This is a genomic window from Parasutterella secunda, assembly GCF_023336895.1.
Taxonomy (GTDB): domain Bacteria; phylum Pseudomonadota; class Gammaproteobacteria; order Burkholderiales; family Burkholderiaceae_F; genus Aphodousia; species Aphodousia faecalis.
This window is the reverse complement of the sequence record NZ_JAMBLT010000004.1, coordinates 57,672-105,242: the sequence shown is the minus strand read 5'-3', so window position 1 is coordinate 105,242 and position 47,571 is coordinate 57,672. Positions and strand designations below refer to the sequence as shown.

43 protein-coding genes and 1 pseudogene (1 of these 44 cut by a window edge) are annotated in these 47,571 nt (G+C 46.8%); 15 read left to right on the top strand and 29 right to left on the bottom strand.

Going from position 1 to position 47,571, the window contains the following annotated elements:
* Positions 1–202: 202 nt before the first annotated feature.
* Positions 203–1,912: an ATP-dependent nuclease gene (locus tag M3080_RS05700; RefSeq protein WP_249092257.1), complete on the bottom strand. Its 1,710-nt coding sequence runs from the start codon at positions 1,910–1,912 to the stop codon at positions 203–205.
* A gap of 107 nt (positions 1,913–2,019) precedes the next feature.
* Here M3080_RS05700 and M3080_RS05695 point away from each other — a divergent pair, with 107 nt between their 5' ends.
* Positions 2,020–3,144 (top strand): LOG family protein, encoded by a 1,125-nt coding sequence (locus M3080_RS05695; RefSeq protein WP_249092256.1) that lies wholly within the window; start codon positions 2,020–2,022, stop codon positions 3,142–3,144.
* A 1-nt stretch (position 3,145) separates the two neighbouring features.
* Here the strand turns inward: M3080_RS05695 and M3080_RS05690 are convergent, their stop codons facing one another.
* The 8 genes from M3080_RS05690 to M3080_RS05655 all read right to left on the bottom strand — a co-directional run bounded on the left by M3080_RS05690 (position 3,146) and on the right by M3080_RS05655 (position 9,365).
* Positions 3,146–3,388, bottom strand: coding sequence for a rubredoxin (locus M3080_RS05690; protein ID WP_022472934.1), 243 nt, complete (start codon positions 3,386–3,388; stop codon positions 3,146–3,148).
* Between the two features lie 18 nt (positions 3,389–3,406).
* Positions 3,407–4,192 carry a hydrogenase expression/formation C-terminal domain-containing protein gene (locus M3080_RS05685; protein ID WP_249092255.1) on the bottom strand — a complete coding sequence of 262 codons (786 nt, stop codon included), beginning with the start codon at positions 4,190–4,192 and terminating at the stop codon, positions 3,407–3,409.
* Between the two features lie 23 nt (positions 4,193–4,215).
* Positions 4,216–4,698 carry a thioredoxin domain-containing protein gene (locus M3080_RS05680; protein ID WP_249092254.1) on the bottom strand — a complete coding sequence of 161 codons (483 nt, stop codon included), beginning with the start codon at positions 4,696–4,698 and terminating at the stop codon, positions 4,216–4,218.
* A gap of 9 nt (positions 4,699–4,707) precedes the next feature.
* Positions 4,708–5,040, bottom strand: a complete 333-nt coding sequence (locus tag M3080_RS05675; RefSeq protein WP_249092253.1) for a HypC/HybG/HupF family hydrogenase formation chaperone — start codon at positions 5,038–5,040, stop codon at positions 4,708–4,710.
* 28 nt (positions 5,041–5,068) lie between these two features.
* A complete protein-coding gene (locus tag M3080_RS05670) occupies positions 5,069–5,680 on the bottom strand; it encodes a HyaD/HybD family hydrogenase maturation endopeptidase (RefSeq protein ID WP_249092252.1) in 612 nt (203 codons plus the stop codon).
* A gap of 98 nt (positions 5,681–5,778) precedes the next feature.
* Positions 5,779–6,489 carry a Ni/Fe-hydrogenase, b-type cytochrome subunit gene (cybH, locus tag M3080_RS05665; RefSeq protein ID WP_022472929.1) on the bottom strand — a complete coding sequence of 237 codons (711 nt, stop codon included), beginning with the start codon at positions 6,487–6,489 and terminating at the stop codon, positions 5,779–5,781.
* 12 nt (positions 6,490–6,501) lie between these two features.
* Positions 6,502–8,268, bottom strand: a complete 1,767-nt coding sequence (locus M3080_RS05660; RefSeq protein WP_249092251.1) for a nickel-dependent hydrogenase large subunit — start codon at positions 8,266–8,268, stop codon at positions 6,502–6,504.
* Positions 8,268–9,365, bottom strand: a complete 1,098-nt coding sequence (locus M3080_RS05655) for a hydrogenase small subunit (protein ID WP_022472927.1) — start codon at positions 9,363–9,365, stop codon at positions 8,268–8,270. The genes M3080_RS05660 and M3080_RS05655 overlap by 1 nt, the downstream gene beginning before the upstream one ends.
* A gap of 303 nt (positions 9,366–9,668) precedes the next feature.
* Between M3080_RS05655 and hybE the strand changes: the two genes are divergently transcribed.
* The 10 genes and pseudogenes from hybE to yacG all read left to right on the top strand — a co-directional run.
* Entirely contained in the window at positions 9,669–10,184 is a 516-nt protein-coding gene (hybE, locus tag M3080_RS05650; protein ID WP_249092250.1) for a [NiFe]-hydrogenase assembly chaperone HybE, read from the top strand.
* Complete coding sequence (locus M3080_RS05645; RefSeq protein WP_249092249.1) at positions 10,171–11,256, top strand: hypothetical protein; 1,086 nt, start codon at positions 10,171–10,173, stop codon at positions 11,254–11,256. Before hybE ends, M3080_RS05645 begins: the two co-directional genes overlap by 14 nt.
* Positions 11,256–11,606: a hydrogenase maturation nickel metallochaperone HypA gene (gene hypA, locus M3080_RS05640; protein ID WP_249092248.1), complete on the top strand. Its 351-nt coding sequence runs from the start codon at positions 11,256–11,258 to the stop codon at positions 11,604–11,606. Before M3080_RS05645 ends, hypA begins: the two co-directional genes overlap by 1 nt.
* A 24-nt stretch (positions 11,607–11,630) precedes the next feature.
* Positions 11,631–12,446 (top strand): hydrogenase nickel incorporation protein HypB, encoded by an 816-nt coding sequence (gene hypB, locus M3080_RS05635; RefSeq protein WP_249092247.1) that lies wholly within the window; start codon positions 11,631–11,633, stop codon positions 12,444–12,446.
* Between the two features lie 13 nt (positions 12,447–12,459).
* The gene (gene hypF / locus M3080_RS05630) at positions 12,460–14,796 is read left to right on the top strand and encodes a carbamoyltransferase HypF (RefSeq protein WP_249092246.1); all 2,337 of its coding nucleotides are present in this window, start codon (positions 12,460–12,462) and stop codon (positions 14,794–14,796) included.
* A gap of 17 nt (positions 14,797–14,813) precedes the next feature.
* Positions 14,814–15,041 carry a HypC/HybG/HupF family hydrogenase formation chaperone gene (locus M3080_RS05625; RefSeq protein ID WP_022472919.1) on the top strand — a complete coding sequence of 76 codons (228 nt, stop codon included), beginning with the start codon at positions 14,814–14,816 and terminating at the stop codon, positions 15,039–15,041.
* A gap of 4 nt (positions 15,042–15,045) precedes the next feature.
* A complete protein-coding gene (hypD, locus tag M3080_RS05620) occupies positions 15,046–16,185 on the top strand; it encodes a hydrogenase formation protein HypD (RefSeq protein ID WP_249092245.1) in 1,140 nt (379 codons plus the stop codon).
* A gap of 3 nt (positions 16,186–16,188) precedes the next feature.
* Complete coding sequence (gene hypE / locus M3080_RS05615; protein ID WP_283162556.1) at positions 16,189–17,238, top strand: hydrogenase expression/formation protein HypE; 1,050 nt, start codon at positions 16,189–16,191, stop codon at positions 17,236–17,238.
* Between the two features lie 173 nt (positions 17,239–17,411).
* A complete protein-coding gene (gene coaE, locus M3080_RS05610) occupies positions 17,412–18,041 on the top strand; it encodes a dephospho-CoA kinase (RefSeq protein ID WP_249092244.1) in 630 nt (209 codons plus the stop codon).
* Positions 18,038–18,202 (top strand): annotated as a pseudogene (yacG, locus tag M3080_RS09305) (DNA gyrase inhibitor YacG); the annotation flags it as partial. The gene coaE and the pseudogene yacG, both read left to right, overlap by 4 nt.
* A gap of 64 nt (positions 18,203–18,266) precedes the next feature.
* On the opposite strand, the gene M3080_RS09375 reads toward yacG, so the two are convergent.
* Together M3080_RS09375 and secA are read right to left on the bottom strand one after the other, a co-directional pair.
* Positions 18,267–19,121, bottom strand: a complete 855-nt coding sequence (locus M3080_RS09375; protein WP_346429232.1) for an NUDIX domain-containing protein — start codon at positions 19,119–19,121, stop codon at positions 18,267–18,269.
* Between the two features lie 56 nt (positions 19,122–19,177).
* Positions 19,178–21,955 carry a preprotein translocase subunit SecA gene (gene secA / locus M3080_RS05595; protein ID WP_249092243.1) on the bottom strand — a complete coding sequence of 926 codons (2,778 nt, stop codon included), beginning with the start codon at positions 21,953–21,955 and terminating at the stop codon, positions 19,178–19,180.
* Between the two features lie 230 nt (positions 21,956–22,185).
* Between secA and M3080_RS05590 the strand changes: the two genes are divergently transcribed.
* Positions 22,186–22,644 carry a hypothetical protein gene (locus M3080_RS05590; protein WP_022472912.1) on the top strand — a complete coding sequence of 153 codons (459 nt, stop codon included), beginning with the start codon at positions 22,186–22,188 and terminating at the stop codon, positions 22,642–22,644.
* Here M3080_RS05590 and M3080_RS05585 read toward each other — a convergent pair whose 3' ends face one another.
* From M3080_RS05585 to M3080_RS05505, 17 genes are all read right to left on the bottom strand, one after another.
* On the bottom strand, positions 22,645–23,295 hold the full coding sequence (locus M3080_RS05585; RefSeq protein ID WP_249092242.1) for a LysE family translocator: 651 nt from the start codon (positions 23,293–23,295) through the stop codon (positions 22,645–22,647).
* A 111-nt stretch (positions 23,296–23,406) separates the two neighbouring features.
* Positions 23,407–24,318, bottom strand: a complete 912-nt coding sequence (lpxC, locus tag M3080_RS05580; RefSeq protein WP_022472910.1) for a UDP-3-O-acyl-N-acetylglucosamine deacetylase — start codon at positions 24,316–24,318, stop codon at positions 23,407–23,409.
* Positions 24,319–24,332: 14 nt separating this feature from the next.
* Positions 24,333–25,616 carry a cell division protein FtsZ gene (gene ftsZ, locus M3080_RS05575; RefSeq protein WP_249092241.1) on the bottom strand — a complete coding sequence of 428 codons (1,284 nt, stop codon included), beginning with the start codon at positions 25,614–25,616 and terminating at the stop codon, positions 24,333–24,335.
* A gap of 156 nt (positions 25,617–25,772) precedes the next feature.
* Positions 25,773–27,065, bottom strand: a complete 1,293-nt coding sequence (ftsA, locus tag M3080_RS05570; RefSeq protein WP_249092240.1) for a cell division protein FtsA — start codon at positions 27,063–27,065, stop codon at positions 25,773–25,775.
* Positions 27,062–27,880 carry a cell division protein FtsQ/DivIB gene (locus M3080_RS05565; RefSeq protein ID WP_249092239.1) on the bottom strand — a complete coding sequence of 273 codons (819 nt, stop codon included), beginning with the start codon at positions 27,878–27,880 and terminating at the stop codon, positions 27,062–27,064. Before M3080_RS05565 ends, ftsA begins: the two co-directional genes overlap by 4 nt.
* A 20-nt stretch (positions 27,881–27,900) precedes the next feature.
* Complete coding sequence (locus M3080_RS05560) at positions 27,901–28,869, bottom strand: D-alanine--D-alanine ligase (protein WP_249092238.1); 969 nt, start codon at positions 28,867–28,869, stop codon at positions 27,901–27,903.
* A 15-nt stretch (positions 28,870–28,884) separates the two neighbouring features.
* Positions 28,885–30,282, bottom strand: a complete 1,398-nt coding sequence (gene murC, locus M3080_RS05555) for a UDP-N-acetylmuramate--L-alanine ligase (protein ID WP_249092237.1) — start codon at positions 30,280–30,282, stop codon at positions 28,885–28,887.
* 31 nt (positions 30,283–30,313) lie between these two features.
* Positions 30,314–31,396 carry an undecaprenyldiphospho-muramoylpentapeptide beta-N-acetylglucosaminyltransferase gene (murG, locus tag M3080_RS05550; protein ID WP_022472904.1) on the bottom strand — a complete coding sequence of 361 codons (1,083 nt, stop codon included), beginning with the start codon at positions 31,394–31,396 and terminating at the stop codon, positions 30,314–30,316.
* Entirely contained in the window at positions 31,396–32,607 is a 1,212-nt protein-coding gene (gene ftsW / locus M3080_RS05545; RefSeq protein ID WP_249092236.1) for a putative lipid II flippase FtsW, read from the bottom strand. Before ftsW ends, murG begins: the two co-directional genes overlap by 1 nt.
* Positions 32,604–34,061, bottom strand: coding sequence for a UDP-N-acetylmuramoyl-L-alanine--D-glutamate ligase (gene murD, locus M3080_RS05540; protein WP_249092235.1), 1,458 nt, complete (start codon positions 34,059–34,061; stop codon positions 32,604–32,606). Before murD ends, ftsW begins: the two co-directional genes overlap by 4 nt.
* Before the next feature lie 13 nt (positions 34,062–34,074).
* Positions 34,075–35,229, bottom strand: coding sequence for a phospho-N-acetylmuramoyl-pentapeptide-transferase (gene mraY, locus M3080_RS05535; RefSeq protein WP_249092234.1), 1,155 nt, complete (start codon positions 35,227–35,229; stop codon positions 34,075–34,077).
* Positions 35,230–35,232: 3 nt separating this feature from the next.
* A complete protein-coding gene (locus M3080_RS05530; RefSeq protein WP_249092233.1) occupies positions 35,233–38,094 on the bottom strand; it encodes a UDP-N-acetylmuramoyl-L-alanyl-D-glutamate--2,6-diaminopimelate ligase in 2,862 nt (953 codons plus the stop codon).
* A 56-nt stretch (positions 38,095–38,150) separates the two neighbouring features.
* On the bottom strand, positions 38,151–39,962 hold the full coding sequence (locus M3080_RS05525) for a peptidoglycan D,D-transpeptidase FtsI family protein (RefSeq protein WP_249092232.1): 1,812 nt from the start codon (positions 39,960–39,962) through the stop codon (positions 38,151–38,153).
* Positions 39,959–40,303 (bottom strand): cell division protein FtsL, encoded by a 345-nt coding sequence (locus tag M3080_RS05520; RefSeq protein WP_249092231.1) that lies wholly within the window; start codon positions 40,301–40,303, stop codon positions 39,959–39,961. The genes M3080_RS05525 and M3080_RS05520 overlap by 4 nt, the downstream gene beginning before the upstream one ends.
* Positions 40,300–41,250: a 16S rRNA (cytosine(1402)-N(4))-methyltransferase RsmH gene (gene rsmH / locus M3080_RS05515; RefSeq protein ID WP_249092230.1), complete on the bottom strand. Its 951-nt coding sequence runs from the start codon at positions 41,248–41,250 to the stop codon at positions 40,300–40,302. Before rsmH ends, M3080_RS05520 begins: the two co-directional genes overlap by 4 nt.
* Positions 41,251–41,260: 10 nt before the next feature.
* The gene (gene mraZ / locus M3080_RS05510) at positions 41,261–41,689 is read right to left on the bottom strand and encodes a division/cell wall cluster transcriptional repressor MraZ (RefSeq protein ID WP_022472896.1); all 429 of its coding nucleotides are present in this window, start codon (positions 41,687–41,689) and stop codon (positions 41,261–41,263) included.
* A 303-nt stretch (positions 41,690–41,992) separates the two neighbouring features.
* Positions 41,993–44,107 (bottom strand): acetate--CoA ligase family protein, encoded by a 2,115-nt coding sequence (locus tag M3080_RS05505; protein ID WP_249092229.1) that lies wholly within the window; start codon positions 44,105–44,107, stop codon positions 41,993–41,995.
* A gap of 210 nt (positions 44,108–44,317) precedes the next feature.
* On the opposite strand from M3080_RS05505, the gene M3080_RS05500 reads away from it, so the two are divergent.
* Positions 44,318–45,664, top strand: coding sequence for a mechanosensitive ion channel family protein (locus M3080_RS05500; RefSeq protein WP_249092228.1), 1,347 nt, complete (start codon positions 44,318–44,320; stop codon positions 45,662–45,664).
* 70 nt (positions 45,665–45,734) lie between these two features.
* Here the strand turns inward: M3080_RS05500 and M3080_RS05495 are convergent, their stop codons facing one another.
* On the bottom strand, positions 45,735–46,925 hold the full coding sequence (locus M3080_RS05495) for a porin (RefSeq protein WP_249092227.1): 1,191 nt from the start codon (positions 46,923–46,925) through the stop codon (positions 45,735–45,737).
* A 371-nt stretch (positions 46,926–47,296) separates the two neighbouring features.
* On the opposite strand from M3080_RS05495, the gene M3080_RS05490 reads away from it, so the two are divergent.
* Positions 47,297–47,536 carry a FeoA family protein gene (locus M3080_RS05490; RefSeq protein WP_249092226.1) on the top strand — a complete coding sequence of 80 codons (240 nt, stop codon included), beginning with the start codon at positions 47,297–47,299 and terminating at the stop codon, positions 47,534–47,536.
* Positions 47,537–47,549: 13 nt separating this feature from the next.
* On the top strand, positions 47,550–47,571 hold the start of the coding sequence (locus M3080_RS05485; protein WP_022472891.1) for a FeoA family protein. Its footprint extends 209 nt past the window's final position; 22 of the gene's 231 nt are visible here — the first part of the coding sequence; its start codon is at positions 47,550–47,552; its stop codon lies off the right edge, out of view.

Genomic DNA, 47,571 nt, shown 5'->3' with positions numbered 1-47,571 from the left:
GGTCGCGAGAAACTGTTCATTAATCGTCGGTTATTAGATTTATTGATAAGCGAAACACATTCTTTCCAAAAATTTTAAGTTCTCTGGAGAAAAGCAGGCAACACGATGCAGAGCCTCCTGAATTCCGCCTTACCTACTCCCCACGAGTTGGTTTCTGAGCAGTTCAGGAAACGCAGGATATGCCTTATGAAATTTTAGGTTTTCACCTTTCTTTTCCAAGCCAAACCGAAATCAACTCAAATGCACGTAATATCGCAGATGGGATCATATTTTCTATTGGTTGCGAATACGTATTTTGAGCAATGATGTCTCCCAAAAAACCTGAGTATTCCGCCTTTTTCTTTTCCAAACGTCGTTTTATATCTCTGGGAGCCATCGCCATAAGACGCTCATATTGCAACTTTTTCGACTTAACAGATACATTAGGAGAAGCGTTACAAGCCCAAAGCGCATCATAGAGCTCTCTTTTCAGCCCAGTCTTGTACACTAGCTCCCCTTCCATAGCCAATCCGGGTGATAGGAAAAAAACGCCACTTTGGTTATCTTCTGCCTTGCAATGTAAGCGTCGTTCTGTTTCGCTAAGCTGCTTTAACACGACGTGTCTCGCATCCCCATCATTGTCACTGATCACACAAAATGGCTTTTTGAGACTCAAAGCCAACATCAAAAATGGTGCATAACTCTTACCGTCCACACCCATAATGCTGATACCGAACGCACTTGGGTCATCTCCGAAATAAGCTTGGAACATTCCGCGGATTAGTTGCTCTTCAGTGACTCCCTCCACAAAAATAAGCCCCCTAGCAAATAGCGTTTCTCCGCGAAAACGCAATATCAACCGTTTAATTGCCCGGGCTTCTAACGGATCAATATTTTGAGGCAACCATCTGACCTGAATATTTTCACCATCCCTCTGCATGCTTCTAAATTCATAAGGCTCGCAGACGGAAGCCACATAGGGAGAATGCGTTGAAACAATGAATTGATGAGAGAGCGCTTTCAGCTGCGTCATCAATGCTCGCTGCGCATTGGGGTGTAAATGAATTTCAGGCTCTTCTGCAGCAATCAACATAAATAAGGGGCGCTCCTGAAGGGCCGCTTGTTTGGCCAACAAATCCACCAACGTAACGATTGATAAAATGGCAACACTTTTTTGACTACCCTTACCTTGCAGGGCCGAAAAAGGAATGATTTTCTCGGAATCACTTTTCACGAGCGAAAAGAACTCTTCAATATTGTCAGCCGTAAGACTCACTTCTTCTGGTAACTGCGTCCCCGGCCCTTCCAGTGTCTGACACAAAGAATCCAACATTGACCTTAAATCTTCAATCGGCTTATTGGCATAATCGGGATATTTTTTTAAAGCACTCCCCAAACCGCTTACCATACGACTGACAAAGGAGTTCTCATTTTTGAGATCCTCTCGGAGATTTTCTTCAGCATCAATACTGACAAACTGTAAAGAATGGGGAACCTCTTGAAGTTCCTCGCCTAACTTTTCCCGATCCCAATGATTGATAATGAAACGCTGCTTGGTAATTGTCCCGTCAGGCCATCTTTGAAATTTAGTTCTAAAAGCAAAATACTCACGTCTGTAATGATCTCTTCGGATTAATCCATCAAATTCCTTTTGCCAACCGATTTGAAAGGCTGAAAAGCGTTTGGAATCTTTATTTAACGGCACAAAACGAACATCAACCCAGAGCTCATCGCCAAACTCTGCTTTCTCGTTGAGGTGAAAATCTTCCTTTTGAACGGCGATTTCATCACTGAGGGCCAACTCCAAAGCTTTCAAAACCGTGCTTTTGCCACAATTGTTAGCGCCCAGTAAAACAGAACTACGCCCCAAAGGCATCTGTAAACTGCGAATACTTCTAAAACCGTTAATACGTATGCGATCAATAATAATCATGACTATTCCTGAGTCTTTTCTTTTATTCTAGATGGCTTGTGAGCATCAGGATAGAGCTTTCGGCAAGCTTCGCTAAAATAGATAATTGGAACGAATGGAGTCAAACAATGCGCGAATACACCGAAATTGAAACGATCACTCAATTATTAGGCCTTGTTACCGAACCAGGACACATTGATCATCATGTTTTTCAAAATATCGATTTCTCAGATCTAGCGGACTTGGCCTCCCAGTCCACATACAGCGACTGTTTATTTTTAGGTTGTGTTTTACCCGAATCCTTTTCGCAGCAACTTGATAAAACAAACCTGATTTTTCCGAAACTGGATGCCCCCTTTGACATCTATCGCAGTTATCTGTACTCGGCCAATTCGCTTTATTCCGGATTTGATCCCCGCGATGAGAGTTCCATAGAAAATACTTACGACAGGCGTGTTTATAAACATTTTTTGCAAAGCGGAGTCATTTCCAAAAATATCAAGGAAACACTGTCACGGTATTTACACGATCACTCCATGAGTAACGCCATCAAGGACTTCTTGGCTAACTATCATGAACGTCAAATCGTTGGCATTATGGGCGGTCACGACCTTCTAAGAACCGATCCTTTCTACAGACAAATTGTTTTTCTGAGTAAGCGCCTGACAGAAATGGGATTCATCATGGTTAGCGGGGGTGGTGCCGGGGCTATGGAAGCTACCCATTTAGGAGCTTGGCTTGCAGAAAGATCTGATGAAGAAGTTGAAGAGGCTCTCACTATCCTTAAGGCGGCTCCAAGTTGGCAAGATAAAGGCTGGTTAAGCAGCGCATTCAAAGTAATGCTTAAATTCCGTCAAACGCATTTCATCAGTCTGGGCATTCCTACTTGGCTCTACGGACATGAGCCGGCAACCCCCTTTGCCACTCATATTGCAAAGTTTTTTGATAACAGCATCCGCGAAGATACGATCTTAAGTATTACAAGAGGTGGGCTTATCTACACTCCGGGTAGCGCCGGTACTATTCAAGAAATCTTTCAGGCTGCCGTCCCTAATCACTACAAAACGTACGGTTATTCGAGTTTGATGGTTTTCTTAGGCGTAGATTTTTGGCGAAAGGAATTGCCCGTTTACCCACTCCTAGAGCATCTTGTCAATACCGGAAAATACAGCGGTTTGCGAATCGGCATCACAGACGACATTGAAGAAGTCGCCCAAACAGTGAAAATGTTCAAACCGCAAAAAAGCGAATAAGCTACTGAGCGGGCTCCTCATCCGAATTTAAAGGGATAAAGCCCGCTTTTTCGTTGCCACAACCCGGGCACGTAAAAAAGTCCGGTAAGTCATAAAACGGTGTATCGGGAGCGATGTCAAATTCCTCACAACCTTGCTTCGGATCGTACACATACCAGCAAACCTTGCACTGCATTTTCGTTTCAGCCCCGATACGTTCCCGATTTAACCGATCCAACAGACGATCTATCGTTTCTTGAGCCATTTCCACTCCAAGACCTCTTTATAACGAACCGCTTTGAATATCTTCCTTAAGCCACTGCAAGATTTCTTCACAATGCTGAGCACCTAACTTCATTTCTTCTGCGGACTCTCCAACCTCAGGCGGCAACATCGTCACTACATAGGCATCAAAAAGCGCTTTACCGGCATTATTAAAAATCCGATTTCGCCAAATCCCTTTCATCGCAGTGCTTTGAATATGAGCGCTCGCAAAACCCGAAATACTGATATCTATCATTCCCTTACCCAATGCGGCCTCAAGAAAAGATCCATCTTCCGGGCTAAGGGGCTGACGAGAAATTTCAACCGTATAGGGCGGCTCCACTGACAACTTCTCTAGATTTTCTGTTCGCTGAGCTTGGGAAAGTTCCTGAAGAATAGCCGAAGCAGCAAAGACACCTTGAGGAATTTCAGTTAATTGAGGCTCTAGCAGCGTTGTAGAAAGGTTTCTTAATAGATCCGAAGGAACCGTAACGACTTCAAAACGATCAACCCCGTTTTCCTGCACGCGCCACAGCCCCTCAATAGCCGTTTCTTCCAATCGAACTGATTGGCCTATCGTTGCCCTAACTTCACCACTTCCAACCGTTGCTAAAACAAAATCCAGGTGCTTAGGGTCGAATTCTCTAAAGGGAATAGTTAATAACGTCTTGTTGGTTGAAAAATCCCCCTCGGACAAAGTATCCCTAACTTTTTCGAGAAATTTCACCGTCGCAATTGCCGCTTCGTGTTCGGTTTGCCTGTCTAAATTTACATTGGCCCAACGGCTCGATGATATTTGTGCCATACCTGATCCTTTTTGAAGTTTTCTCAGCAATCACAACTGTCCTGTTTTTCAACAGGCATGATCGCAATTGTACGAACCACAGGTTTATTTCTAATGACGATCTCAGATAGCAAAGAACAATATTCATCCCACGGTTTAAGGCCCTGAACGGCCCCCAGTAAATCCTTATTTCGAAAGATTGCTACCACGGGCATTGAACGCAAACCCCAACGAGCAGCCATGCTGCGCGATTCTTTAAAGTCAGCCCAAGCCGTCGCCGTCAAAGCACCATTGAAAGCTTTTTTTAATTCCGGAGCAATAACAGCTATGTCCAATGTTGTTTTTCTTTCATTAGGGTCATCGGCAAAAACTAACATCTTCAAACCATCTTGATATATGAAGTTTTCTAACTCTTGCGATGTCAGCCACTGAAAACCGGCCTCGCCGAATAGACGCTTAAATACCGGATGCGAAGCCATATCTAGCTGATTGATCTGAGCGGTAACCGCATTAAAGGCTTTAGGCATAGGCTCCCCCTACATCACTTTTTTACCTACTATACGAGCCAGATGCGGAGGCAAAGCAGACGAAGCGTTGTCTAAATCGGCAAAACCGGCTTGAATCTGATTTTCATCAAACTCCCCATCCATTACTTTCTGGACGCAATCCAATGCTGACTGAATCTTCGCCGCTTCCTCTGCATCAACGACTCTCAATGCATTGCCTCTGAATACCAGCACAAAATCGCCGACCGATACCGATTCAATCAGTGAGGTGTCCACACGTTCCAACTCGCCGCCATTATCCACATCCGCGCTCGTGCCGCTTGCTGTTTTATGCAGGGCCAGGACTTTTTTGGGTATTGCCACACACATCTTTTCAAGTCACCTCTAAAAATTATTTAACCTTAATAAAGCGAAGATCTCCGTAGCGAAAGGCTTCTTGCTCGCTCGGGCGTCCTTTTTCGTATGGTTCTTTCTCTAAAATCTCTTCACTGAGTGCTCTAGGCTGATCGTTTCCAACTCTTTCTTGAGGAGCAAACCCCCAGGCGGTCATTTCCTTCATGGCTTCATTGACGGCAGGATAGACTTGTGCGTCAACCACTGAGGTTAGGCTACCACCATAATCATTTAATTCCAAAGGCTGCACCCCAATAACGGTAATGGCTTGCGGTTCGTAACCGCTCAAAGCGGCTGTCACCAAGACGTCATTCATGCCGGCTTGATGGGCCGATATTTTGGTCGATGACCAAAGTCGAATATCGTCATCGCGAAGAACTTTTAAAGTTCCTGGCTTATCTTGAAAATCGCAGCAATCAAAAATAAGTAACCTTTTGGCACTCATAACCTCATTAATCAGGTAGGCTCCCAATGTACCTCCATCAATGACTCGTACTCTAGGATCATCAGCAAACCGTTCATGATACGACTCGACTGCTCTGACACCGAACCCCTCGTCAGCCCACAGGATATTGCCGATTCCGATCACTAAAACTTCAAACTGCTGCATACGATCTACCTTAAATCCATTCTTTTATATTAATCCCACATACAAAAAAAGGCCTGAGAAGCTTCAGAGCGACTCCTCAAGCCTTCTATCGTCGGCAATTAATGATGCGTTTCCTTAAACATTCTCAATCCAGTTGACATAGAAGACAACGTGGTTGCCCCGCCCATGACGTCCTCTCTAAAGGACATATAGATGTGAGCAATTGAAAAGAGAATAAAAACGTACATGCAGGCATGGTGAATGGTTCGCACGGCTTGAGCATCTCCAGCCAAGCTAAATACCCAACCGAACCATGCCATCCACCCTGTATCCCATCCCCAGGCTTGCGCATAAAGAGCAAAACCCGTGATGATGACCACAAAGCTGCCCAATACAAACATGGCAAACATAGCCAGCTGCGCGAGCGGGTTATGGCCTGCGTATTCCGGCGCCGTTTTCTTGATGAAAAGGTAGTAAAGCACTTGAGCGATAACACCCTTCCACCATTTGAGAGACCAAAGTGGCGGAATAAAAATCATCCGAGCGTAGCGATTTCCAACAATAGCCCAAAAGATCCGGTATACGAAAAGGATCGTAAAGATCATACCGGCCACAAAATGAGCCAGACGGATATAGCCGAAATCGTAAGTCACCCAGGTATCGCCTACATTGGCAACGAGCGGAGCACCGATCAGAAAACCGGTCACAATCATGACAGCCATGCAAACCGCCATCGCCCAGTGCCAAATCCGCACAGGAGCTTCCCAAACGTAAATCGGATGGGTCCCTCCCGACGTATCAACTTCAAAAGTGACAGGATCAATCTTCATAAAGAGACCCTCCTAACGAACACGTACGTTGCAGAGCTCGTGACCTTGCGGATCCAAAACGTGCGTTGCACAAGCCAAGCACGGATCAAAACTGTGAATCGTACGAATGATTTCAAGCGGTCGTTCCGGATCAGCAACGGGCGTGCCAATCAGTGACGTTTCAAAAGCACTTTGTTGTCCTTCAGGCGAACGCGGCGAAGCGTTCCATGTCGTCGGAACAATGGCTTGCCAATTTTCAATACGTGTATTCTTAATCACGCACCAGTGTCCCAAAGCTCCGCGAGGCGCTTCGCAGAACCCAACACCTCGGCATTCTTTAGGCCACGTCTTCGGTTCCCAGAATTCCATATTGGCCGCGACTTCATCACCGCTTTTGATATTGGCAATCAAGTCATCGACATACTGAACCATCTTGTGCGCAGTCCAATTACACTCCAGAGCTCGCGCAGCATGGCGGCCCAACGTGGAGTACACGGCTTCAAGCGGCAAGTTGAGTTCCTTCAGAAGATCAAGTGCCGGTTCCTTGAAATGCTTCACATCCTTGGCAACCGACATGATCAAACGAGCAAGCGGCCCCACTTCCATCATGTGGCCTTTCCAGCGCGGGCTCTTGATCCACGAGTACTTGCCTTTTTCACCCAACCATTCAAACTTAGTCTTCGTGCCAACTGAGCCTTCGGGCAGTTCAAAGGCTTGATCCGTCACGCCTTCCCAGGGGTGAAGACCTAGTTTACCTTCGGGGTATTTGTACCAAGAGTGATCCACAAATTCCTGAATTTGGGTGAGATCTCTCAAATCCACTTCCTGTACATGAGCCAAATCCCCGTCAACAATGGCACCGGCCGGCATCTGCAGAGATTTTTCAGACCAGTCATTGGCAATTTCCGGGAAGTCCCCGTAGCAAAGCACATTTTTCTTCACCAAACCGCCGCCATACTTGAACCATTCCGGATAGAAGGAGGCGATCGCCTTGATATCGGGCAAGTAAACGTTCTGCACAAATTCAACCGACTGCTTGGCGATATCGCGCATATAGTTCATGGTCACTTCATTGATCATGTTGCCAGCCGCGCCGGTATCGTGCATGTTGATCGGGCAAGCCACACCACCGACCAAGTAATTCGGATGCGGGTTCTTGCCGCCCAAAATCGTATGAATCTTGATGATTTCACGCTGGAAATCAAGTGCCTCTAGGTAGTGCGTTACCGCCAAGAGATTGACCGCCGGCGGCAACTTCATGGCAGGATGCCCCCAATAGCCGTTGGCAAAAATCCCCAATTGACCGGAAGCAACAAACTTCTTCAAGCGATTCTGCACATCACGGAAATAACCCGGAGAACTGAGCGGATGATGCGGACTGATTTTCTTTTGCAATTCCGAGACTTCTCGAGGATCAGCCGACAGAGAACTGACCACGTCAACCCAATCCAATGCAGAAAGTTGGTAAAAGTGAACAATGTGGTCGTGCGTGTAAAGCGTTGCATTCATTAGGTTGCGAATGATGTTCGCATTTTTGGGAATTTTGATGCCAATGGCATCTTCAACGCTTCTGACAGCTGCCAGGGCGTGAATACCCGTACACACCCCGCAAATACGTTCCACAAAGGCCCAAGCATCGCGAGGATCCCGGCCTTTAAGAATCACCTCAAGACCGCGCCACATCGTGCCTGTACTTTGGGAGTCCGTAATGACTTTCCCGCCATTACCCAACACCGCTTGAACGCGCAAATGACCCTCAATACGCGTCACCGGGTCAACAACAATACGACGATCTGCCATTATTCTTCCCTCCCGAGATCTTTATTGGTCTTTTTTGCTCGCGCTTGAGCAACAGCCGATAGCGCGGCATGGGCAATAGCTGCAGCACCAACAACGCCAACCGTCGCCAGGCCTACCTTATCGACAGTCGCCTCAATACCATCGAGTCCCGGCGGCAAAATCGTCGTTTCATGTTCATAGAACGAGCCCTTGTCAAAGAAATTAGGCTCAGAACAACCGATGCATCCGTGGCCGGACTGCACAGGCCAGCTCAATCCCTCATTCCAACGAATCGTTGAACAAGCATTGTATGTGGTCGGTCCTTTACACCCGACCTTATAGAGGCAATAGCCCAATTTGGCGCCTTGGTCATCAAATTTCTCAACGAACTGACCGGCATCGAAATGCGCCCGACGATAGCATTTATCATGAATACGCTGACCGTAGAACATCTTCGGCCGTCCCAACCGATCAAGCGGCGGAATGCGATCGTAAGTAAGAATATAAGTCACAACGGCTGTCATCACCTCAGGAATCGGCGGGCAACCCGGAACAAGTACGATAGGCTTATCCGTAATGATTTCTGTAATGGGAACAGAATGCGTCGGATTGGGTTTAGCCGCCTGCACGCATCCCCATGCGGCGCATGATCCCCAACCGATAACGGCTTTGGCCCCAGCGGCCACGTGTTTAATTTTTTGCAGGAAAGTTTCTCCTGCAGGAATGCAGTTAACCCCATCATCATTCAAAGGCACATTGCCTTCAACGGCCAAAATGTAATTGCCTTTGTACTTGGTAATGGTTTCTTCAAGTGCCGCTTCGGCCTGATGTCCGGCGGCAGCCATAATGGTGTCGTCATAGTCGAGCGAAATCATGGACAACACCAAATCCTTGGCAACCGGATGGTAAGAGCGGATAAACGACTCCGTACAACAGGTGCACTCCAGGCCGTGTAACCATACAACCGGCATCCTAGGCTTGGTTTCAATGGCTTGAGCAATCTCTTGAGCTCCTGCGCTTCCCAATCCCAAACTGGCGGCCGTCAGCGAGCAAAATTGCAAAAAACTGCGGCGGCTAACACCTTGGCGCCGCAACGCTTCATATTGAGTTTCAAACATAAGGGGATTCTCCTTAGCCTTTTATTTCGCATGGAGTCCAGCCAAACGAAAATAGGCTCGCTTTATTGCACGCTCTCGCGTTCTTAATTTAGATTGTATGGTACGAAAACTCGAATACTTAGACGCAAACGACTTCTTTTATTACACCAAAGAGGTATATTTTGCTTATTTTGTTATAACTGCATTTAAAAAGCTTATTTTTTGATAAAACTTTCACAAAAATAGCCAAAACGGTACGATTTTACTCACACTTTTCAGTCTATTTAAGTGTACGCTGAACTCGTATGCTGTTAAAGGTGAAAAGTGATCAATATTAACCATTGTCCAGCCTCTGATTTTGAAGCCGAGTTTCAGCTCATTTTCAACAATCACATGAAAGCTTTGCCCATTTGTCATAATGGACTGCAAGTGCGTGCGATCGGTTTTCAAAACTTCAAAAAACACTGGATCGGTGCCATGGTTACACCATGGTCCATTTTGGTGGTTCTTGCGCAGGGTAATAAAAGCAACTGGCCGGAGATTCAAGTTGGGAAAATACTGTCGATTACTTTGCCTGCGGGAGCTTTCAGCTTTCTAGGAATGGCTAGCGACAGACTGGGGAAATTTCTAGCATGCTCTCTGATGAGTCCGGTTGATCCCTTGTTCAATCAGCGAAGTGCAGAGGCTTTTGCTGCCCGCGCTTTGATGTTGATGCTTACACCTGAAAGCGATAGTTCCCATACAACGCACAGCACTAGAAGTGCCATTCCAGAAAATTTGTCTCGGCGAGATTTTTTCACCACTTTCAGCAAGGAGATGATCGCAGATGATAAACCCTGATTTCTCCTCTGTTTCTTTGATAGTTCACGAAGAAAAAAATGGTCTGAAGGTAGAACTTCACAACCATCGCACTAGAGTCATTGCGCAAACAGCGGAAAGCCTTGGAGCCGAGAAAGCGATTGAAATTCTTCGCGCCCTTCTTGGGTTATGCCCTATTGCCCAGGTTAGTGCTTTTAAAGCTGCTCAACACGCAATTACCCACCAAAATCCCAATCAAGGGTTTTCGTCTTACGATACAAATATTCAGAGTTTGGTTACGGCAGAAGCCATCTTAGAAACCGTCCGTGTATTAAGCATGGATTTGCAGCCGTTCACGATTCACGGCAAAGTCAGTCAGGAATGTTTAAAAACACTTGGAGAATTAAGAGCCAGGTTATGGGATCTGTCAAAAAGTGCCTGCATTGACAACGCCGCCCTTGAGTCTTTCAACGAAGATTTAAAGGCTCTCATTATCTTGTGGTTTACTCGCGAAAAGAAAGCCATTGGCGCGATCAAGCACACGTTTGAACGATTCGACAATATCCAATTGGATGGTAAAGGGTTACTCTTTCCTGAAGAAGTCAGCAACCGCGAAATCCTCAAACTGTTTCTGCGCATTCTCCAGGAGTATCCCGAATGGGCTCTGTCGCCGCAACTGGTCGGCGCTCGTATACCCGGCGCACTGGCTCGTTGCCGCAGTCAAACGGATAAAGGCAGAAGAGATCCTTTTTCAATCCGAGATCTGGTGCTCGCAAGACTGGAAGAATTAAAAAATTTTGCCTCCGGTCTTCCCTCTCCCTTTACCGTTAGAAGCATTAACCTAGGGAACAATTGGGGAGTCGGACTCGTAGAAACTGCTCGCGGCACTTTGATGCATTTTCTGCAAATTGACAATAACAAAATGCGCTTTCATATTGTGGCGCCGACAGAATGGGCATTTCAGGAAGAAAGTCCAATGGTCGATGCAATGAATCTATTTATTAAAGAAAAATCAAACGCGGTCAAATCGGTAATCACCAGATTAAATCTGATTGCCTGCGCATTTGATCCCTGCACAAAGATAGATGTCAAGTGGCCACAAAAGGAGGGTTGATGCACGAGCTATCTATTGCTGAAGGCATCATCGAGATTGTTGAGCGCACGGCCAAATCCAATAACGTCAACCGAGTGAAAAGCGTGCGAATTGCAGTCGGTGAGTTAGCTGGTGTTGACATTGACTGTTTACGCTTTGCTTGGCAATCGGTCACTCGACAGGGGTGCGCACAAAACGCACAACTCATCATTGAGCGACCGCCCGGCAAAGCCTGGTGCATGGACTGTGCTCAAACCGTTTCTTTGAAGCGATACGGCGAGGCTTGCCCGATTTGCGGAGGCTTCCATTTAACGGCAACGGGTGGAACAGAACTTAAGGTCATCGACATTATTGCCGATGACTCTCAATAAAAGAATTTGGTAAGGAGAAATTTTATGTGCACGACTTGCGGCTGCGGAGGCAATCATACTCACACCCACACACATGTGGATGAAAACGGCAATCTGGTCACTCACACTCACGAGGATCACGAGCATCATCATGAGCATTCCCATGGTCCCGCTCATTCACACGATTCAGCGATATCGGCAGAACGCGCCATTAGTATCGAAGAAGACATCCTTGCCCGTAATAACGCCATAGCCGACGATAACAGAAAATACTTCAGGCAAAAGCATATCTTGGCGCTCAACTTTGTCTCCAGTCCCGGTTCCGGCAAAACGGAATTGCTCTGTGCAACGATTAAAGCGGCAAAGGATGATCTTTCCGTTAGCGTAATTGAAGGCGACCAACAAACCAGCAATGACGCCGACAGAATTCGCCAAACCGGTGCCCACGCTCATCAGATCAATACGGGGAAAGGCTGTCATTTGGATGCGGAAATGATCCGACATGCATTAAGCCATATGGAGTTGACCGACAACAGTGTGCTCTTCATTGAAAATGTCGGCAACTTGGTTTGTCCGGCGGAATTTGATTTGGGAGAAGCTCATAAAGTCGTGATTTTGTCGGTAACCGAGGGCGAAGACAAGCCGTTGAAGTATCCGGACATGTTCCGCGTCTCTGATGTCATGATCATCAATAAGATTGATCTTCTGCCGTACGTAAATTTCAATATTGAAGCTTGCGAAGAATATGCCCGACGAGTCAATCCGGAAATCCAAATCTTGAGAGTTTCTGCAACTAAGGGCGAGGGACTTGATAAATGGATTATGTGGCTGAAAGCCCAAAAAACATTGGCTACTCTTTGAGATAGAACTCAGCATGATCGCGAAATTTTTTCGTATTAACGGACTTGTTCAGGGAGTCGGATTTCGGCCGACTGTTTACCGAATCGCGACTGAACTAGGACTGAAAGGCGAAGTTTTCAACGATGCCGAAGGTGTCGGGGTTATCTTAGAAGGAGAGGCGGATCAGGTTTCTCGGTTTCCGACACTTTTGCGGGAACAGAAACCCCCTTTGGCTCGAATTGATTTCATTCATCCTTCCGTTGTGGATCTTAAAGGCTATACCGATTTCACAATCACTGAAAGCCAGGAAGGCAAGGTCAATACCGCTATTACCGCTGATGCCGCAACATGCAAAGCATGTCTTCAAGATATGTTTACAACCGGCAACAGGCGTTATCGTTATGCCTTTACCAATTGCACGCACTGCGGCCCTCGTTTCACAATCACAAAGCACCTTCCATACGATAGGCCGCAAACGACAATGGCCCCTTTCAAGATGTGTGAACAATGTTTGTCAGAATACAAAGACCCTCTGGACAGACGTTTTCATGCTCAACCCAATGCCTGTCCGGTTTGTGGGCCACAACTATGGTTTGAAGACATAGGAGGCCAGCCAATTGACGGAGATCCGATAGATCTAGCCGTTGAAGCCATTAGAGACGGAAAAATTGTTGCCGTAAAAGGACTGGGGGGATTTCATTTAGTTTGTGACGCCAAAAATCCTCGCGCTGTTGAAAAACTTAGACAACGCAAAGGACGTGATGAAAAAGCGCTCGCGGTCATGATGGTCAATGCCATCAGTGCGAGTATTTATACCCATGTCAGCCCTAAGGCCCGCGAGGTGTTGGAGAGCTCTGCCCGCCCGATCACTCTTTTACCCAGAAAAGATCAACACTCACTCAAAGGAATTGCTGACGGGTTAAGTGACATAGGCATCATGCTTCCATACACCCCTGTGCATTGGCTGCTTTTCCATTCTTTGGCCGGTAAACCGGACGGAGCACAATGGACGGACAACTTGAGTTTGGATGCCGTACTGGTCATGACATCAGCAAACCGTTCTGGTGAGCCGCTGGTCACCGATAATGATGAGGCGCGCTCCAAACTCTCAGAAATCGCGGATTTTATACTGCTGCACAATCGGGATATTCTTGTTCGGTGTGATGATTCAGTCGTTCGCTTGATCGGTGAAACCCCCATTTTTATTCGACGCTCCAGAGGTTATGCCCCCGAAGCCGTCAAGTTGGAGACTGATTTAAAACCGACGTTAGCCGCAGGTGCTTACCTTAAAAATACCGCTGCGCTCACACGCGATAAAGATGTCTTTCTGACTCAACACATCGGTGATTTAGAAAACAGTCAAACTGACCAAGCCTACCGAGATGCAATTTCGCACCTGGCGCATCTCTATGAAATTAAACCCAGAATTGTTGCTGCTGATGCTCATCCGGATTTTCCCAGCACAAGATTGGCGGCCCACGTTGCCAAGCAACATGGAGGTCTTTTCGTTCCTATCTACCATCATGCTGCTCACATCGGAGTAGCCATGGCTGAAATCAATCGAAAAGAAACGACTGTCGGATTAGCGTTGGACGGCGTGGGACTCGGACCCAATGATGAAGCTTGGGGTGGAGAGCTGTTATTAGTAGGAGCTTCTAATTTCTACCGATTGGGCGCTCTTGAACCGCTTCCGTTACCCGGTGGCGATAAAGCCGCCCATGAACCACGAAGAATGGGCGCTTGCGTGCTGACTCTTTTAGGCAAAGAGGACCTGATTGAAAAGTATTTCCCAGAGTTGCCGAATGCTAAATATTTCGGCCAACTTGTTAAAAATTCTCAGCTTTCGCCTTTGACCACTTCCAGCGGAAGACTTTTTGATGCCATAGCTGCATTGCTTGGCCTGTGTGACGTTCAGCACGATGATGCAAGAGCTGCAATGTTGCTCGAAAGCGTTGCGAGTACGATGAAACCTCAAGCGCATAAAAAGGGATTTACCATCAAAAATCATCGGATTAGTTTCCTACCGTTTTTTGAAGAAGTTATTCAGGCAGGAAGGAAACTATCTGCTGATAAAGTGTCACAATTGGCCGCTGATTTCCATGCGACCCTGGCATTAGGACTTACGCAGCTTGTATATCAGGCCTGTGAGCGTATTCAGTACAAAGGTCCCGTTATGCTGACCGGAGGTTGCATGGCCAACAGATTGCTGACCGCCGCTTTAGTCCAAGAACTTGGGAAACTCTCTATCGAGAGCTATTGCCCGCAAAAGGTACCGGCCGGTGACGGCGGTATAGCTTTGGGACAAGTCTGGCTATCGCATCTAATGGTAGAAAGCGGTGCTGAAAAATATGAGTTCTCCGGTGACTTGTAACTTACATTGAGGTAAATATGTGTTTGGCAGTGCCTGCAAAGATCACCAAACTGATAAACAATGAAACTGCTTTATGCGATTTCAACGGTATCGAAAAAGAAGTCAATGTTTCCTTGATTGACTCTCCCCGAGAGCAAGAATGGGTTATTGTCCATGTTGGTTTCGCTTTAAACCGTATTGATGAAGAAGAAGCCCGAAAAACCATGGAAATATTGAATGCATTACCTTCGGAGGCTAAAGCCTAAGCTTATGCAATACATCAGTGAATATCGCGATCGGGATAAAGCAAAAGCGTTAAGCAATGAAATTGCTAAAGAAGTAATGCCCGCCCGCTCTTATCGCTTTATGGAATTTTGCGGCGGCCACACCCACGTTCTGTCACGCTGGGGATTAACGGATCTTTTGCCAGACAACGTAAAAATGATTCACGGTCCGGGCTGCCCGGTCTGTGTGTTACCGGTTGGTCGTATTGAAATGGCGATTGACTTAGCGTTAAGCGAAAAAGTGATTTTGTGTACATACGCTGATACGCTCCGAGTGCCGACATCAAAAGGGCAGTCACTTTTCAATTGCCGCTCACTTGGCGGTGATGTTCGCATGGTTTACTCACCAATGGACGCGATCAACATAGCGAAGGCCAATCCAGACAAAGAAGTCGTCTTTTTTGCTATTGGATTTGAGACCACCACTCCGCCCACTGCCGTTGCTATTCAAATAGCCAAGCGTCTCGGACTTAATAATTTTTCGGTTTTCGTCAATCATGTCCTCACGCCTGCCGCGATGGAGCACATCTTAAAAACCGCTCAAGAAGGAAGCCGCGCGCCACAGCTTGACGGACTTGTCGGCCCCGCTCATGTTTCAACGGTTATCGGTTCAAAAGCTTATGAACCTTTTTCAGCGAAATGGGGAAAACCGGTGGTCATTGCCGGCTTTGAACCGCTTGATATGCTTTTGGCGATTTTGATGATGATCCGACAAGTCAACGAGGGTCGACATGAAGTGGAAAATGAATTCACACGAGCGGTCTCTCGTGAGGGCAACAGACTGGCCGTCGACTTAATGAATGAGATTTTTGAGTTAAGAGATTCTTTCGAATGGCGCGGCTTGGGCTATGTTCCCTTCTCGGCTCTAAAACTGCGTGAAAGATACTCGCAATTTGATGCAGAAAAACGCTTTCAAATGACTGAACGACATAGCCCGGATAACAGAGCCTGTGCCTGCGGCGCTATTCTCAGAGGAGAAAAGGAGCCGTTCGATTGCAAGCTTTTCGGCACGGTTTGTACCCCCGCTCATCCGATGGGGGCTTGCATGGTCAGTTCTGAAGGAGCCTGCGCCGCTTACTGGCGCTATGCTCCTAAACATAAAACCGTTCCAAACACTGAGGAATAAATAATGTCTTCTGTCAAACCCGATTATGTTCGTCGATTGGATCTGCGTCACGGCCGCATTGAAATGACTCATGGCGCAGGAGGACTTGCCAGTGCTCAATTGATTGAAGAAATTTTCTCCCGACATTTCACCAATCAATGGCTTGACGAAGGACATGATGGTGCTGTTTTACCCAGTCTTGAAAAACCAATCGCCGTGTCATGCGATGCTCATGTCATTTCACCTCTATTCTTTCCGGGAGGAGATATAGGACGCCTAGCCATTTGCGGAACGGTCAACGATGTCGCCATGTGCGGAGCAAAGCCCCTCTACATTGCGGCAAGTTTTATTTTGGAAGAGGGTTTTGAACTCTCTAAACTTGATCAGATCGTACAATCAATGGCTGATGCTGCGAAAGAAGCAAACGTTGCCATCGTTACCGGAGACACTAAAGTCGTCGAAAAAGGTCATGGTGACGGTATCTATATTTCTACAACCGGTATCGGTGAAAAGTTAACAGAGTTTCCCATATCAGGTCGAAATGCCCAACCGGGGGATGTGGTGATTATTTCGGGATCGATGGGTGACCACGGCACGGCTATCCTTTCCAAAAGAGAAAATATGTCGTTTTTAACAGAAATTGAAAGCGACACAGCCCCCTTGAACGGATTAATCGAATCGGTTCTCAATGTCACACCAGATGTGCACGTTCTGCGAGATCCAACCCGAGGAGGTTTGGCTGCCACTCTCAATGAAATTGCTCACCAAAGCGGTGTTGGCATTTTCCTGTATGAAGAAAAGATTCCGGTTAAGCCCGCTGTCGCCGCCGCTTGCGAATTTCTTGGGTTAGATCCCCTTTTTGTCGCTAACGAAGGAAAAGTGATTGTGATTTGCCGTAAAGAGGAAAGCCTAAAAGTTCTGCAGGCCATGAAATCGGATCCTCACGGTCAAGAGGCTTGCATTATCGGCGAAGTGACGGCAGAGAACGCCGGAAGTGTTGAAATGGAAACGCTCCTTGGCGGAAGACGCAGTGTTGATTGGCTCAATGGTGAACAGTTGCCGCGAATTTGTTAGTAGTCTGCTATATCCCTGAAACAAATAAGTTTGGAATGAGGCTCATTTATCCACGCCCAATGCGTAAGATGATCTGCCTACATTCCGTTGTTATTGTTGCCTAAGTTCAGGAATACAGAAACAAAGAACGTATAATTCAAGAACCTTCATTTATCATCAGGGATTTTTGAATAATGACTTGGATTGTCGGGCTTACGGGAGGCATCGGCTCCGGAAAAACTCAAGCAAGCAATGCTTTTGAGGCATTGGGAGTTCCGGTGATTGACACTGATTTGATTAGCCATGCGGTTACTGCTCCGAATGGACTGGCTATTCCCGCCATCAGAGAGGCTTTCGGAGATGAACTTATTGATGCCTCAGGTAAATTAGACCGAACTAAGATGCGTGAACTTGTCTTCACGAATCCTGAAGCCAGACACAAACTGGAAGCCATTTTGCATCCGCTTATCGCTAACGTCACCATGGCTTCCGTATCGCAACATTCTGATGCTCCTTACGTCGTACTGGTTGTTCCTCTCTTGGCCGAAAGTCCGCAATGGTTAAGCCGTTGTGACAGAGTTCTGGTTATTGATTGTGAAGTTGAAACCCAAATTGAACGAGTCATGACACGCTCCCAATTGTCGCGTGAAGAAGTTATGGCCATTATTGCCACACAAGCAACACGGGATGCTCGTAAGGCTATTGCCAATGAGGTCATTGTCAACGAATCAACACTTGAGGCACTTAACCAACAAGTGCGCAAGCTCCATGACTTTTACCTTACGATGGCAAAACAATCACTCAAAGCGGGGGAACCCGTATGATTGTGAAGTGTCCTATCTGCAAAAAACCAGTGGAATGGTCGGAGAAGAATCCTTGGCGTCCATTTTGCTCTGAACGATGCAAATTGATTGATTTAGGTGAATGGGCAAGTGATGCTTACGTCATTCATGGCAATTCGTATGCTCAGACCAATGAAAGCGAAGCAGACAAACTTGCCCAAGAACTTTTCTCTCATCTTCAAGAAGAAAAGAAAACCGATACCAAAGCTAAATAGTTTCGATCCAACCGTTCGCCCCGTGCGGTCTCAATAGTTTTTCATCGTTTATTTTGACATTAGTTAAATACAACGGAACGGGGTTATCACTTAAAAGTCGCAACCAGGCACTTGAAGCTACACGAATGGCCGGATCAACCCAAGCGAATAATGCCCCGCTTTGAGCGATACTCTCCCAGTTTGAACAGTCAGCTTTGACGGCAAAACGTTCGTGGATAACGTTTCCAACACTTTGACCTTCATCCACAAAAACACCGTCTGCCTTTTTTTGTTGTTCGTCACTTGCCGTTGCATCAACCCAAATTTCTTTAATACCCAAAGCCATTAAGCGCTTTTTCCAATCATCAAACTCTTTGATGTAATCGCCACACAAAATGGCTCCGTCAAAACCTCTTTCTTTTTGAGCCTCAAGGTTTTCTAATGCGCTTTCTGACTGAATTTTTACCCAATGTTTAGGCATTAAAAGCCATTTTTGAATGGGTTCGCTCGCTTCCAATATGGGAGTCGGCCAATCAAGCGGGGAAAAGAAACCAAAGGATTGTCCCTCCAATGAACGTGGCTCTCCTCGCCACTGCCAACTTCTGACAAAATGAAGTCGTACGCGTGCATGGGGATAGTCGTGTACCAAAGTTACCCATGGAGAAGAATTTTGAAGATCAATCCCAAGTTCTTCACGCATTTCACGCTTGGCGGCTTCCTCCACAGTTTCCATAGCCTCTAATTTTCCACCGGGAAATTCCCACCAGCCGGCATACACTTTCCCCTCCGGTCGGCATCCCAGCAAACTTCGCCCTTCGTTATCGATCATCACCACGCAAGCAACAAGTGTTTCTGTTCGATTCGTCATATTCGTCTCTCAAAAAAAGCGCCCATTTCAGAGCGCTTTTTAAGTTGGTTTAGCGATTAGTCAATGTGACCGTGGCAGTTCTTAAACTTTTTGCCTGAACCGCAAGGACACGGATCGTTGCGAGAAACACCTCGCCAATCCACCTTATCAAGGTCTACACCGGCCGCTGAGATTCCGGTGAAGGATAATTCATGTCCTTCGTCATCGTGAACAACTTTGTTTTTAGCTTCTTGTTGAGCTTGAGCAATTGCTTGAGCACGGGCAGCGGCCTGTGCACGAGCAAGCGCCTCTTCTTGGGCTCGTTGTTGTTCAGCCATCGCTTCTTCTCGTGTTTGAATTCTGACTGTCATCAATACACGCATGACATTTTCACGCACTCGGTCAAGTAACGTTTCAAACATCGAGAATGCTTCGCGCTTGTATTCTTGCTTAGGTTGCTTTTGAGCGTAACCGCGCAAGTAAATACCTTGACGCAAAGCATCCAAAGCGGTGATATGCGCTCTCCAAATGCTATCCAACACTTGCAGCGTCACCTGCTTGGCGAAATCATTCATCGCCTGCGGACCGGCCAATTCAACCTTGTCATTGTAAATTCGGTCACACTCATCAATGAGAACCTTCAACAAGTCTTCATCGGTGGTTGAATTGCTCTTTTCAAGCATTCCGGCAAAGTCGATATCAATGCCCCATTCACTCTTGAGAATGGTCGTAAGGGTTGACAAGTCCCATTGCTCTTCAACGGTATCGGCAGGCACATAAGTTCTGAATAAGTCGGTGAAATAGCCGTGACGTAAATTGGTCACCATTTCACTCAAGTCGTCACTTTCCAAAATCTCGTTGCGCAAGCGATAAATTTCACGACGTTGATCATTTTGCACGTCATCGAATTCAAGCAGTTGCTTACGAATATCGTAGTTTCGGCCTTCAACCTTACGCTGAGCGCTCTCAATCATACGAGTAAGCATATTGGATTCGATGGCAACGCCTTCTTCAAGCTTGAGCTTATCGGCAATGGCGCGCATGCGGTCACCGCCAAAGATTCGAAGCAACGGATCTTCCATCGACAGATAAAAGCATGAAGAGCCCGGGTCACCTTGGCGGCCAGCACGACCACGCAATTGGTTGTCAATACGACGTGACTCGTGACGTTCACTGCCGATAATGCGCAAACCACCGGCGGCAACCACCTTATCGTGTTCAATCTGCCACTCAGCCTTGATCTTTTCAATCGCCGCTTTCTTTTCTTCATCAGAAAGATCGGGGTTGGTCTTAACATCATCAATATGCTTATTAATGCCACCGCCCAAAACAATATCGGTACCACGACCGGCCATGTTAGTGGCGATTGTCACAACCCCAGGACGACCGGCTTCAAGCACAATCTGAGCTTCCCGTTCGTGTTGCTTGGCGTTCAACACATTGTGCTTAATACCTTCCTTATCCAAGAGTTTGCTGAGCGCTTCAGAATTTTCAATAGAAGTCGTACCCAACAGCACTGGTTGTTGGCGCTTATTGCACTCCTTGATATCTTCAATAATGGCTTGGTACTTTTCGTTGATTGTGCGGAAAACCTTATCTTGTTGGTCAACACGAATCATCTTCTTATGAGTCGGGATGACAACCGTTTCCAAACCATAAATATCCTGGAATTCATAAGCTTCCGTATCAGCCGTACCGGTCATACCGGAAAGCTTCTCATACATACGGAAGTAATTCTGGAATGTAATAGAGGCAAACGTTTGGTTTTCTTGATTAATCTTCACGCCTTCTTTAGCTTCGACAGCCTGATGAAGACCTTCGGACCAACGACGACCCGGCATTAAACGGCCCGTAAATTCGTCCACAATGACAATTTCGCCATTCTGGACAACGTAGTGCTGGTCGCGCTTAAACAAAGAGTGAGCGCGAAGAGAGGCCATCAAGTGATGCATCAAAATAATATTTTGAGCAGAGTACAGACTTTGGCCTTGAGGAATCAATCCTCTTTCCGTGAGGATTCGCTCAATATGTTCGTGTCCTTGTTCGGAGATGTAGACCTGATGGGCTTTTTCATCTACCCAATAGTCACCTTCACCCTTTTCGGTTGCCTGACGTGTTAAAAGCGGAGGAATTTCATTAATCTTGGCATAAAGATCGGTGTTGTCATCAGCCGGGCCGGAAATGATCAAAGGCGTACGCGCTTCATCAATCAAAATGGAGTCCACTTCGTCAACGATTGCATAATGCAAACCGCGTTGACGACGATGATGAATGTCATACTCCATGTTGTCGCGCAGATAGTCAAAGCCGAATTCGTTATTGGTACCGTAGGTGATATCGGCCGCGTAAGCTTGAACTTTCTCGTCATTAGGTTGCTGACTGTAGATGGTACCAACTGTCATCCCTAAGAAGTTGTACACGCGTCCCATCCACTCTGCGTCACGCTTGGCAAGGTAGTCGTTCACTGTCACAACGTGAACACCTTTAGCTGGCAGGGCATTCAAGTAAACGGCCAATGTAGCTGTTAATGTTTTACCTTCACCGGTTCTCATTTCTGCGATCTTGCCGTCATTGAGCACCATACCGCCGATAAGTTGAACGTCAAAGTGACGCATTCCCAACACACGCCAGCTGGCTTCTCTGACTACTGCAAACGCTTCAGGCAACAACGCTTCGAGCGTCTCGCCTTTGGCTAAACGATCACGGAATTCTTGAGTCTTGGCCTTGAGCTCATCATCGCTCAAAGCTTTGATTGTCGGCTCCAGCTTATTGATCGCAGCGCACTGACGACGGTACTGTTTAATCAAGCGGTCATTGCGACTGCCAAACACTTTCGTTAAAAGCTCAGAAAACATCTTTTGATACCCTGCACGTCACTGCATTTTCAGGCAGCACGCGTTTTGTTAATTTTTGGACGACAAAATTTGTCGAGAGAATAAACTACAGCTGGCAATTATCGCATATTGCAGAAATGATTTTCCTTTGAAAATTCTTTGTTTTTTAAGAAATCAGACCTTTTTTGTAACTTTTTTCGTTTCGATTTCAATGCCTATTTGTGAGAAAATGCACGCAAAAGGAAAACGGCATGTACGGATTGGAAAGTATTGACAAACTTTTAAACTCTTTGAACCCTGATACGCTCATTGCACGGCAAATGTTAAGCGTCAGAGTGGCTCAAGTTTTGCAACGTGCCTGCCAAAGCAAGCGTCTGCATATTGATTTTCAACGGGCTGTGCATGTTGAATGTGCCTCTCAAGGCATCATCATTAACACAACGACGCCGACAATCGCTAATCGACTCAAGCAAATTCAACCTTCGCTTGAAAAATATCTTTTTGATAGCGGTCTTAATCTTCCGATTCTAGGAATTAAAGCGGGAAAAATTCTCCCCCTGCCTGATTTGGAAAATTATCCCAAGGATCCCCCTCGGATTGCCCAACCTGGCGCCGCTGACGCCGTTCGGCAAAACGCGCAAAGAGCTAAAGACGAAGATATCAAAGAAGTTCTTGAAAAACTGGCTGACGCGCTGGAAAACAGAGCCTGATTAGAAGAAACCGACCAGAGCGAACCCCAACACCAAAAAACCGATCGCAAAGAAAACACATGCGGTTGCCCGGTTAATAATCTGTGAACCCCTGGGACCAGTAAAAAAGCGTCTGGCTCTTTCAGCCAAAATTGCGTAAACAACCAGATTGATAAAGACCATCACAGCGTAAACGGAAATCATCAATACGGCTTGAGCGACATAGGGTTGTTGCGGATCCACAAATTGGGGTAAGACACTGATTCCAAAGATAATCGGTTGTGGATTGCAAAGCGAGATCACGATGCCTTTCGTAAAGTTTGCCAACCCATCTTCAGGGACCGCGTGCCTACCTTCAGATTTTTCCTTATCGGGAGAAGTGCCAAAGTGCATGGCCGGTTTATGCCAACTTCTCCAACCCAAATAAAGAATGAAAAAAGCACCGGCGATTTTAATCGCGTTAAATAAAGTCGGGCTGTTGGCTAAAACCACCCCCATACCGGACATGGCGGCAGTAAACAATATCGATATGCCAATAGCTTGACCTAAACTGAAAAAAACGGTCTTATGCCACCCTTGCTGCAGCGATAAAACAATGGCAAATATCACACCCATTCCCGGCGACAGGATATTGGCCAATGAGGTGATGAGGAATAGGGAAAAAAGTGACATATCAGAAAGAAACAACCGATTTTCTAACCAATTGGATATTACGCTTTTTCTGTGCAGACAAACACAAAAGAAACACCCAACCGCAAATAGAAAATCGGTTACAGCGCGGCTTTAGATCGCAAAAACACGCTCAAAAGAAAAATCTCTTGGGGCTTTTTCAGACTCAAATGTTGCCCATTCCCAAGCTGAATCATCAGCCAACAACGCTCTTAAGAGCTGGTTGTTCAAACCGTGACCGGATTTATTGGCACTATAGCGAGTCAAAAGCGGGTGACCTAAAACATAAAGATCCCCCATGGCATCCAAGATCTTGTGCTTCACAAACTCGTCCTGTCCCCTGAGGCCTTCGGGATTAAGCACCCGATACTCATCCATTACAACAGCATTTTCAAGAGTTCCCCCTTGAGCTAAGCCGATAGAACGAAGCATCTCTACGTCTTGCACAAAACCAAATGTTCTGGCTCGGCTGACAGCATGAGCATAATCAACCTTAGCCAAATCAACTTCAGTAAATTGCAAAGTGCTGTCGATTGCAGGGTGGCCAAAATTAATGGAAAAAGCCAATGAAAAACCTTCATGAGGCTCCAGCTGGGCCCATTTATCGCCATCGGTTACACGAACAGTTTTTTTCACTCGAACAAAACGCTTTGGAGCGGGTTGCTCAACTATGCCGGCAGCTTGGATCAGGAAGACAAAACTTGCACCGGATCCATCCATAATCGGAATTTCCGGTGCATCAACATCAACATAGCAATTATCAATTCCCAAACCATTGAACGCACTCATCAAGTGTTCAATGGTGGAAATTTTGACCGGGCCTTCGTTTAATGTTGTTGCCATGCGCGTGTCATTCACACGCGTAGCTTCTGCCGGCATAACAACGGGCGGATTTAAATCGACACGGGTATACACAATGCCGGTATCGGGGTCAGCCGGACGTAAAGTCAAATTTACTTTTCGACCGGAATGCAGACCGATACCAACCGTACGGACGACTTTTTTAAGCGTTCGTTGTTTGAGCATAACTAAATTTGTTCTTACTTATTGTCGTGACGAATAGACCACCAACCCGTTTCCCATTCATCGGCTGCCTTTTCTTCCTGTTTTTCAGGCTCTTGCGGCTGTTGGGGTTCCGATTGAGCAGGTTGTTGAGCAGCCGGAATACTCGGTTGAGGCTCGGGCTTGGCAACCGTAGGCTTAGATTCCACCTGCGGTTGAGCCACCTTCGGAGCGGCAGGCTGCTGAGCTACACTTTGACGACTGGTCCAAGGATCTGCTTGTTGCGGTTCTGCATAACTGCGGTTGTTATGTTCCCAAACATCTCGCTTTTCATCGGGTTTTTCGAGCGGAGCAACTTCTTTGTCCTTACCGCCATCCAGGCCTGTGGCAACCACTGTCACACGCATGGAGTCGCCCATACTGTCATCGTAGGCTGAACCGTAAATAACTTGAGCGCCTTTTGCCGTGAAGTTCGTGATGATATTCATAACCGTCTTGGTTTCCTTCATCTTCATCGTTTCTTCACTAGCCGTGATGTATACCAACACGCCGCGGGCTCCGTTGAGCGTTACCCCCTCAAGCAACGGACAGGCCACTGCATTTTCAGCGGCAATACGGGCGCGATCAGGACCGGAGGCAATAGCCGAACCCATCATGGCCGTTCCGCGTTCACTCATCACCGTGCGCAAGTCTTCGAAGTCCACACCGATCAGACCCGGTGTTTGAATAATTTCGGTGATGCCTGCACAAGCCTTAAACAAAACGTCATCGGCTGCGGCAAAGCATTCACTCACGGAGGCATCCTCACCCAACTCATCTTCCAATTTGTCATTCAAAATGACAATCTGGCTGTCCACGCATTGTTTGAGTTTGACTAAACCTTCTTCGGCGCGTTGCATGCGAAGAGCTCCTTCATAACTGAAGGGCTTAGTTACAACAGCAACCGTCAAAATACCCATTTCCCGAGCAATTTGAGCCACCACAGGGGCCGCACCGGTACCGGTACCACCACCCATCCCGGCAGTAATGAAAACGAGATTTGCACCTTGCAAAAGTTCACGAATCCGATCTTTGGCTTCAATTGCAGCCTGCTCGCCAACTTCCGGACGAGCACCGGCTCCAAGTCCAGTTTTACCGATTTGCAAAGTGGCATGAGCTCTAGAATGTGACAATGCCGTATAGTCGGTATTAATCGCAATAAATTCAATACCTTGAGCACCGCGCTCAATCATATGTTCTACGGCGTTACCACCGCCGCCGCCCACACCGACAACCTTAATGACGGTCTGACGGGGATCATTATCACTGAGTACTTCAAACATGGGAATAGGCCTCCAAATCCAATCTTGTAATTATGTATGAATAAGGATCGTTTTGCTTGGATTTTCAAAAACTTTTTTCAATTTTAAAAATCATAATTGCTATTTTTTAGTTCATCCAAATCAAGTGCAAATGAGGCGCGAGTTAAGGAAGAAAGCTTAGTACTGGCCTATAAAGAATTCAATCAAAAAACGCTTGGTTTTAGCCCACAAAGAGTCATCAGAGGCCGCCTTTTCCTCCTCGTCCTCATCACCTTCTTTGAATCGCAGTGCCTCGTAGGCGATTAATCCCATGGCGGCACTTTCCTTGGGAGAATTCAAACCAATGCAAGCATCACCGGTATAACGCGACCGACCTAAACGAGTACTGAATGTATAAGCCAAGGGGCCCGGCATGGCTGAAAACAGCTCTGTTATTCCTAACAACAACGAAGTACCGCCCGTGAGCACAATGCCACCCGTGAGCGTATTGCATGGCGCACCATTAACAGACTTGTACCATCCGGCCTCAAAGAGTTTTTTACCAATAGTCAGATTCAAACTGCGAATCTCGTGGTAAACCATCTTTGACAATTCGAGCTTGGAGTACTTTTTACCTCCCTCTTCCAGAGGTGCACGGTAGAGAATGACCTCTTCATCTTCCGGAGAGCAACGCAGGTCCAACTTGTTCTTAATGGATTCCGCCTCTTGCATGGAACAATGCACAAAGCCACTGATTCGCTGAGTTATGCGGCGACCGCCGTAATTTAAAGTGTACGTGAAACGGGGAAGACCGGCCTGAAAGACCGCCACATCTGTTGTCCCGGCCCCGATATCAATCAACACTACACCATTTTGAATTTCATCTTCCGTAAGCACTGCATAACCACTGGCCCAGGCTTCCGGAAGGATTCGGGAAATGTCCATGCCGCTGCGACGAATCACTTTTACACGAGCTAAGGCATTAGCTGCACTGGCCACCGCCGAATGCATATGGGCGGAAATACGAGAGCTTTTCGCATCAATCGGATTTTGGCCGACATAACCCTCGTCTTGGTTATCGAGCATGTAATACAACAGCTCCGATTTAATCAAACGCTGATCTTCTTTTAATTCAACGGCATCCTGGGCCATACTCTGGACATTTTTCATGTCCGACAACGTTACCGTCCTGCCCCTAAGCGGCATTTCGGCACTGGAGTCCTTTCCTTCCACAGATTTGCCAGAAATATTGGTGCAAACATCGTTACTGGGAATTTTGCCTGCAATACCAAAAGCCTCGACTAGAGCAGACTTGACCTGAGGCTGAACCTCCTCAATACTCGTTACATTTCCGTCGAGTACTCCCTGAGACTCGGTACGCCCTTGAGCCAGAACTCGAAACGTACCGTCCTTATAGACTTCGGCGACAACTGCAAGGATTTTGCTTGAACCAATATCCAATGCGGTGACAATTTTTTTATTTTCTTTCATCGCGCGTTACTTTGCCTATTAGCCTCTGCAATGGATTCAGCCGCCTGGCGACGACCAGCCTGTGAACGATATTGCCTCAAACTTTTTTCCGGTAATGTAGCCGAAAAGGCTAATTCATACCGGGCATCAATACTGGACGGTGGTCCTTTCATCAATTTGACCACATCAGGATATTGTACGATAACAATCCCAAATCGATCCTCAAGGGTCCAATTTTCATGCTCTACCCCCAATTCAATTCGAGTGGGCGGAATGGTGTCTGAAGCTATGGCCAGTGCCCAACTATCACGATCGTTTACGCTTACTTCCGTTACACGCGCTTTAGGCATGACAACCTGAAGCATTTTATTGAAGCGTTTATAACGTCTCGTTACCTCTTCAACCATTTCAGCTCGCCCGAAGAATTCGGGTAAAGCCAAGGGGTTATCCACTTCCTCGGGATTGGCGGCAAACAACTCCCCGTTAACCGACACCAACCGCCCGTCTTCCCATAAGGCAAGCGGTTTATATTCGGTAATTTCAATATTTATTTTATTGGGCCAAACGCGCCTAACATTTGCCGATTTAACCCAAGGAGCCTTTAACGCAGCCTCTCGGATAGCATCTAAATTAACGTTAAAAAAAGTCCCCGAGGCTGTGTTGCCTAAAACTCGACGAAAATGCAAAGATGAGATGTGGTCAATTTCACCGGATAATTCCACAGAGCGAATGGTAAAAAAAGTTTCCACATAACGCGGAAAGCTGCTTACTGCCACAGCAGCAAGCAGCAATACCAACGCAAATGCAATTAAAACCGCTTTAAAAAACCGTTTCATCAACCCAAGAACAGAACTCTTTAGTGACGAGGAAAGTCTAAACGAGCTTCAGACAACATTTGAAGCACTAATTCCTGATAACTCATACCTGCATTTTTGGCGGCTAACGGAACCAATGAGTGAGCGGTCATTCCGGGAGAAGTGTTCATTTCCAAAAGGTTAAACGAACCGTCCTCGGACAAAATCAAGTCGATTCGACTCCAGCCTCGTGCCCCCAAGGCTCGATAGGCGCTCAAACAAGCTCGGGAAATATCTTCATGAAGATCATCGGACAATTTCGCCGGGCACTCATAACGAACATCATTCGTGAAATATTTGTTTTGGTAGTCGTAATCACCATTCGGAGCGATGATCTCGATAATGGGTAAGACTTTTGCGTCTTGACCGGCTCCTAAAACAGCCACCGTCAATTCACGCCCAAAAATCCGTTCCTCTACTAAAACGTGGCGATCCAAAACCAAGGCTTTTTCAATGGCCTCGTGCAACTCTTCAACAGTAGCATCCTTTAATTTAGTCAGGCCGATGCTAGAGCCTTCACGTGCAGGTTTCACAACCAAATCACGTCCCAATTCCTGCATTACGAAGTGTAAGTCGCTATCAGCTGACACTAGCATTCCCTTCGGACAGGGAATCTGACGTTCACGCCAAATTTGTTTGGTCAAATTCTTATCGATGGCAATCGCACTCGTTTTAACACCGGGACCGGTATAAGGAACACCTAAATATTCCAGAACACCTTGAATCGTTCCATCTTCACCATAGCGGCCGTGCAAGGCAATAAACGCGCGGTCAAAGGCGCCCTTTTCAAGCTCAGAAATGCTCTGCTCCTTCGGGTCAAAACGCGTAACGTCCACGCCTGCCTCAACCAATGCATCGTAAACGCCCTTTCCGCTCATCAATGAGACTTCGCGTTCGCTGGACATTCCACCGAGAAGCAATACAACCTTACCTAAACTTTCAGGCTTAATTTCCTTTTTCTCTTCTTGCATTTAATCGTATCCTCATTATTTCGATAAACCGGCACGAGCTTGCAGACGACCCGGTACACCGCCGACGCTGCCTGCCCCCATGGTCACAACTACGTCACCATCACGAGCCAATTTCATAATGGCGTCATCCATTTCTGCAGGCGTATCCACAAACACCAACTCCGTTTGACCAACAATTCGTATAGCACGAGCAAGTGATCGGCCATCGGCTCCGACGATGGGCTTTTCTCCCGCCGGATAAACATCGGCGAGCACAAGAGCTTCAACACTGCTCAGAACCTTAACAAAATCCTCGAAGCAATCTCTCGTTCTCGTGTAGCGATGGGGTTGGAAAGCCACCAATACACGACGCCCCGGGAAAGCCCCGCGCACAGCATCCAGTGTTGCCTTCATTTCATGCGGATGATGGCCGTAATCATCGATCAGCGTAAATGATCCGCCGGACGGCAAAGCAATTTCACCATAACGGCTAAAGCGCCTTCCAACACCGGTGAAGTTTTCCAAAGCAAATTGAATTTTGTCATCCGGCACGTCAACCATTGTGGCAATCGCAATAGCCGCCAAGCTATTGCGAACGTTATGTAAACCGGGCAAATTCAAACGCACATCTAGCGGTTCTCGTCCTTGACGTAAAACGGTGTAGCACATCTGTGTGCCTTCAGCACGAATATTAATGGCTCGAACGTCCGCTTCTTCGCTTAAACCGTAAGTTACAACAGAACGCGGCACGCGGGCGATGATAGAGCGAACATTTTCATCATCCAAACACAAAACCGCCTTGCCGTAAAACGGCAGTCTTGTCAGGAAATCAATAAATGCCTGTTTGAGCTTTTCGAAGTTATGATCATAGGTATCCATATGATCAGCATCGATATTGGTAACTGCAGAAATCACTGGAGACAAACAAAGGAAAGAGGCATCCGACTCATCGGCCTCTGCCACAATGAATTCCCCTCTGCCCAATCGGGCATTGGCTCCTGCTGAATTCAAACGACCGCCGATAACAAAGGTCGGATCAAGACCGCCGGCTGCCAATAAACTTGCAACCAATGAAGTGGTCGTTGTTTTACCGTGAGCCCCGGCAATGGCGATGCCGCTTCTGAATCGCATCAACTCAGCCAACATTACCGCTCTGGGAACAACCGGAATACGAGCTTGTCTAGCCGCAACAACCTCAGGATTATCCGCTTTAATAGCCGAAGAAATAACAACGACATCTGCGCCCTTCACGTTTGCGGCAACATGCTCATGAAAAATCTGAACACCCAAACCACTCAGGCGTTCAGTCGCCGCGTTGGTTGCCATGTCCGAGCCTGTCACCTTGTAACCTAAAGTCACCAAAACTTCGGCGATACCATTCATACCGGTTCCGCCAATTCCCACAAAGTGGATTTTGTTTACCGCAAATCTCATTGTTTACTTGCCTTCGTTAAACCACCAGAAACTATAATTTTGCCAAACGTTCGATAGTATCGGCTACTGTTTTCGCAGCCCCCCGTTTTGCAAGGCTTCGGGCCTTGTCAGCCATTGTCAGAAGATCTTCACGGGTCAGACTTCTTAATTTTTCATAGAGTGAGTCAGGGGTTAAATCTTTCTGTTCAAGCAAAATCCCCGCTCCTTCATCTTGCATGTAGCGAGCATTACCCAATTGATGTTGAGTTGTCGAGACAACAAAAGGCACCAATATCGCAGGAATTCCTCCCGCCGTTAATTCACTGACTGTTGTTGCGCCAGCTCTGCACACAACGACATCGGCTTTATTGTAGGCACTTGCCATATCATCAATAAAACTGATGACTTGCGCTTCGACTCCATACTTCGCGTAGAGAGCTTTAACATCCTCAACCGCATTTTTACCACACTGATGGGTAACAATCGGACGTTCTTCTAAAGGGAATTTGGCGATAGCGGCCGGCACTGTTTCATTGAGAACTTTGGCTCCGAGAGAACCGCCGAAAACCAATAAATTGAGTTTTCCTGTACGGGCAGCGTAACGTTGTTGCGGTTCGGGCAAAGCCAAAATATCTTCGCGGACGGGATTGCCGGATACAATCGCTTTGGAACCGGCCCGATGAGCGCATTCGCCGTCAAATCCGCACATCACCGCTTGAGCCCAAGGCATCACAGCCCGCACGCTCATGAGGCTGCCAGCATCGCAATTCATCATAATGAGCGGCTTATTTTTGCTTCGGGCTCCGAAAGCAGCCGGCACGGCAATGTAGCCCCCTGTTGAAAACATTGCACTGGCTTGTCTTTTTTCCACAAGTGCTTTGGCGGCAAAACATGCTTTTACCAATTTCAATGCACCGGTAAACATGTGCTTGATGCCTTTGCCCCGCATACCGGTAAAGTCAAGAGCGTCAAATTCAATATTTCTCTGACCCACCAAACGCGATTCCATCCCAACCGGTGTTCCAATCCATGATACCGTCCAACCGCGCTTTTTCATTTCTTCAGCCACAGCCAATCCGGGCATAACATGTCCGCCCGTACCAGCAGCCGCAATAATCAAATGTTTTGTTTGCATCACCGTCTCCTCTTTCCTCTCATCAGAAGGCGATTTTCATAGTCCACCCGTAGCAATAGGGCTAGTGCACACAGTGTTACAACGATTGACGATCCGCCATAGCTTACTAACGGCAAAGTTAACCCCTTCGTCGGAAAAACACCGATTGCTACGCCAATATTAATCAAAGCTTGTACACCAATCCAAAGCCCGACACCCTGGGCAACAAGACCGGAATAAACGGACTCCAAACGCACCGCTTGACGTCCAATCTCAAAAGCACGCCTAACTAACCAATAAAAGAGCAATAAAACAAATGTGAATCCCACTAATCCGAGCTCTTCACCAATGACGGCTAAGATAAAGTCCGTGTGCGCTTCGGGCAAGTAGTGCATTTTTTCCACACTCGCCCCCAAACCAACACCAAAAAGCTCTCCTCTACCAAAAGCAATCAACGAGTGAGTTAACTGATAGGCTTTACCTAATTGATTTTCGATATCCCACGGATTTAGATAAGCAAACACGCGCGCTGTACGCCAAGGTGACAACGCAATTGAAAAGACAATGACGGCAAAAATCACTATGCCAAAGGGGATAATGATGCTCCAACTCAAGCCGCCTAAAAAAACAACACCCAAAACAATCGCGCTGATGACAACAGTAGCTCCCAAGTCAGGTTGTAACGACAACAGCATTGCCACGGCTCCAATGTAGAGCATGACAGGAATTAGCCCTCGAGTGTATGAATGCATATAGGCTTGCCGTGTCACCACAAAGTGTGAAATCACCAATACCGAAACAAACTTAACAACTTCCGAAACTTGAAGATTGATCGGGCCAAACCCAATCCAACGGGTTGAGCCATTTACCTCGTGTCCAAGCCCCGGCACAAACACCGAAATTAAGAGCAAAATGCCAAACAACCCCAAAGGGTAACTAAGGGGATACCAACGAGATAACGGGACTTTAAAAACGAAAAAAGCCGCCATTAATCCAATCACAATATAAATGGCGTGACGAACGGCAAAGTAGCCCTCTGAAGTCTGGTATTTCGGCGAATCACCCAGTGAAATGGAAGCCGAATAAACCATGATGAGCCCTAAAATCAGAAGGGCCAGAATGACAGCGATGATACTGTAGTCAATTGAAGAAATGGTCGCAAAAGAACTCCGAGATGACCAGTCCTCATGTTTTTTATTACGATTTTGGAAAAAGTTTTTAATGCTGATCATTGCTGAGCATCACCGGCTAAAGCCTTAGCACTGGCAATAAAGATAGCCGAACGTTGTGCATAATCTTTAAACATATCCCAACTGGCGCAAGCAGGGGACAACAATACACAATCGTGAGGCTGCGCTAATTCAGAGGCTTTCTGAACCGCCTGCGGCATATCTTTGGCGTGGATGATAGGGTACTGTGCCCCTTGCAAGGCTTTCTCAATCAAAGGTGCATCACGACCAATCAAAACGGCACCACGAGCGTGCTTCGCCATAGAATCCGCAATCGGAGAAAAGTCTTGTCCTTTTCCATCTCCGCCTAAAATCACAACCAATTTTATTCCGTTGGCACCTAGCCCTTCCAGAGCTGCAACGGTTGCACCAACATTGGTCCCCTTACTGTCGTCGATGTAATCAACCCCATTTACGGTCATTACGTATTCAACTCGATGCGGTTCACCTCTGTATTGAGCCAGCGCCCGCAATGCATCGCTGATGGGCAAACCCGCAGCATAAATAAGTGCCAACGCCGCCAGTGCGTTCATGCTGTTGTGACGCCCCCGGATGTGCAAAGCGTCTTCTGGCATCAAACGTTGTAAAACATGCCCTTCCAGAACTTTGCGCTTGGTCAGTTGCACAGAATCATCTTCATTGAAGGCAAGCCATACGATACCGTCTTCTTTCACCAATCCCCATTCATTGGGATGCTGCGGTTCGGTTGCTCCGAAAGTAAAAACTCTTCTATCCTGCGCAGCAAAATTCATCACCGTTGAATCGTCACGATTTAAAATTCTTGCCGTTTTTTCATGAGCAAAAATTTTTCCTTTGGCCGCGACATATTCATTCATTCCGCCGTGCCAGTCCAAATGATCTTGGGTAATGTTTAAAAGTGCAGCCGCATCCGGCGCAAGCGATGAGGTGGTCTCCAATTGAAAACTGGACAGTTCCAGCACCCAAACATCCGGCAATTCACCACTTTCCAAATAACGATCCAGTTCCGTCACCGCATTTGGACCAATATTGCCGGCCGCAACGGCTTTCATTCCGGAGGCTGCCGCCATTTTCGTTGTCAACACCGTCGTTGTCGTCTTGCCATTGGTACCGGTGACCGCAATTACTTTCGGTTCATAAGCCTTTTCACTTTTTAGTCGAGCCAGCTCTCTGGCAAAAAGTTCGATCTCTCCGACCACTTCGATTCCCAAAGATTGAGCTGACCTCACCAATGGAGTAACCGCAGAATGCCAAGGACTAATTCCCGGAGACATTACCAACAGATTGCAATCGTTTAATTGTGCTTGAGCCTCTTGCAAAGAAACAAAGCTAAAGCCTTCCGTACCGGATAGGCGAGAAAGCGCGGGCGGTTCGCTACGGGTATCTGTCGCGCGGACTTGCCACTGCCGTTTAAGCAAAAATTTCGTACAAGCTTCTCCAGAAGCTCCTAAACCGACCACCAATGCTTTCTGCTGCATAATCTTCGCCTTTTTAACGAATCTTTAACGTCGACAAACCGATCAGTACGAGGATGAAGGTGATAATCCAAAAACGCGTAACCACCTGCGTTTCTTTCCATCCCTTCAACTCAAAGTGATGATGAATCGGCGCCATCAAGAAAATTCTTTTACCACCCGAGAGCCGGAAATACGTTGTTTGAATCATCACGGAGAGCGTTTCAACAACGAAAATACCGCCCATAATCGCTAAAACGAATTCCTGACGGGTAATAACAGCCACCGTTCCCAATGTTCCACCTAAGGCTAAAGCGCCGACATCGCCCATGAAAACTTGTGCAGGGTGAGCGTTAAACCACAAAAATGCCAATCCCGCTCCTGCCAAAGCCGCACAGACGACAACCAATTCACCGGCCCCGGGGATATAGGGGAACAAAAGATAATGAGCAAAGTCCACACGACCTTCAACGTAGGCAAAGATTCCCAAAGCACTTCCCACCATAGCTGCGGGCAAAATTGCCAAACCATCCAAGCCGTCAGTCAAATTCACCGCATTGCTTGTTCCGACAATCACAATAAAAGTCAACGCGATAAAGCCGAAAATCCCGAGGGGATATGCAAAGTGCTTAAAGAAAGGAATAATTAAGTCGGCATGCGGCGGCATTTGCATGGGAAAACCCGATTCAATCCAACCGATAAGCATATGCACCACATGAATGTCATTAGGCGCGCTGATCGCAAAAGCCAGATAAACCGAGGCAATAATGCCGATTAAAGACTGCCAACCGAATTTTTCTTTAGCGCTCATGCCTTTTGGATCATGGTGAACAACCTTACGGTAATCATCCACCCAACCGATCCACCCAAAACCGAGCGTCACAAAGAGAACCACCCAAACAAAACGGTTACTCAGATCCATCCAAAGCAACGTCGATAAACCAATCGCAATCAGAATTAAAACACCGCCCATGGTTGGCGTTCCATCTTTGACAATATGGGTCTTCGGACCGTTTGTGCGGACAGCTTGCCCCATTTTCATCGCACGTAAATAACGAATCGTGGCCGGGCCTGCCATAAAACCGATAGCCAGAGCGGTGAGTGCTGCCAATACCGCTCGTAAGCTTAAGTAGTTAAACACCTGGAAAGCTCTGATATCTTCTCCGAGCCAACGAAATAATTCCAAGAGCATTCTTTAATCCTTTTTATTCTTTGTAGCGTCTACCACTAAGGCTTTAACAACTGTTGTAAGTTTCATGCAGTTTGAACCTTTGACACTAACCGTTCGGCAGTGGTGACTTTCTTCGATGACCGCCTCCATAAACTGGTCACGATCATCCATCCATAGTGAACGCGCCTGGGGAGACAGTTCACGGAACTTTTCGACAGCGTAACGCATATGTTCACCTATGGCAAAAAATGCATCAATGTGCTTTTCGGCTGCGTAAGCGCCGATTTCCTCATGATATTCGATGCTTTTACTACCTAATTCAGCCATATCGCCAGCCACCAAAAAACGAGGGCCGGGATAACTTGTTAATAGATCAATCGCCGCTTTCATACTATCGGGGTTGGCATTATAGGCGTCGTCAATGACTGTTAAGCCTCCCACCGTATGAACCTGACCTCGACCTTTTATTGCTTCAAAAGCTTCAAGTCCCTGACGAATAATCTCAAGTGAAACATTTAGTCCTAAACAAACCGCCGTAGCAGCTAAGGCATTTTTAAAATTATGTTCGCCTCTGACCTTCATTTTGGCTTCAAAAGTTCCAATCGGCGTCTTAATTAATGCCTTCATGCCGTTAGCTTCCGTTTTCATGCAACCGTTCACGTCCGCAGTCGCATCAATACCGAAAGTCATCACATTGGCATGTTGAGCCATCTCAAGCCAAATCGAACGGCACGGATCATCAGCTGAAATGACCGCGATACCGTTTGGTGGCAAAACTCGGAATACTTCGCCATTTTCTCTCGCTGTCGCTTCAACACTTTGCAAAAATTCCTGATGCTCGCGCTGAGCATTGGTAACAACGGCGATGGTCGGTTGCACCAAACCGCTTAAGTAGCGCATTTCTCCGACATGGTTCATTCCTGTCTCAATAACAGCTGTCTCGTGATAATCACGCAAACGCCAAAGCATAAGCGGCACGCCGATATCGTTATTGAGATTGCCTTCTGTTGCAAGTGCATGTTCCCCATAACGGATCTTCAATATAGTGGCGATCATTTGCGTGGTTGTTGTTTTCCCATTGCTTCCCGCTACAGCCACTAATCCCAAAGATTTTCCACGACGCCAAAAACCTGAAGTAACCCCTAAAGCCAACTTGACATCTTTGACGACAATTTGTGGCAACGGACAATAAACCTCGTGATCTACCACAACAGCGGCAGCTCCGGCTCTCATAGCCTGCATAACAAAGTTATGTCCGTCAAAACGTTCTCCCTTTAATGCAAAAAAGAGAGAACCTTCCGTGACTTGACGGGTGTCCGTACAAACATTCGTAAAAGGAACATCACTGCCATACAGGTGAGAACCCGGCAACAAGTTCGATAAGAATTTCACATTCAAAAGTGTGTCAGCGGGCGGATTTTTTAACCGTTGTGCATTTCGTGCTTCGACCACATCACTAAATGGATGTTTGACCCCATTGATCTCCTGATACAACTCGTGCCCTTTACCGGCAATGAGTACAACATCCTCCGGTTTTGCTCGCTTAATAGCTTCATAGATGGCTTCACGTCTATCAGCAATAGTCAGTTGAGGCGTTTTTAGGCCAGCAGCCATTTGTCTCAGGATACTATCTGGATTTTCTGTTCTCGGGTTATCGCTGGTAAGAATAACGTAATCAGCATTCTCTTCTGCCACTTTAGCCATAAGCGGACGTTTGCCGGCATCCCGGTCACCTCCCGCTCCCAAAACAATCCAGAGCTTGCCGCGACGGACTTTAGCCACACCCTTTAATGCTTCGAGGGCTTTTTGAACAGCATCGGGCGTATGGCTGTAATCCACAATTGCCAAAGCGGCTCCTTCATAGGGAACCTTTTGCATGCGCCCATCAGGAGCAACTAACAGGGGTAATTTTTCAACAATTTCGGCAAGAGAAAAACCATGGCACAAAGCTGCCCCGACAACTCCTAACAAATTTGAAACGTTAAAAGCTCCGAAAATAGATAAATGCACCGTTTGACGCTCTGAACCATAGACAATATCAAACAGCATCCCTTCAGGCATCGGACGGACATTTTCGGCTGACAGTAAATGCGTTCCCGTCAAAGCGATGGCTCCCCGCATACTTGTAACAATCGTATGAATCCCGCGGTGAGCGCAGCGTTCAGCCATCCTGACACCGGCCTCATCATCGATGTTAATGACTGCATGCTGAAGACCCGGCCAATCAAAGAGAATCGCTTTGGCGCTTTCATAAGCTTGCATGTCATGGTGGTAGTCCAAATGATCACGGGTCAAATTGGTAAATACCGCCACATCAAAACGTGTCCCCTGAAGCCGTCCCTGCTCAAGGCCAATGGAGCTTGCCTCCAAGGCAACCGCTTTTGCCTCGGCTTTCAAAAGCTTTCTATAAAGTCCCTGCATAGTCAGGGCGTCCGGGGTTGTCAACGGCGCACTTTCATAGGACTGTCCGTCCATAAAACAGCCTATCGTTCCAATGGCCGCGCATCTCTGCCCCAACAATGAAAAAAGTTGGGACATCCAATGCGAAGACGTCGTTTTACCATTTGTGCCAGTTATACCGATGGTAAAAAGTTTGCTACTCGGATCATGGTAAAAATCTGCGGCAAACTCACCTAAGTGTTTTCCCAACTCAGGAACAGCAATGGCGGGTACTCCAAATGTCCTGCGTTGCCCGTCATCTTCGTAGACCAATGCGCAAGCTCTTTTCGCCGCATCAGTTAAAAAATCTCTACCGTCACGATGAAGTCCTGGAACGGCAAAAAAGACATCCCCCTCCCGCAAATTTCTTGAGTCTAGTGTCAAGTGATTTGCTTGAGGAGCCAAGCGCTTTAACAATCGGACATAAGATTGGATGTTGTCGATCATAGGATTCACTATTGAGTACAGGGTCTGCCTTTATTGTTGCTTCAAAGACATCCCGATTAATGAGTTGTTCTGGCCAATAACCCGCCGCCGGCCACCATCATCGGATCATCCGGATTCACAAGCAGAGTCCGCAAGGCAGCTTCTACGACTTCTCCAAATACGGGAGCTGCCACCACGCCACCCACGTGCCCGGAGTCCTTCGGCTCGTCAATCATGACAGCCACGACCAACCGAGGCTGTGTAGCTGGGGCCACGCCAACAAAGGAGGCAACGTAGTCTTTCACATATTCACCATTTTTTACCTTGTAGACCGTACCCGTCTTACCGGCCACCGTGTAACCCGTGACCTTAAGACGAGAGGCCGTGCCGCCTCGATGCACTGTCGTCATCATCATGGCTCGCATTTGACGGGCAACTTCGGGTCGATAGACTTGCTCGCCAACGGCTGGGTGGTCTTGCTTCATCAATGTCAGCGGAATGACATCACCATTGCGAGCAAAGACCGTATAAGCCTGAGCGATTTGCATAAGCGAGGTTGATAAACCGTAACCATACGAGATGGTAGCCTGCTCAACAGGACCCCACGTTTTCGCAGGACGCAAACGACCGGCTACCGCACCGGGGAAACCGACCTGCGGGGCTTGACCGAAACCTAGTCGACTGTAGGTTTCCCACAATGTTTGTGCAGGAATCTGCAAAGCGATCTTGACAGTCCCCACGTTGGAAGACTTTGCAATCACTTGTGAAACCGTCAGCAAACCAAAATTGCGAGTATCACTAATCTTGCGGTCGGCCACCATGATGCTGCCCGGCGCCGTCTCAATAAGACTATCCGGACGCACAATACCCATATCCAAAGCCTTAGCGATAGCAAAAGGCTTCATAATAGAACCCGGCTCGTATGTGTCCGTCACCACGCGGTTGCGAATCTTGTCGAACACAAATGTACTGCGGTCGTTGGGATCAAATCCTGGCCAACTGACTAAGGCCAAAATTTCACCGGTAATCGAGTCAGCCACAACCACCGCCCCGGCCTTTGCCTGGTGTTTCTCAACAGCATTACGAACGGCAGAATAAGCGATGTACTGAATACGAGAGTCAATGGAAAGATGCAGGTCTTTACCCGGAACAGGCTCCTGAGTCCACATTTCTTCGATAACGTGGCCCAATCGGTCCCGAATCACCCTACGCGAGCCGTTTTGACCCGTCAACGTTTTATCATTGGCCAACTCCACGCCTTCTTGGCCGTGATCCTCTCGATTATTGAAACCAACAATATGAGCAGAAACTTCACCACCCGGATAGTGGCGCTTAACGTCAGGTGAATAGGTGAGTCCTTCCAAGTGCATTGCCTGCACACGACGGACTACATCCATATCGACTTGGCGGGCTAAGTTGACAAAGGCGTCTTTACGAGCCAAGCGTTTTTGAAGTGTACGTTCCGAGACCCCCAGCAAATCTGACAATTCACTGATTTGTTGAGGCGTTGCCGTGACTAAATTCGTTGTTGCCCAAATACTTCTAGCCGGCAAGGAAGCCGCCAATACCACTCCATTTCTATCAAAAATCTGACCACGGCCTGCGGCAATTTCAAGCGTTCTGGCGTAACGTACTTCGCCCTGCTTTTGCAGAAATTCCGTGTTAAAGCACTGTAAATAACCTGCACGTAAAAAACAGACGACAAAAATCCCCACCAAGGCGCCAAGCACCATGTGCGAACGCTTCTGGGAGATTTCCAAGGCCATCCATTCTTTATCGCGTTCTTTAGAACGTTTAGGCATACGCGGAGCCGTATCTTCGCTCCAGAATTTGTGCCACCGCCTCTTGAGCCAATTGAGCAACTGCCGCATCAGGGATTCTCTCATCATGACGGATCCCCTTCTTTTCGTGTCACAAAACGCGGCACCGGTTTAGGCTGCAAAATAACGGTATTTTCATTTCGAGCGGGCTCCAGTCCCATCTCGTTTGCGCCGGAAGCGATGTAGCCCGGAAGTGTCACTTTAGCCAATTCGATATTGATTTCCCGCTGTTCATCGAGCAAACGGCGAGAAAGCTCCTGCTCTTGCTCAATATCACTGATCAAAGCACGTACTTTGTACTGATTGTTGACAATAAGTAATGCAAGCCAAACGAGCGTGACCGTCAGCAACGCAATAATGAGAATGTTGGCGTTTTGGCGAATGCGGCGCATTAATTCCAATCGAATCATGACAGCCTCCCCGCACGAACGCGCGTGGCCAAGCGCAAAATTGCGCTTCTTGCACGAGGATTAGAATCGCATTCTTCCTGACTGGGTAAAACCCTCTTGATATCCTTTAACTCAGGCTGCGGCAATTGATCCGCTCTTAACGGCAAACGCGAATCCAACGCTTTTTCAGGATGCGCTTTTTCATCAAAAAAACGCTTTACGATTCGATCTTCAAGCGAATGGAAAGTAATAACACCGATGCGTCCTTCGTCATCGACTAATTGCATTGCCGCGTTAAGCGCCAAGGAGAGCTCATCAAGTTCACTATTAATGTGAATCCGTATGGCCTGAAAAGTTCTTGTGGCCGGATTTTGCGTGGGATCCTTTTTGTTAGCAGGCACTACCTGAGCAACCAGTTGAGCCAATTGCTGGGTCGTCTCGATGGGTACCTGACTTCTTGTCTGAACAATAATGCGAGCGATGCGTTTAGCGAATCGCTCCTCTCCGAGTGTATGGATGACTCGAGCGATCTCTTCTTCGCTGGCTTTAGCAAGCCATTGAGCCGCAGTTTCCCCGCAACTAGTATCCATGCGCATATCAAGCGGACCATCCATTCTGAATGAAAAACCGCGGCTAGCGTCGTCAATTTGTGGACTTGAAACACCGATGTCCATAAAGACGCCGTGGACGGATTGGACTCCCCTTAGAGCTAATTCCTCACGCATACGGGAAAAAGGAGCATGAATGATTGTAAAACGATCATCCATAATTTCTTTAGCAGATTCAATAGCTTGCGGATCACGGTCAAATGCGATGAGTTTTCCTTTGGAGGACAGGAGCGAAAGAATGCGACGCGAATGCCCCCCTCGACCGAACGTTGCATCAACGTAGGTTCCGTCTGGATCTGTTACCACCAAGGGCGGCGCCACCTCTGCCATAACGGAGAGGTGAGTAAAGCGCTTATCCATTCACCCTCTCCTAAAGCACTAAATCAAACACTTCCGGCGGCAATCCTTTCTGTAATTCCGCTTGTTCAAACTGCATGTATTTCGCTTGATCCCACAATTCGAAATGATTTCCCAAGCCCACTAAAGTTACTTCACGATTGAGACTGCAGAGACTTCGTAAATCGCTAGGCACCAACAGTCGCCCCGAAGCGTCGGCATTAACATCAAAAGCGCTACCTAACATGATGCGCTGCAACGTGCGAGCCGCATAGGGAAGAGCGGCAAGCTTTGCACTTAATTGCACCCAAACACCACGGGGATAGATCAATACGCAGCCGTCCGGATGACGTGTTAGGGTCACTTCCCCTTGGCAAGGCACAAGAAGGCTCTCCCGATACTTCGCTGGTAACGAGAGACGGCCTTTTGCATCTAGCACTAGTAAAGATGTGCCCTGAAACATCAGTCCACCTACGACAATTTAGGCAAAAACACTAAAGCAGTTTGCGCTTTAAGGCACAAACTTCCACTTTTCCCCACTTTCTTACACGGAAATTTAAAAGGATATGGATACTAAGTCAAGGAAATTCCATTATTTTTTTCAGAGAAATTTGCCTAAAGGCTATTGCATACATGATGTTGTTGTTCTGATCCTTAAAAACAACTAGTCTGATTTTTGTTTTGCACTAAAAAACGTTTTGACAGCTGTGATCTGTTTTTTCGACAAAAAAAGGGCGCCGAAGCGCCCCTTTCTCACACTCTCAGATTAGAGTTTTTCTAAATTGACCTTGATACGACCGTCAACGGCAATACCTTCCCCGTTCTTTTCACTAATAATCAAAGGATTGATGTCTAATTCCGTGATAGCCGGGAAATCTTTCACTAATTGAGAAATTCTCAATAGGCATTCCCGCAATTGATCCATTTGAGCCGGCGTTGTCCCGCGTGCGCCTTCAAGCAGCTTATAAGCCTTGACACCACGGATCATCTCATCGGCATCAACATCGGTAAGCGGTGCCATGCGGAATGTAACGTCTTTCATCACTTCGATGAAAACACCACCCAAACCAAACATAACCATATGACCGTATTGCGGGTCGGTCGCAACACCGCAAACCATTTCACGGCTACCCTTCACCATTTCTTGGATAATCACGCCTTCCAAACCCTCAAGCAGGTTCTTTTCCTTAAGTTTGGCGATCAAATCACGGTATTGAGCTCGTAATTGATCAGCGTTTTGAATGTTGACGCGAACACCGCCCACATCCGTCTTGTGAGAGGTCGTCTTGGAGGTCATCTTCATCACAACGGGGTAGCCCACTTTGCCAGCGATGGCGACGGCTTCCTCTTCATTGACCGCAAAACCTGAACGACAAACACGGATACCGTACGCATCCAACACATCGATACTTTCACGAGTCGTTAATTGCTCACGCCCCTGAGAGGCGCTTTGCATAATGATTTCGCGGGCGCGTTCACGATTCACGGTAAATTCAGGACATGTTCCCAAGGGCTTTTGAACCCAAATACGCTGTTGATTGAGTCGATTTAAACCGTCGGCTGCCTGCTCGGCATACATAAAGAACGGAACATTTACCTGCATGTCAGACAATTGCGAGAAGAACTCACTCTTTGTCATGAAGACCCCGACAATCGGCTTTTCAGGATGCTGAGCCTTAATTTCCATGACCGCTCGAGCCACATCAATATCCTTTAAGCCCAAGAACGGCAAATAGATGACGATGACCATGTCAACATTGTCATCAGCCAAAACGGTCTCAAGCGTTTGCTTGTAGTGTTCAATCGGTGCCGAAGCAATCATGTCGACAGGGTTTTTAACCGAAGCGGCAGCCGGCAGGAATGCGCGCAACTTAGCCTTCGTTTCTTCCGACAATGGCGCCATCTTCATACCGTATTCGCAAACAGCATCTGTTGCCATAATGCCGGGACCGCCGGAATTGGTAATAATGGCCACGCGGTCTCCTTTGGGAATCGGGCAATTGGCAAATACCTTGGCCGTTGCAAAGAGATTTTCCAATGAGTATTCACGGATCACCCCAGACTGCGTTAAAAGTGCGTGAGCCGCCTTATCGGCTCCGGCCAAAGAACCGGTGTGAGAAGAAGCGGCACTGGCGCCAGCCGCACTGCGACCAGCTTTTAACGCCAAAATCGGTTTTTTCTTGGATACGCGGCTTGCCAGTGTTCTGAAATTGGCAGGATTTTGAATGGATTCCATATAAAGCAAAATCTGCTTCACATCGTCTTCATTTTCCCAATATTCAATAGCGGTTTCAGCGTTGACATCAGCCTGATTGCCAATGGAAATAAATTGGGCAAAACCTAAATTCAAATCTTTGAGGATATTTAAAATACCTCCGCCCAACGCACCGGATTGGGACACAAAACCAATGCCACCACGCTCAGGCAAACTTTCAGCAAAACAACCATCCATCCGAATATCCGGATGGGTATTAACCACGCCTAAGCAATTCGGGCCGACACAGCGCATACCATAAGCGCGAACTTTCTCTAACAACGCATTTTCCAGTTCCGCCCCGTCTTTTCCTGTTTCCTTAAAACCGGCACTAATCACACATAAGCCGCCCACTCCTTTTTCGTGGCACTGGTCGATAGTGGAGAGGACAAATTTGGCGTTAACCACCACGATGGCCAAGTCCACTTCTCCCGGCACATCCAATACGGTTGGATAAGCTTGCAAACCTTCGATGACCCCACCCTTTGGATTGACGGGATAGATCTTGCCTTTAAAGCCGTACTCCTGCAGCCTTTTCATAATGTCCGAACCAATCGTGTGTGCCTTGGTCGATGCGCCAATGACCGCAATAGCGCGAGGTTTCATGATTTTGTCAAGATTTTGCATAACCAATCCTTTGTTTAAAGCATAAGCGCTAAAAATTCCTCCCTTATGATACAGGGGCCAAAACAAAAAAATAACCCCCAAAAATAGCCTTTTGACTACAGCTACACTCTGTCACCAAACGGTTCACATTTTCCTTGAATTAATTAAAAGCTTCGCTAGACTAGGCTCATAGTGACTATTTTGAGAATAAAAGAAATGCAAGAGGTATCAATGCAACACATGATGATCTTTGTGGGCGGCATCATTGACTTTTTAGCCCGAGAATTAACCCAAAGCGCTTTTTGGTATCAAGTGTTGGCTATTGTCGTTGCAGTCTTGTTGTCTTATTTTGTCGCACGAGTTTGCAGTCAAAAAGTGGCTACTTGGGAAGAAAACTTCTCCAAAGAAACGATCAGTCACAAACTTTGCCGATTTTCTTTAGAACTGACACGAAAACTTTTCTTCTCTATTTTTGCAGCGCTATTTCTCTCTCTTGGTGCCAGCACAATCTCTGATATGGGATTGTTAACAGATAATAACTTCAATCTCATTCATGTCGGTTACCAAATCTTTTACGCCTGGGCACTGTTGGTATTTTTAATTCAGGTATTCGGCGCTTTTATTGCGCCCGATAGCGTTTTGCTGCAAATTAAAAAACCGCTTTATATCCTCTTTTGGATTCTGGCGGTCTTGGAAATTGTCGGTGTATTGCCGAAATTTATCCAAGCCATGCGAGAAATCAATCTGCCCGTCGGCCCTGATTCTCTGACCCTTTGGGCTCTTGTTGTGGGCATTATCACTGTCATTGTGTCCGTTTTGATTGCCCAGTGGCTCTCAGGCCTATGCGATAGCGCCCTTTATTCAGCAAAAGATATCGACAACAATCTCAAAATTGTCTTATCACGCCTCATCCACATCGCTTTCATAGCCATCGCCATTTTGATATCGCTATCTTCCGTAGGCTTGGATTTAACCATTTTGAGTGTATTCGGTGGTGCAATCGGCGTTGGTCTGGGCTTTGGGTTGCAAAAAATCGCCTCCAACTACATTTCTGGCTTCATTATTCTTTTCGACCATTCGGTCAAAATTGGCGATACGGTGGAAGTCGGTGGTTTTAATGGGAAAATCACTCAAATTAAAACTCGTTACTCAGTCCTGAGAAATTTTTCAGGAGAAGAGATGATTATTCCGAATGAAACCTTTGTCACTCAAAACGTGAAAAATTTCACGTTCACAGACAGAGCCTCTGTTGCGACCGTTGAAACAAGTATCGGTTACGACTGTGACGTTAATCGCGCATTGGCAATTTTGGTTGATATCGCCAAAAAACAAGCTCGAATTTTGGAAACGCCCCAACCCTGGGCTGTGGTTTCCGGTTTCGGCAATGACGGAATCAATCTGAAATTAAGTTTCTGGGTAAAAGATCCAGAAAACGGCACCTCTGTTTTACGTTCAACGATTATGAAGGAAATCCTTGAACGCTTTAATCAGGAAAATATTTCAATCCCCTACACAATTCGTGATGTGACTTTGAGGGGCGAATTGAAAATTAAAGCCGCCAATGATTCAGCTCATTAACGGAAAATGCCACTCGGATTTTTGATTTCGAGTGGCATTTTTATTTTTAGCCTCGTTCGAGGTGACCGAATTAGAAGTTATGAACGAGACCGACACCTACTTGAACGCTGTCTTGCTCAAAATGTTCTTTTTCGCTTGAATTCACATCGCTTCCGTCGTACTCCTGATAGTCGTAACCGATGCCAGCATACAGACTCGTGCGTTTGCTCAATTCATAATTGTGGAATAGTGCAACACCATACCGCTTCACATTCATCTTGGAAACTTCAGACGATTGAGTCGTCTCGTCTTGGTAGTAGCTGTAAGCTTTCCCGTCTCCATCGGCGTAGTAAACAGAAACCTGCAATTCACCGCCCCAAATAGGGAAGGCGGAACCCACAGCCACGGCATAACCGTCAAGATCACCCACATAGCTTTCTGTTTCGTCCGTTTCAACCACGGGAACGCCACCGATCATTTGTTCATGCTGGCCGTATTGGAAACCGATGAAAGGCTTCATGAAGCCCATGTCATAATTGGCACCAATGCTGAAAGCCATCGCATCATCAATCGCCTTGTCGTAACCGGTAACTGTCTGACGGTTTTTCATCACGGTATCCACGACAGCCACCGCCGAAAAATTTCCGGTGCTAAACGTGGCTCCCAAAGCCGCATAACGTTCTTTATCACGTGATGGCACCATATCGTCGCCCGAGGTACCGAAAGAATATTGGGCGAAGGCAGTAATACCGGCGAACTCAGGTGATTGGAAAGAGATCATGTTGTCATAAATACCGCGATCCATCCAGTAACCAGCACCTATGTAGTCAGCATAGCCACCGTCCATGGCATCCCCGTTGACCATAAAGATGTCATAGGTTCCTTCACCGGCTGTCAGCGCTCCCATACGCCCAAGGCTCACCGTTCCAAAAGACGAAGTAACAAATAACTGAGCCTCTTTGTCAAAAAGCGTATTTTCTTCAGCAAAAGAGCCGTCATCGGAATTGAAACTGTTTTCCAACACAAAACCGACAGAAAGATCATCGGAGATATTTTCCATACCACGGATCCCGATCACACTGGCCGTATTCGTTCCACTGGCCACACCCCAGTTGTCCGCACTTTCGTGGTTTTTTTCATTATTAACTTTTGAATCGCTTGACTCATGCGTATAGAGCAGACCGGTATCAACCGTACCATATACTTCAACAGAAGCCGCTTGGGCTGAACCCACTGCCACCATCAAAGCCATAACAAAAGAAGATTTTTTAAATGAGCTCATATTATTTCCTTTAATGAGAATAATTCTTATTTCGCAATTTTATTCTTATTTAAGATTCAATTCAATAACTATTTCTGCTTACATCCAAGAATGATTTCTTTATTTATCAATATAGTTATCACTTTCTTACTATATTTTTAATTTTTAAAAATCGTCAGATAGGACAATAATTAATTTCATTAAAACACTATTAATAATTATTTCTATTTAATTTATCTATTTGTTTTACATAGATTTATACAAATTTCTAAAGAAAAAACTTCAGTTAATTCATAGATAAAATAACCTAATTCACTCTTGATATTGAGATTAATTCCTATTACGATTGCGACTTAGATCTGGCGTCCAATCCCGGACGCAGGTGCATGATCATGAAAAAAACTATGTCTCGAATTCATCCTCTAACCGAATCGGACCTGATGACCAATGTGACAGTTGTTCGAATGAAGCTTGATGTTTCCGAACAGGAAAAACTGTCGCAATTGGGACTGCATCAGGGCGGAACCATACGTGTTTTACAACGCGCACTAAACGAACCCCTTCTCTTGGCAATCGGTGACGCCAGAATTGGTGTCAACTACGAAACGGCCCAAAAGATCTTTGTCTATTAAAAGGAATCGGAATATGCAATTGAAAGACATGGCGA

Bases quoted from the DNA above. Each gene is read 5' to 3' on its own strand.
- M3080_RS05695 (WP_249092256.1), top strand. From the start codon at position 2,020: ATGCGCGAATACACCGAAATTGAAACGATCACTCAATTATTAGGCCTT.
- murG (WP_022472904.1), bottom strand. From the start codon at position 31,396: ATGCAAACAAAACATTTGATTATTGCGGCTGCTGGTACGGGCGGACAT.
- M3080_RS05525 (WP_249092232.1), bottom strand. From the start codon at position 39,962: ATGATGAGAGAATCCCTGATGCGGCAGTTGCTCAATTGGCTCAAGAGG.
- murD (WP_249092235.1), bottom strand. From the start codon at position 34,061: ATGCAGCAGAAAGCATTGGTGGTCGGTTTAGGAGCTTCTGGAGAAGCT.
- ftsA (WP_249092240.1), bottom strand. From the start codon at position 27,065: ATGAAAGAAAATAAAAAAATTGTCACCGCATTGGATATTGGTTCAAGC.
- hypB (WP_249092247.1), top strand. From the start codon at position 11,631: ATGTGCACGACTTGCGGCTGCGGAGGCAATCATACTCACACCCACACA.
- hypD (WP_249092245.1), top strand. From the start codon at position 15,046: ATGCAATACATCAGTGAATATCGCGATCGGGATAAAGCAAAAGCGTTA.
- M3080_RS05490 (WP_249092226.1), top strand. From the start codon at position 47,297: ATGAAAAAAACTATGTCTCGAATTCATCCTCTAACCGAATCGGACCTG.
- hypE (WP_283162556.1), top strand. From the start codon at position 16,189: ATGTCTTCTGTCAAACCCGATTATGTTCGTCGATTGGATCTGCGTCAC.
- M3080_RS05655 (WP_022472927.1), bottom strand. From the start codon at position 9,365: ATGTTTGAAACTCAATATGAAGCGTTGCGGCGCCAAGGTGTTAGCCGC.
- M3080_RS05560 (WP_249092238.1), bottom strand. From the start codon at position 28,869: ATGCAAGAAGAGAAAAAGGAAATTAAGCCTGAAAGTTTAGGTAAGGTT.
- M3080_RS05690 (WP_022472934.1), bottom strand. From the start codon at position 3,388: ATGGCTCAAGAAACGATAGATCGTCTGTTGGATCGGTTAAATCGGGAA.
- mraY (WP_249092234.1), bottom strand. From the start codon at position 35,229: ATGCTCTTGGAATTATTTCGTTGGCTCGGAGAAGATATCAGAGCTTTC.
- M3080_RS05565 (WP_249092239.1), bottom strand. From the start codon at position 27,880: ATGAAACGGTTTTTTAAAGCGGTTTTAATTGCATTTGCGTTGGTATTG.
- M3080_RS05590 (WP_022472912.1), top strand. From the start codon at position 22,186: ATGTACGGATTGGAAAGTATTGACAAACTTTTAAACTCTTTGAACCCT.
- ftsZ (WP_249092241.1), bottom strand. From the start codon at position 25,616: ATGTTTGAAGTACTCAGTGATAATGATCCCCGTCAGACCGTCATTAAG.
- M3080_RS05505 (WP_249092229.1), bottom strand. From the start codon at position 44,107: ATGCAAAATCTTGACAAAATCATGAAACCTCGCGCTATTGCGGTCATT.
- M3080_RS05520 (WP_249092231.1), bottom strand. From the start codon at position 40,303: ATGATTCGATTGGAATTAATGCGCCGCATTCGCCAAAACGCCAACATT.
- M3080_RS09375 (WP_346429232.1), bottom strand. From the start codon at position 19,121: ATGACGAATCGAACAGAAACACTTGTTGCTTGCGTGGTGATGATCGAT.
- M3080_RS05660 (WP_249092251.1), bottom strand. From the start codon at position 8,268: ATGGCAGATCGTCGTATTGTTGTTGACCCGGTGACGCGTATTGAGGGT.
- secA (WP_249092243.1), bottom strand. From the start codon at position 21,955: ATGTTTTCTGAGCTTTTAACGAAAGTGTTTGGCAGTCGCAATGACCGC.
- ftsW (WP_249092236.1), bottom strand. From the start codon at position 32,607: ATGATCAGCATTAAAAACTTTTTCCAAAATCGTAATAAAAAACATGAG.
- M3080_RS05625 (WP_022472919.1), top strand. From the start codon at position 14,814: ATGTGTTTGGCAGTGCCTGCAAAGATCACCAAACTGATAAACAATGAA.
- hypF (WP_249092246.1), top strand. From the start codon at position 12,460: ATGATCGCGAAATTTTTTCGTATTAACGGACTTGTTCAGGGAGTCGGA.
- M3080_RS05670 (WP_249092252.1), bottom strand. From the start codon at position 5,680: ATGCAGCAGTTTGAAGTTTTAGTGATCGGAATCGGCAATATCCTGTGG.
- hypA (WP_249092248.1), top strand. From the start codon at position 11,256: ATGCACGAGCTATCTATTGCTGAAGGCATCATCGAGATTGTTGAGCGC.
- cybH (WP_022472929.1), bottom strand. From the start codon at position 6,489: ATGAAGATTGATCCTGTCACTTTTGAAGTTGATACGTCGGGAGGGACC.
- M3080_RS05700 (WP_249092257.1), bottom strand. From the start codon at position 1,912: ATGATTATTATTGATCGCATACGTATTAACGGTTTTAGAAGTATTCGC.
- M3080_RS05585 (WP_249092242.1), bottom strand. From the start codon at position 23,295: ATGTCACTTTTTTCCCTATTCCTCATCACCTCATTGGCCAATATCCTG.
- M3080_RS05495 (WP_249092227.1), bottom strand. From the start codon at position 46,925: ATGAGCTCATTTAAAAAATCTTCTTTTGTTATGGCTTTGATGGTGGCA.
- M3080_RS05645 (WP_249092249.1), top strand. From the start codon at position 10,171: ATGATAAACCCTGATTTCTCCTCTGTTTCTTTGATAGTTCACGAAGAA.
- M3080_RS05530 (WP_249092233.1), bottom strand. From the start codon at position 38,094: ATGATCGACAACATCCAATCTTATGTCCGATTGTTAAAGCGCTTGGCT.
- M3080_RS05500 (WP_249092228.1), top strand. From the start codon at position 44,318: ATGCAACACATGATGATCTTTGTGGGCGGCATCATTGACTTTTTAGCC.
- M3080_RS05680 (WP_249092254.1), bottom strand. From the start codon at position 4,698: ATGCCTAAAGCCTTTAATGCGGTTACCGCTCAGATCAATCAGCTAGAT.
- M3080_RS05685 (WP_249092255.1), bottom strand. From the start codon at position 4,192: ATGGCACAAATATCATCGAGCCGTTGGGCCAATGTAAATTTAGACAGG.
- lpxC (WP_022472910.1), bottom strand. From the start codon at position 24,318: ATGCTCAAACAACGAACGCTTAAAAAAGTCGTCCGTACGGTTGGTATC.
- mraZ (WP_022472896.1), bottom strand. From the start codon at position 41,689: ATGTTTCAGGGCACATCTTTACTAGTGCTAGATGCAAAAGGCCGTCTC.
- coaE (WP_249092244.1), top strand. From the start codon at position 17,412: ATGACTTGGATTGTCGGGCTTACGGGAGGCATCGGCTCCGGAAAAACT.
- murC (WP_249092237.1), bottom strand. From the start codon at position 30,282: ATGAGATTTGCGGTAAACAAAATCCACTTTGTGGGAATTGGCGGAACC.
- rsmH (WP_249092230.1), bottom strand. From the start codon at position 41,250: ATGGATAAGCGCTTTACTCACCTCTCCGTTATGGCAGAGGTGGCGCCG.